The sequence below is a fragment of the Corynebacterium sp. ACRPZ genome (assembly GCF_022346205.1).
Classification (GTDB): Bacteria; Actinomycetota; Actinomycetes; order Mycobacteriales; family Mycobacteriaceae; genus Corynebacterium; species Corynebacterium lehmanniae.
On sequence record NZ_JAKRMR010000003.1, the window covers coordinates 170,687 to 212,203 of the forward strand.

42 protein-coding genes, 1 tRNA gene and 2 rRNA genes (1 of these 45 running past the window's edge) are annotated in these 41,517 nt (G+C 66.1%); 14 read left to right on the forward strand and 31 right to left on the reverse strand.

Going from position 1 to position 41,517, the window contains the following annotated elements; all coding sequences use genetic code 11:
- Together pflA and MHX64_RS03395 are read left to right on the forward strand one after the other, a co-directional pair.
- On the forward strand, nucleotides 1-639 hold the 3' portion of the coding sequence (gene pflA, locus MHX64_RS03390; RefSeq protein ID WP_181888406.1) for a pyruvate formate-lyase-activating protein. 237 nt of this gene lie to the left of the window's left edge; only the last 639 of its 876 coding nucleotides appear in the window; its start codon lies off the left edge, out of view; its stop codon occupies nucleotides 637-639.
- A 187-nt stretch (nucleotides 640-826) separates the two neighbouring features.
- A complete protein-coding gene (locus tag MHX64_RS03395; RefSeq protein ID WP_181888405.1) occupies nucleotides 827-1,897 on the forward strand; it encodes a magnesium and cobalt transport protein CorA in 1,071 nt (356 codons plus the stop codon).
- On the opposite strand, the gene MHX64_RS03400 is transcribed toward MHX64_RS03395, so the two are convergent.
- Nucleotides 1,898-2,347: a PaaI family thioesterase gene (locus MHX64_RS03400; RefSeq protein WP_239355745.1), complete on the reverse strand. Its 450-nt coding sequence runs from the start codon at nucleotides 2,345-2,347 to the stop codon at nucleotides 1,898-1,900.
- 52 nt (nucleotides 2,348-2,399) lie between these two features.
- On the opposite strand from MHX64_RS03400, the gene gndA reads away from it, so the two are divergent.
- Genes gndA through MHX64_RS03430 form a run of 6 tightly spaced genes read left to right on the forward strand, consistent with a single transcriptional unit; the run spans nucleotide 2,400 to nucleotide 10,080 of the window.
- Complete coding sequence (gene gndA / locus MHX64_RS03405; protein ID WP_239355744.1) at nucleotides 2,400-3,869, forward strand: NADP-dependent phosphogluconate dehydrogenase; 1,470 nt, start codon at nucleotides 2,400-2,402, stop codon at nucleotides 3,867-3,869.
- A gap of 42 nt (nucleotides 3,870-3,911) precedes the next feature.
- Nucleotides 3,912-5,240: a DEAD/DEAH box helicase gene (locus tag MHX64_RS03410; protein ID WP_239355743.1), complete on the forward strand. Its 1,329-nt coding sequence runs from the start codon at nucleotides 3,912-3,914 to the stop codon at nucleotides 5,238-5,240.
- A gap of 17 nt (nucleotides 5,241-5,257) precedes the next feature.
- Complete coding sequence (locus MHX64_RS03415) at nucleotides 5,258-6,658, forward strand: hemolysin family protein (RefSeq protein WP_239355742.1); 1,401 nt, start codon at nucleotides 5,258-5,260, stop codon at nucleotides 6,656-6,658.
- The gene (locus tag MHX64_RS03420) at nucleotides 6,655-7,707 is read left to right on the forward strand and encodes a hemolysin family protein (protein ID WP_239355741.1); all 1,053 of its coding nucleotides are present in this window, start codon (nucleotides 6,655-6,657) and stop codon (nucleotides 7,705-7,707) included. The genes MHX64_RS03415 and MHX64_RS03420 overlap by 4 nt, the downstream gene beginning before the upstream one ends.
- Nucleotides 7,708-8,565, forward strand: coding sequence for a 3-methyladenine DNA glycosylase (locus MHX64_RS03425; RefSeq protein WP_239355740.1), 858 nt, complete (start codon nucleotides 7,708-7,710; stop codon nucleotides 8,563-8,565).
- 48 nt (nucleotides 8,566-8,613) lie between these two features.
- Nucleotides 8,614-10,080: a vWA domain-containing protein gene (locus MHX64_RS03430; protein ID WP_239355739.1), complete on the forward strand. Its 1,467-nt coding sequence runs from the start codon at nucleotides 8,614-8,616 to the stop codon at nucleotides 10,078-10,080.
- A 166-nt stretch (nucleotides 10,081-10,246) separates the two neighbouring features.
- Here the strand turns inward: MHX64_RS03430 and MHX64_RS03435 are convergent, their stop codons facing one another.
- The 5 genes from MHX64_RS03435 to secA2 form a co-directional block, all read right to left on the reverse strand.
- Complete coding sequence (locus tag MHX64_RS03435; protein ID WP_181889576.1) at nucleotides 10,247-10,804, reverse strand: MerR family transcriptional regulator; 558 nt, start codon at nucleotides 10,802-10,804, stop codon at nucleotides 10,247-10,249.
- Between the two features lie 127 nt (nucleotides 10,805-10,931).
- Entirely contained in the window at nucleotides 10,932-11,492 is a 561-nt protein-coding gene (locus tag MHX64_RS03440) for a bifunctional nuclease domain-containing protein (protein ID WP_239306582.1), read from the reverse strand.
- Nucleotides 11,492-12,253, reverse strand: a complete 762-nt coding sequence (locus MHX64_RS03445) for a MerR family transcriptional regulator (RefSeq protein WP_370642054.1) — start codon at nucleotides 12,251-12,253, stop codon at nucleotides 11,492-11,494. Before MHX64_RS03445 ends, MHX64_RS03440 begins: the two co-directional genes overlap by 1 nt.
- Nucleotides 12,254-12,273: 20 nt before the next feature.
- Nucleotides 12,274-12,699, reverse strand: coding sequence for an oxoglutarate dehydrogenase inhibitor Odhl (gene odhI / locus MHX64_RS03450; RefSeq protein WP_070473817.1), 426 nt, complete (start codon nucleotides 12,697-12,699; stop codon nucleotides 12,274-12,276).
- Between the two features lie 87 nt (nucleotides 12,700-12,786).
- On the reverse strand, nucleotides 12,787-15,078 hold the full coding sequence (gene secA2, locus MHX64_RS03455; RefSeq protein ID WP_239355738.1) for an accessory Sec system translocase SecA2: 2,292 nt from the start codon (nucleotides 15,076-15,078) through the stop codon (nucleotides 12,787-12,789).
- A 109-nt stretch (nucleotides 15,079-15,187) separates the two neighbouring features.
- Between secA2 and MHX64_RS03460 the strand changes: the two genes are divergently transcribed.
- The 3 genes from MHX64_RS03460 to MHX64_RS03470 all read left to right on the forward strand — a co-directional run bounded on the left by MHX64_RS03460 (nucleotide 15,188) and on the right by MHX64_RS03470 (nucleotide 16,986).
- Entirely contained in the window at nucleotides 15,188-16,414 is a 1,227-nt protein-coding gene (locus MHX64_RS03460; protein ID WP_239355737.1) for an alpha/beta fold hydrolase, read from the forward strand.
- Nucleotides 16,414-16,815: a YchJ family protein gene (locus MHX64_RS03465; protein WP_239355736.1), complete on the forward strand. Its 402-nt coding sequence runs from the start codon at nucleotides 16,414-16,416 to the stop codon at nucleotides 16,813-16,815. The genes MHX64_RS03460 and MHX64_RS03465 overlap by 1 nt, the downstream gene beginning before the upstream one ends.
- A 97-nt stretch (nucleotides 16,816-16,912) precedes the next feature.
- Nucleotides 16,913-16,986, forward strand: a tRNA-Pro gene (locus MHX64_RS03470).
- A gap of 45 nt (nucleotides 16,987-17,031) precedes the next feature.
- Here MHX64_RS03470 and MHX64_RS03475 read toward each other — a convergent pair.
- Entirely contained in the window at nucleotides 17,032-17,415 is a 384-nt protein-coding gene (locus tag MHX64_RS03475; RefSeq protein WP_239355735.1) for a VOC family protein, read from the reverse strand.
- A 44-nt stretch (nucleotides 17,416-17,459) separates the two neighbouring features.
- Between MHX64_RS03475 and MHX64_RS03480 the strand changes: the two genes are divergently transcribed.
- Nucleotides 17,460-17,756 carry a helix-turn-helix domain-containing protein gene (locus tag MHX64_RS03480; RefSeq protein ID WP_168160601.1) on the forward strand — a complete coding sequence of 99 codons (297 nt, stop codon included), beginning with the start codon at nucleotides 17,460-17,462 and terminating at the stop codon, nucleotides 17,754-17,756.
- Between the two features lie 2 nt (nucleotides 17,757-17,758).
- Nucleotides 17,759-18,988 (forward strand): type II toxin-antitoxin system HipA family toxin, encoded by a 1,230-nt coding sequence (locus tag MHX64_RS03485; RefSeq protein ID WP_239306578.1) that lies wholly within the window; start codon nucleotides 17,759-17,761, stop codon nucleotides 18,986-18,988.
- On the opposite strand, the gene MHX64_RS03490 is transcribed toward MHX64_RS03485, so the two are convergent.
- From MHX64_RS03490 to MHX64_RS03505, 4 genes are read right to left on the reverse strand one after another with little or no spacing between them, the layout of a single operon-like run.
- Nucleotides 18,985-19,866 carry a 3-hydroxyacyl-CoA dehydrogenase gene (locus MHX64_RS03490; protein WP_239355734.1) on the reverse strand — a complete coding sequence of 294 codons (882 nt, stop codon included), beginning with the start codon at nucleotides 19,864-19,866 and terminating at the stop codon, nucleotides 18,985-18,987. The two genes, MHX64_RS03485 and MHX64_RS03490, sit on opposite strands and share 4 nt — an antisense overlap.
- A 55-nt stretch (nucleotides 19,867-19,921) precedes the next feature.
- Entirely contained in the window at nucleotides 19,922-20,458 is a 537-nt protein-coding gene (locus MHX64_RS03495) for a gamma carbonic anhydrase family protein (protein ID WP_070474044.1), read from the reverse strand.
- Between the two features lie 43 nt (nucleotides 20,459-20,501).
- The gene (locus tag MHX64_RS12045; protein WP_239355733.1) at nucleotides 20,502-21,467 is read right to left on the reverse strand and encodes a diacylglycerol kinase family protein; all 966 of its coding nucleotides are present in this window, start codon (nucleotides 21,465-21,467) and stop codon (nucleotides 20,502-20,504) included.
- 48 nt (nucleotides 21,468-21,515) lie between these two features.
- Nucleotides 21,516-22,457, reverse strand: a complete 942-nt coding sequence (locus MHX64_RS03505) for a PHB depolymerase family esterase (protein ID WP_181888388.1) — start codon at nucleotides 22,455-22,457, stop codon at nucleotides 21,516-21,518.
- A gap of 20 nt (nucleotides 22,458-22,477) precedes the next feature.
- Between MHX64_RS03505 and MHX64_RS03510 the strand changes: the two genes are divergently transcribed.
- Nucleotides 22,478-23,260: a class I SAM-dependent methyltransferase gene (locus MHX64_RS03510; protein WP_181888387.1), complete on the forward strand. Its 783-nt coding sequence runs from the start codon at nucleotides 22,478-22,480 to the stop codon at nucleotides 23,258-23,260.
- Here the strand turns inward: MHX64_RS03510 and MHX64_RS03515 are convergent.
- From MHX64_RS03515 to MHX64_RS03610, 20 genes are all read right to left on the reverse strand, one after another.
- Nucleotides 23,257-23,967, reverse strand: coding sequence for a PHB depolymerase family esterase (locus tag MHX64_RS03515; RefSeq protein WP_239355732.1), 711 nt, complete (start codon nucleotides 23,965-23,967; stop codon nucleotides 23,257-23,259). The genes MHX64_RS03510 and MHX64_RS03515 overlap by 4 nt on opposite strands.
- A 4-nt stretch (nucleotides 23,968-23,971) precedes the next feature.
- Entirely contained in the window at nucleotides 23,972-25,516 is a 1,545-nt protein-coding gene (gene der, locus MHX64_RS03520) for a ribosome biogenesis GTPase Der (RefSeq protein WP_239355849.1), read from the reverse strand.
- Nucleotides 25,517-25,605: 89 nt separating this feature from the next.
- Nucleotides 25,606-26,307 carry a (d)CMP kinase gene (gene cmk, locus MHX64_RS03525; RefSeq protein ID WP_181888385.1) on the reverse strand — a complete coding sequence of 234 codons (702 nt, stop codon included), beginning with the start codon at nucleotides 26,305-26,307 and terminating at the stop codon, nucleotides 25,606-25,608.
- Nucleotides 26,308-27,237, reverse strand: a complete 930-nt coding sequence (locus MHX64_RS03530; protein ID WP_239355731.1) for a pseudouridine synthase — start codon at nucleotides 27,235-27,237, stop codon at nucleotides 26,308-26,310.
- 11 nt (nucleotides 27,238-27,248) lie between these two features.
- The gene (gene scpB, locus MHX64_RS03535) at nucleotides 27,249-27,821 is read right to left on the reverse strand and encodes an SMC-Scp complex subunit ScpB (protein ID WP_239355730.1); all 573 of its coding nucleotides are present in this window, start codon (nucleotides 27,819-27,821) and stop codon (nucleotides 27,249-27,251) included.
- Nucleotides 27,822-27,861: 40 nt separating this feature from the next.
- Nucleotides 27,862-28,683, reverse strand: coding sequence for a segregation/condensation protein A (locus MHX64_RS03540; RefSeq protein ID WP_239355729.1), 822 nt, complete (start codon nucleotides 28,681-28,683; stop codon nucleotides 27,862-27,864).
- Entirely contained in the window at nucleotides 28,683-29,552 is an 870-nt protein-coding gene (locus tag MHX64_RS03545; protein ID WP_181888381.1) for a ParA family protein, read from the reverse strand. The genes MHX64_RS03540 and MHX64_RS03545 overlap by 1 nt, the downstream gene beginning before the upstream one ends.
- 61 nt (nucleotides 29,553-29,613) lie before the next feature.
- Nucleotides 29,614-30,747, reverse strand: a complete 1,134-nt coding sequence (locus MHX64_RS03550) for a hypothetical protein (protein ID WP_239355728.1) — start codon at nucleotides 30,745-30,747, stop codon at nucleotides 29,614-29,616.
- A 45-nt stretch (nucleotides 30,748-30,792) separates the two neighbouring features.
- Nucleotides 30,793-31,713, reverse strand: a complete 921-nt coding sequence (gene xerD / locus MHX64_RS03555) for a site-specific tyrosine recombinase XerD (protein ID WP_239355727.1) — start codon at nucleotides 31,711-31,713, stop codon at nucleotides 30,793-30,795.
- Between the two features lie 3 nt (nucleotides 31,714-31,716).
- Nucleotides 31,717-32,364, reverse strand: coding sequence for an NUDIX hydrolase (locus MHX64_RS03560; protein ID WP_239355726.1), 648 nt, complete (start codon nucleotides 32,362-32,364; stop codon nucleotides 31,717-31,719).
- A gap of 19 nt (nucleotides 32,365-32,383) precedes the next feature.
- Nucleotides 32,384-33,232 carry a copper transporter gene (locus MHX64_RS03565; protein ID WP_239355725.1) on the reverse strand — a complete coding sequence of 283 codons (849 nt, stop codon included), beginning with the start codon at nucleotides 33,230-33,232 and terminating at the stop codon, nucleotides 32,384-32,386.
- A 14-nt stretch (nucleotides 33,233-33,246) separates the two neighbouring features.
- Entirely contained in the window at nucleotides 33,247-34,479 is a 1,233-nt protein-coding gene (steA, locus tag MHX64_RS03570; RefSeq protein ID WP_239355724.1) for a putative cytokinetic ring protein SteA, read from the reverse strand.
- 52 nt (nucleotides 34,480-34,531) lie between these two features.
- The gene (gene recN / locus MHX64_RS03575; protein WP_181888375.1) at nucleotides 34,532-36,259 is read right to left on the reverse strand and encodes a DNA repair protein RecN; all 1,728 of its coding nucleotides are present in this window, start codon (nucleotides 36,257-36,259) and stop codon (nucleotides 34,532-34,534) included.
- A gap of 21 nt (nucleotides 36,260-36,280) precedes the next feature.
- A complete protein-coding gene (locus MHX64_RS03580) occupies nucleotides 36,281-37,201 on the reverse strand; it encodes an NAD kinase (protein ID WP_239355723.1) in 921 nt (306 codons plus the stop codon).
- Complete coding sequence (locus MHX64_RS03585; protein ID WP_239355722.1) at nucleotides 37,202-38,026, reverse strand: TlyA family RNA methyltransferase; 825 nt, start codon at nucleotides 38,024-38,026, stop codon at nucleotides 37,202-37,204.
- 21 nt (nucleotides 38,027-38,047) lie between these two features.
- Complete coding sequence (locus MHX64_RS03590) at nucleotides 38,048-38,218, reverse strand: hypothetical protein (protein WP_239355721.1); 171 nt, start codon at nucleotides 38,216-38,218, stop codon at nucleotides 38,048-38,050.
- 5 nt (nucleotides 38,219-38,223) lie between these two features.
- Entirely contained in the window at nucleotides 38,224-39,207 is a 984-nt protein-coding gene (locus MHX64_RS03595; protein WP_239355720.1) for an HAD-IIA family hydrolase, read from the reverse strand.
- 4 nt (nucleotides 39,208-39,211) lie between these two features.
- On the reverse strand, nucleotides 39,212-39,937 hold the full coding sequence (locus MHX64_RS03600; protein ID WP_370642053.1) for a hypothetical protein: 726 nt from the start codon (nucleotides 39,935-39,937) through the stop codon (nucleotides 39,212-39,214).
- A 1,071-nt stretch (nucleotides 39,938-41,008) separates the two neighbouring features.
- Nucleotides 41,009-41,126, reverse strand: a 5S ribosomal RNA gene (gene rrf, locus MHX64_RS03605).
- A gap of 171 nt (nucleotides 41,127-41,297) precedes the next feature.
- Nucleotides 41,298-41,517 (reverse strand): 23S ribosomal RNA (locus tag MHX64_RS03610); the annotation flags it as partial.

Below are 41,517 nucleotides of genomic sequence, written 5' to 3' on the forward strand. Positions count from 1 at the left end.
CGGTGCAAGTACTGCCACAATCCGGACACGATGGAAATGAAGGAAGGCACGCTCGAGCGTATCGACGATGTCGTGCGTCGCGTGCTGCGCTACAAGCCGGTCTTCAGCGCTTCCGGTGGCGGGCTCACGCTCTCTGGCGGCGAGCCGCTGTTCCAGATCGCGTTCACGCGCCGCCTGCTGAAGGCGGTGCACGACGCGGGCGTGCACACCACGATCGACACGTCCGGCTTTCTTGGTGCGCGACTCACCGACGAGGACCTGGACAATATCGACCTGTTCCTGTTGGACGTGAAGTCCGGCGATTCGGAAACGTACGAGCACGTGACTGCCCGCCAGCTGCAGCCGACGATCGACTTCGGCGACCGGTTGCATGCGAAAGGCAAGCCCGTGTGGATCCGCTTCGTGCTGGTGCCCGGTCTGACGGACAGCGAAGAGAACATCCGGAACGTCGCCGACATTGTCGCGCGTTGGAAGGGCACCGTGGAGCGCGTCGAGGTGCTCCCCTTCCACAACATGGGCGCCGATAAGTGGGAAAAGATCGGGCTGGATTATGAGCTGGCGGACGTCAAGCCCCCCAGCCCGGAGGCTGTCGAGCACGCGCGAGACATCTTCCGCAGCCGCGGGCTGACGGTGTTCTAGCGGCTTTTCGCCCGGGTGGACACCCGGGCGCACCCCCGCTAGACAACCGTCGCGATCAGCGTAGTATTACCTAAGTTGTCGAGCGCGCCAGGGGCGCACTCTCCCGCCGCACGGGGGCCACTGCGCCGCAGCGCCAAGATCCTGCATTGCTACCGGCCCCTCGCACGAGTGAAAGGGGGCTGAAGCAATGCCACCACGTATTCCAATGCCGGGTCAACGACCGAAGAAGGTACAGCCCCCCACGCGCAGCATCCCGGTCCCCCTCGAGCGCCAGATCGATTTCTGCCGCGTCTTCGTGGACGGCAAGCGCCAGCCCGGCAATGTGCGGATGTCGCACGCGCTCGAGGTTGTGGAGCGCTACGAAAACGCCTTCGTGTGGCTGAGCTTGAAAGAGCCGACCACGGAGCAGATGGAGAAGATCGCGGAGGTCTTCGACATCGAGGACCTGGTCGTCGACGACGTCGTGGATGCGCACCAGCGCCCGAAGATCGAGCGACACGACGAGCAACTGTTCATGGTTGTGCGGTCCGTGTCCTACCGCGACGATGAAGAGGTCGCGGACGCCCGCGAAATCATTTCCACCGGCGAGGTGCAGATGATCGTCGGCGAAAAGTTCGCCATCACCATTCGTCACGGTGCTCGCCTGCCGGACCTCACGCCAAAGCTTGAGGACGAAGAAGATCTCGCCGTGCTCGGCCCCACCGCCGTCGCTTGGGCGGTGTCGGACTACCTGGTGGATAACTACCTCAAGGTCGCCGACTTGCTCGAGGACGACGTGGACGAGTTGGAAAATGAGGTGTTCACGCCCCGCCGCACCATCAACATCGACAAGATCTACACCTACAAGCGTGAGATTTTGGAGATGCGGCACGCAATCGATCCGCTCGCTCCTGCCCTGCGTAACGGCCTGACCAGCAACAAGGACTTCATGCGTAAGGTCCTGCGCACCTACTTCCGGGACGTGCAGGACAACTCCACGATCGTCAGCGACCGCCTGTCCGGCTTCGACGAGCGTCTGACGTCGCTGCTCGATGCGTCGGTAGCCAAGATCACCATGCAGCAGAACTCGGACATGCGCACCATCTCCGCTGTCGTCGGCATGGCCGCGGTGCCGACGCTGATCGCGGGCATTTACGGCATGAACTTCGAGCACATGCCGGAGCTTGGGTCGCGCTACGGCTACCCCGCCGCGCTTTTGGTCATGCTTTTGGCCATCTCCGCGATGTGGTGGTGGTTCCGCAAGAACAACTGGCTGTAGCTAGCGGTCCAGCACCATCAGCTTCAGGTTGGTTACGGCGGCCAGCTTGCCGTCGGCTGTCATCTCCACGCGCCACAGGTGCGTGCGCTTGCCGACGTGCACGGGTTCGGCCACCGCGCGAATCGTCTGGCCTAGCTGCACGCTGCCGAGCAGGTCGGTGTAGTTGCTCATGCCTACTGCAGGCTTCGCGCTCGCCGCCACGGCTGCGATGGAGGCAAGCGTCTCCCCGATCACGCAGTACAGTCCGCCGTTGACGATGCCGGTGGGCTGCAGGTGGCGCTGCTCCACCTCCAGCGCCCCATCGAGGCGGTCTTTGGAGCAGTACGTCAGCTTCAACCCCAGCGTCTGGGCGAAATCAAACTCGCCGGAATTGATGTAGGACAGCTCTTCTTCCGTCAGAGGGGCCTCGATGACCTCTCGGTACAGGCGCAGATTCTTCTCCATGTCCATGCCGGCCAATCTTACGGGCGAAAGCGGGCGCACCCCGCGTAGAATCCGGCGTATGACTGCAGAACACAACGGTGACCAGCTCGCTCAAATCGGTGTTGTCGGCATGGCGGTGATGGGCTCCAACCTTGCCCGCAATTTCGCGTCCAAGGGCCACACCGTGGCCATCTACAACCGCTCCCCGGAAAAGACCCGCGCGGTCGTTGAAGAGTTCGGCCACGAGGGCAATTTCATCCCCTCCGAGTCGATCGAGGACTTCGTCGCATCGCTGGAGCGCCCCCGCAAGGCAGTGATCATGGTGCAGGCCGGCGCCGCCACAGATGCAGTGATCAAGCAGCTCGTGGAGGCCATGGACGACGGCGACATCATCATCGACGGCGGCAATTCCCTGTTCACGGACACCATCCGCCGCGAACGTGAAGTCGCTGCAGCTGGCCGCCATTTCGTCGGCGCCGGCATCTCCGGCGGCGAGGAGGGTGCGCTGCGCGGCCCGTCGATCATGCCGGGCGGTCCGGTGGAATCCTGGGAGACTCTCGGGCCGCTGCTAGAGGACATCTCCGCGAAGGTGGACGGCACCCCGTGCGTGACCCACATCGGCCCGGACGGCGCCGGCCACTTTGTCAAGATGGTGCACAACGGCATCGAGTATGCGGACATGCAGGTCATCGGCGAGGCCTACCACCTGCTGCGCTACGCGGCGGGCCTCGAGCCGGCGGAGATCGCGGACATCTTCACGGAGTGGAACAAGGGCGACCTGGACTCCTACCTCATCGAGATCACCGCGGAGGTGCTGCGCCAGGTGGACGCGCGCACCGGCAAACCGTTCATCGACGTCATCGTGGACGCCGCCGGCCAGAAGGGCACCGGCCGCTGGACGGTCAAGGAAGCGCTGGACCTCGGGGTTCCCACCACCGCCATCGGCGAGGCCGTCTTCGCCCGCGCGCTGTCGTCTGCGCTGGCTCAGCGCGAGGCGGCCCAGGAGGTCGGTCTGCCTGCGGGTGAGACGACGACGTTGGAGGCCGGAAGCGTCGATAAGCAATCGTTCGTCGAGGACGTGCGGCGCGCGTTGTACGCCTCCAAGCTGGTGGCGTACGCGCAGGGCTTCGACGAGATCAACGCCGGCTCCCAGGAACACAACTGGGACATCAAGCCCGGCGATCTCGCGCGCATTTGGCGCGGCGGCTGCATCATCCGCGCGAAGTTCCTCGACCGTATCACCGAGGCCTACGAAAAGGACCCGGAGCTGCCGTCGCTGCTTTTGGACCCGTACTTCAAGGGCGAGCTGGACAAGGGCCTGGTCGATTCCTGGCGCCGCGTGGTTGTCACCGCAACCCAGCTGGGCCTGCCGGTGCCGGTGTTCGCGTCCTCGCTGTCCTACTACGACTCGCTGCGCGCGCAGCGCCTGCCGGCTGCGCTGATCCAGGGCCAGCGCGACTTCTTCGGCGCCCACACCTACAAGCGCGTGGACATGGAGGGCACGTTCCACACCACGTGGTCCGGCGAGCGCGAGGAACTGAGCTACTAGCTCGGCTTCTCCCCTTTCGTCCGACCGCGTAGACTGCACTGAATGACTACATTCGCCGATCTCGGTTTGCCCCGGGCCATTGTCAACGTCCTGGGCAAGCAAGGCATCACAGAGCCCTTCCCCATCCAGGAAGCGGCGATCCCCGACGCGCTGGCCGGCAAGGACGTGCTGGGCCGCGGCCCGACAGGCTCCGGCAAGACCTTCACGTTCGGCCTGCCCATGCTGGCTCGTCTCGCAGGCGCTCCGAGCACCCCGGGCCACCCGCGCGGCCTTGTTCTGGCGCCGACGCGCGAGCTCGCCTCGCAAATCCGCGAACGCCTCGAGGACCCCGCGGCCGCGCTCGGCCTGCGCGTGCTCGATGTTGTGGGCGGTGTGAACATCAACCACCACATCCGCTCGCTCGCGTCCCCGGTGGACCTGCTGGTGGCCACCCCCGGCCGTGCCGAGGATCTGATCAACCAGAAGAAGCTGTCCTTCGATTCGGTGCAAATTGCTGCCCTGGATGAGGCGGACCAGATGGCGGACATGGGCTTTCTACCGCAGGTGCGCAAGCTTTTGGACCGCACCCCGAAGGACGGTCAGCGCCTGCTGTTTTCCGCCACCCTCGACGGTGACGTGGAAAAGCTCATCGCCCGCTACATGCACGACCCCGTCACCCACTCCACCGCCCCGGTGCAGGCGGCGGTAGACACGATGGACCATTACCGCCTCATGGTGGGCGGCCGCGAGGAGCGCAACGAGATCGCGCTGCAGATCGCGGCGCGCGAGGGCAAGACCATCATGTTCATGCGCACGAAGCACGGCGTGGACCGCCAGGTGAAAAAGCTGCGCCGCGCCGGCATCCACGCCCAAGGCCTCCACGGCGACAAGGGCCAGGGCGCGCGCACACGAGCGCTGGAGGGCTTCGCCGACGGCTCCACCCCTGTGTTGGTGGCCACGGACATCGCGGCCCGCGGCATCGACGTCGACGACGTCTCCCTGGTCGTGCACGTGGACCCGCCCGCGGAGCACAAGGCGTACCTGCACCGCGCAGGACGCACAGCACGAGCCGGCACGTCCGGAACCGTGGTCACCCTCGTGATGGACGACCAAGCCAAGGAAGTCGCGCAGCTTCTGCGCAAGGCCGGCGTGGACGCGCCCGAGGTCAGGGTGGCTCCGCTTTCGGAATCCTTGGTTACAATCACCGGTGCACGCACACCGGAAGGCACGCCGCTTCCTCCGCCGGGCCAACCCCAGCGGCCGAAGAGGACCGCTGCCTCCGGCAACCGCAAAGCAGGCGGCAACCGGAGCCGCAATGCCAGCCGCGGCGGAAGCAACAACCGCAACCGCGCCCGCCGCACGGACCGAAGTCGAAGGAGTAGCGGCCGCTAAGGCACAGACCACCATCCATGGACATACTCTTATCCATCCTCGCCCTACTAGCGTTCGTGCTGCTCACGGCGTCGACCGGGCTTTTCGTCGCGATCGAATTCGCCATGACGGGCCTGGAACGCTCCACCATCGACGCCCACGTCAAGGAGCGGGGCGACGCCACAGCGCGGGCGATTGCGCGCGACCACGCAAACCTCTCGTTCGTGCTCTCCGGCGCGCAGTTGGGCATCACGGTGACCACCCTTGCCGCCGGTTTCCTCGCAGAGCCGGTGCTGGGCAAATTCTTCACCCCGGTCCTCGAGCTCGTCGGACTGCCTGCAAGCGCGTCCACCACTGTCGCGCTCGTCCTCGCGCTGGTGGTGGCGACGTTTTTGTCCATGGTGTTCGGCGAGTTGGTGCCGAAAAACGTGGCCATCACGGACCCGTTGAACACGGCCCGCACGGTGGTGCCGCCCGTGCACTACTTCAACACGGCGACCAAGCCGTTCATCCTGTTTCTCAACACCGCCGCGAACTGGGTGGTGCGCAAGATGGGCATCGAGCCTGCCGACGAGCTCGCGTCCGCCCGGTCCTCCCAGGAGCTCGGCGCGATGGTGCGCAACTCCGCTGAAGCGGGCGGTTTGGATGCGGCTACTGCCGCCGTGATCGACCGTTCGTTGCGTTTCGGCGAGACGACGGCTGAGGAAGTGATGACGCCGCGCTCAACCATTGATTCACTGGACGCGGACGACACCGTCGCGGATTTGATCACCCTCGCGCGCGAGACTGGCCACTCCCGCTTCCCGGTGCGCCGCGGCGACTTGGACGACACCCTCGGCGTGGTCCACATCAAGGACGCCTTCTCGGTGCCGCACGAGTTCCGCTCCACGACGAAGTTGGCTTCCCTTGCACGTCGGGTGCCGTTCGTGCCGGGCACGCTCGATGGCGACTCGGTGCTCAACCGCGTGCGCTCCGCAGGCTCTCAGGTGGTGCTGGTGGCCGACGAGTACGGCGGCACCCAGGGCCTGGTCACCATCGAGGACCTTGTGGAGGAGATCCTCGGTGAGGTCTACGACGAGTACGACGACCAAGAAAGCGAGAAGGACTTCACCCGCTTCGGCACGTCCTGGGAGGTTGCGGGCCTCGTGCGTCTCGACGAGTTGGAGGAACGCACCGGGTTCGCCGCCGTGGACGGTCCCTACGAAACCCTCGGCGGCCTGATCATGGCCACGCTGGGCCGCATCCCCGAGCTCGGCGACGAGGTCGTGCTGCGCACCGCCTCCGCGGCGAATTTCCAGGAGGAGCTGCAATCCGGCGGCGCCGGCAATTGGCTGGCGCAGGTCTCCGAGATGGACGGCCGCCGCATCGACCGCGCGCTGCTGCGCCCGGTCCCGCCCGAGGAAGCAGGCGAAGTTGGAGAGGCGGTGGACACCAAGTGAGTATCTGGTTGGCAGCACTGCTGATCGTCGCGCTGCTCAGCGCCAACGCGTTCTTCGTGGCCGTCGAATTCGCACTCGTCTCCTCCCGCAAGGACCGCTTGGAGTCGCTCCTTGCGCAGGGCAAAACCAAGGCTGAGGGCGTGCTCTACGCCACCGAACACCTCTCGATCTACCTCGCCGGCGCACAGTTCGGCATCACGGTGGCGTCGCTGATTCTGGGCAAGGTGGCCGAGCCTGCGATCGCCTCTTACATCGAGGCGCCGTTTGAGGCGCTGGGCATGCCCGGCGACCTGCTGCACCCCGTCGCGTTCGTGCTCGCCCTGCTCATCATCTCGTTTCTGCACATCTTGTTCGGCGAGATGGTGCCGAAAAACATTGCCATCGCGGGCCCGGAACGCATGGCGATGTGGCTGACCCCTGCGATGACGCTGTGGATGAAGCTCACGCATCCGCTGCTGGAATTCCTCAACTGGGTCGCGCGCAAGACGCTGCTGCTGTTCGGCATCGAGCAGCGCGACGAGCTCGAATCCACCGTGGACCAGGAACAGCTCGCCACCATGATCCAGGAGTCGCGCGAGGAGGGCCTCCTGGACGCCGAAGAGACCGTGCGCCTGGCCAAGGCGCTGCGCCAGGACTCCCGCCAGCTCAAGGAAGCCATGATCCCGCTGGCCCAGGTCACGACGATCCCGTACGACCCGCGCGGCATCCGCCTCTCCGTCATCGAGCAGGCGGTCCAAGACACCGGCTACTCCCGCTTCCCTGTCCGCATCGACGCCAGCTCGCTCGCCGGCTACGTCCACGTCAAGGACATCCTGGACCTGATGGAGTTCCCGCAGGGCGATCCGCGGGTCTCGCTCAAGCGCATCCGCCCGCTGACTACAGTCGACGCCGCCCAGTCCATGGACGACGCGCTCGCGCTGCTGCACCGCCGCTCCGCGCACATGGCGGAGGTGCACGACAACGGCAAACTCGTCGGCGTGGTCGCGCTGGAAGACCTCATCGAGGAATACGTGGGCACGGTGTCCGACTGGACCCACGAGGGCGAGTAAATGCAGGTACTCACCCCCGAGGAGTACATGCCGCGCATCGCAGCTCACGCCGCCCGCGCCGAACGCTGGACCGCGCCAAGGGTGGCGCGCCGGGCACGTGGCAAGTATCACCCGGTGTGGGATTTCCTCTTCGATTACTACCCTCAGCGCCCCGCCCACCTGAAGCGCTGGCACCCGGGCGTCGGCGTCGCGCTCGAAGACGCCGGTTCGCTCCCCCACGCCGGCTGGCGCGACTATGTCTGCAACAAGGGCACTGTGCTTCTCGACGTCCAACGGTTCCTCACCCACCGCAGAGGCGACGTGGAGGAGGCGGAGGCCATCCTTCGGTCCGTCGATAGGCGTGAAGCCCACTTCGACTGCTTCGGCATGCACGAGTGGGCGATGGTGTATCGCACGGACAGCCCGCGCCACAGCCTGCCGCTGCGCCTGGGGGCGGAGGGCACGAACGCCGTGGTGGAGGCGCACAACGTCAAGTGCACGCATTTCGACGCCTTCCGGTTTTTCACCCCTGCGGCGCGGCCGCTGAACCTCACGGTGCTCACGCGCGAGGGGCAACCCGACAACGACCAGGCCGGCTGCGTGCACGTGAGCATGGACCTGTACAAGTGGGCGATGAAGCTCGGCCCGCTCGTGCCCGGCGAGCTGCTGATGGACTGTTTCGAGCTCGCCGCCGACGCCCGGCGCCTGGACATGGAGGCCTCCCCGTACGACTGCCGGAGCTTGGGCTTCGGCGTGGTGGCTGTGGAAACGCCCGAGGGCAAGGCGGAGTACGTAGCCTGCCAGCGCGAGCTCAGCCGCCGCGCACAACCGCTGCGCCAGCGGCTTGTCGCGGTCATCGACGCCGCCTATCACGGCTAGACTCGAAGACGGTTTTCACTCGTTCGATCGAAAAAGGCGGCGATTCCGGTGGCGAAGCACGCAAGCGGCAAAAACAACTACAGGCTGTCCGGAGAGCTCATCGCCTTACTGGTGGTGCTGGCCCTGATCGCGGCGGCCGTGATCTGGTGGTTGACCAGCCGCGGCGACGATGCTGGCAGCACTGAGGCGCAGACGAAGGACTGCGTCGCGGGCGAGCTCGTGCTTCCTGTTACGGCCTCCGACAAGGGCGCGGGCCAAGCGCTTGTGGACGCCTACGGTGCGTCCTCCCCCGTCGTCCGCGACTACTGCGTCAAGCCCCAGCTGGTCGACTCTGTTGCCGACGCCGCGGTGTTTATCGCCCCGAACACGGCGGTGACCCACCAGTCGCTGGAGAGCGCCGGTCGCACCCCCGCCGTATCTGACCCGAAGGCTGCGTACAGCGAAGCCGTCGGCGTGGCCGGCAAGGACGAGGTCAAGCTCGAGGACCTGACCGTGGACAAGGTCCGCTTCCCCGTATCCGAAGAGTCTGCAGCCTCCGCCCTGGTGGCATCAAAGGTGGCCGGCAACGACAACGACGCCGTGCAGGCGCTGACCGATCAGCGCATCGGCGGCGCAGACGAGCTCAACGCGGATGCCGGCGAGTACCTCGCCACCGCCGAGGACGCCGTGCCGGAAGGCCTGAAGTTCACCCCGGTCGGTGCCGACGCCGTCTACACCGCGTTTCCGCTGAACCAGAACGACAAGGTCGATGAGAACCAGGCCCGCGCGGGCCAGGACTTCGCCCGCTTCGCCTCCGAGCGTTTCGACGGCACCGCCAACGACCAGCCAGCCGTCTCCGACCTGGTGTGGGCCGCTGCCCTGCCCGCCGGCGGCGAGGCCATCACATCGGACGCGAAGAAGGACGGCGACGCGCAGGACGGCGCCGACGCCGACAAGGCGGCTGGCGGCGACGGCGCTGACGCCGCCAGTGCCAATGCCGGCGCCCTGCAGCCCGAGAACACCCTGTTCCTCCTAGACACCTCCGACGCGATGAGCCCGTACCTCCAGCCGGCGAAGGACGCCATCGCAAACGCCGCGCTCGAGCTCGGGGGCAAGGGCAAGCAGGTCGGCCTGTGGAACTACTCCTCCCCGCTGAACCCGGGCGTTGTAGTGGGCTATCGCCAGAACATCAGCGTCTCCCCCGACGCCGACTCCGTCGCCGTGGCGGTGCGACGCTTCCTCACCGGCGGCGTGCCCCAGACCCGCCAGGCCGTCGAGGCAGCCGCAGGCGCCTACGGCGCTGGTGAGGCAAAGACCCGCGTCGTCCTGGTCACCACTGGCACAGCCGATGCCGGCGACGACAAGGCCTTCGAAGACGCAGTGCGAGGCGCGGCCGGCGACAAGGTGGAGATCACCGTCGTGCGCGTCGGCGAGGGCGTGGCTGACAAGGCGGTCGAGGCCCTGTCCGCGAAGACCGTGGATGCGAAGCAAGCCGACGGCATCGACGGCGCCGTGAAGCAGGCATCCGGCCTGTAGGCATCCGGTCAGCCACCCCCCCTGCGACAGACCCTGGGATCCTAAGCCTGGGATCGGGCGAAAATCGAGCGATCGCAGGCTCTGCCTCCCAGGGTCTGTGCGGCGAGGACATAGAAAAAGGCCCGGGCTGGTGGGAGTGATCCCAGCCCGGGCCTAAACGCTTCGCTTAGGAGGTCTTGCGACGGCGGCGGTCCGCCAGCTCGTCGAAGCCAATGACGTTGTCGGCGTCGTCCTCGGTGACGCGCTCCGACGGGAACGCGGAGATGGTGCCGGTCAGTTCCTTCATGATCTGCGGCACGGCGATGCCGAACACGCCCTGGCCGCCGCCGAGGAGGTCGATAATCTCCTCGTTGGAGCGGCACTCGTAGACGGTCACGCCGTCGGAGACGAGAGTGATCTCGGCGATGTCGGACACACCGCGGTCACGCAGCTTGTCCACTGCGAGGCGGATGTTCTGCAGCGAGATACCGGTGTCGAGCAGACCCTTGACGATCTTCAGGACCAGGATGTCCTTGAAGGAGTACAGGCGCTGAGAGCCGGAGCCCTTAGCGCCGCGGATGGACGGGCGCACCAGGCCGGTGCGTGCCCAGTAGTCGAGCTGACGGTAGGTGATGCCGGCGACCTGGCAGGCGATCGGCACGCGGTAGCCGACTTCGTCGGACGGGCCGACGTCGAAAAGCGACTCCTGCACAGCGTCGAACAGGCCGTCCTGATTTTCCTCGATGATGCTCACGTAATTACTCCCATGAAAGTTAGCTCGAAGCCTAATGACTATTAAAGGGTAAGCATACGGAGCTGGTCAATAGTCACATGCGTAACACGCCGAAACTCTCAAGGAATACTTGAGGGTTTTACCCCTCCTTGGGGTTATCCTCCCCCAAATCCGAGTCCTCCACCCCGAGGCTGCGCATCAGCGCCTCGAAGTCCGCGTCAGCCTGGGCGTCGCCGCTGGCGGAGACGGACTCGTCTGCGAAGTCTTCGATCTCGATCTCCGCCTGCAGGTAACGCTCCGCGTCCTCTTGCGACAGGTATACCGAGGCTTGGGCGGCGACCGTGTCGTCGACAGTCAGCTCCATGTCCAGCTCGCTGGCTAGAAGCAGCGCATCCGAAGCACGCAGGTCAATCTCAGCGCCACCGTAGATTGTCAGGGTGGCCATAAAGGTGCCGTTGACGTAGCTGGAAAGTTCGAGGCTGTCCGCGCCGTTGGTGGAGGTGCGGATGAGCTCGGCGATCGCGTCGACGGGCCGCGGACGGTTCGGCGCCCAGCCGTCCAGGCGCGCGGCGAGCTCGGCGCCTTCCATCGGCGGCAGCCACACCGGAATGCAACGCCCGTTCGTGGGCCGCTGCAGCAGCGCGCACAGGAAATCTTCCGGTCCGACCGGAAAAACGCCGATGAGGTTGACGGCCTCCATTAGCTCCCCAGCTGCTTGCGCAGCTCGTTCTTCACCAGCGACGCGTGCAGGGAGACAACCAACGCGGACATTTGCTGGCCGATCTCTTCGGCCTTCTGCTTCGCGGTGACCTTGCCGGACTTCGACACCGGCTCCGCAACCTGGTTGATCATGTCGGCCTGGCGGGCCGCGGCGGTGCGCAGCGTCTTCAGGTGGCGGGCGTCGAAGCCGAATTCGGACAGCGACAGCGCGGTGGTGACGGTACGAACGTCGTCGGCATTGAACAACCCGGCAGCATCCGGGGTGATCAGCCCGACCTTGATGTACTCCTCCACCGTCGACGGATCCGCCTGGGCCTGCTCCGCCACGTCCGCGTCGGTCAGCTGGGTCGCCGCCGGTGCGCGGAAGTTCTCCGGGGAGATCATCGGCTCGGACTCGCCGGCGGTAAGGATCGCGGTGACGTGGCCGGAATCCATCGCCTCGAGCTGCTCGCGGATGACCTTCAGCGGCAGGTAGTTGTCGCGCTGGGTGACCAGGATGTAGCGCAGACGCTCCACATCTTCCTCGGTGAAGCGGCGGTAGCCCGAGGCGGTGCGTTGCGGAGTGATCAGCCCCTCGGACTCGAGGAAGCGGATCTTGGAGACGGTCACGTCCGGGAACTCGGTGCGCAGACGCTCAAGCACCACGCCGATGGACATCGTTTTCGCGGTCTTGGTTGCCTTGGCGGCCTTCGCCGGCTTCGCGGGGGTAGCGGCTGGTGCCGTTTGACGGATTGCGCTCACGTGATCGAACTCTTCTCTAACTAGTTGCCGGCGGTGATGAAGACCAGACGGAATTTACCAATCTGGATTTCGTCGCCGTTGGTCAGCTCCTGGGAGTTGCGCGGCTCGCGGTTGACGTAGGTGCCGTTGAGCGAGCCCACGTCCACGACTTCGTAACCGCCGTCGTTGCGACGGAACTCTGCGTGGCGACGAGACACGGTCACGTCGTCGAGGAAGATGTCGGCCTCCGGGTGGCGGCCCGCAGTGGTGGAATCCTGGTCCAGCAGGAAACGCGCACCCGCGTTCGGGCCACGCTTGACTACGAGGAGTGCCTCCCCATCCGACAGCTGGTCCGCACCGGCGGCGGAGTCCGCAGACGTCGCAGCTCCGGACTCCATCTCCTTGAGCAGGTCTGCGCGGAATACCGAGGTGGTTTCGACCTGGTTCTGCGGCGTGTTGTCGCTCATGGGTAACTCCTGACTTTCGAGTCGTGGTTGAGATCTCTCGCCATAATAGCGTCCGGCCCGCCGCGAGGGGCGGCTACCGGATAATCCCTAGCGGAAAATGTTGCCGATACCGGAAATGACCGAGTTGCCGGAACCCGCCAACGGGTTGTCGGACACCATGTACGTCCACGTCGCGCTCGGGCGCTTCCACCCAGCGTCCGCCAGGTGCGCGCCGTCGGCGTCAATGTCCACGGTATTGAATGTTTCTACCGCCGCGGCGACCGCCCGGTTGGCCAAGTCCTTGAACTCGCGCACGGCGATGCGGTGGTACTCGTCGATCGGCGTTTCGCGCGCGATGGCGCGCAAGTGGATGGACTCGCGGACGTCGTCCATGAGCGCCAGGTGCTCGGACCACTCGGCGTCCAGGTGGAACAGCATGATCTCCCGGGCCGCCTGCTCGAGCACGTCCTGCGGCAGGTGCGAAAGCTCGGCGGCGCGCTGCGGGGAGCGCTCCGACAGTTCGCGCCACGCGGTGTCCGTGTCCAGCAACGCGGCGCGCCTCTCGTCCAGGATGTCTCGGTGGTCCGCCAGCAGCTTGTTGTACTTCCAGGTCTGGGAGTGGATCTCCAAAAGCTGGCCTTCGGTGACGCGCTGGCAGTGCTCGATGAAACTCTGGGCGCGGTTGCCGGTGATACGCCCGTCCGCCTCCGGCTGGGCGGAGAACTGCTCCCCGTCGCCGCCGGAGGTGACAATGTCGTCGTCCAGGGAGACGAAGAACACGCTCAGCCCCGGGTCGCCCTGACGGCCGGCGCGGCCGCGCAGCTGGTTGTCTAGGCGCGCGGTGCGGTGGCGGGCTGTGCCGATCACGGCCAGGCCGCCGAGCGAGGCCACCTTGTCGTGGTCGCGTTCATCCGCGCCGCCGAGGCGGATATCCGTGCCGCGGCCCGCCATCTGCGTGGAGACGGTCACGCGTCCCACGTCGCCAGCTTCGGCGACGATACGGGCTTCCTCCGCGTCGTTTTTCGCGTTGAGCACGTTGGCCGCGATACCGCGGGCCTGAAGCGCTTCCGCCAGCGCCTCGGACTCCGCCACGTCGTGTGTGCCCACGAGCACCGGCTGGCCGGTGGAGTTGAGGTGGGCGATCTCCTCGACAATCGCCGAGTTCTTCTCCTCCATCGTGGCGTAGATCCGGTCCGCCTCGTCGAAACGCTGCAGCTCCTTGGCGCGGTCGATCACAGACACGTGCAGGCCGTAGAAGCTGCGCAACTGGTCGGTCGCCTCCACCGCGGTGCCGGTCATGCCGCACACCAGCGGGTAGCGGCGCATGAGCGCCTGCAAAGTGATGGAATCCAGGATGCGCCCGCCCTCGGACACGTCCAGCCCCTCCTTGGACTCCACCGCGGCCTGCAGGCCGTCGGGCCAGCGCTGCAGCTCCGCCACGCGCCCGCGGGAGGCGTCCACAAGCGCGACTTTGCCGTCGTCGACGATGTAGTGCACGTCGCGGATCAGCAAGGCCTTCGCGTGCAGCGCCAGGTTCACACGCACAAGAGTCGTGCCGATGTGCTCGTCCGAGTAGAGCGAGTCGATGCCCAAAAGCCGTTCGATCGTCGCCGCGCCGTCCTCGGTGAGGAAGGCGTTTCGCCCATCGGCGTCGATGGTGTAGTCGGTCTCTTCGTCCAGTTTCGACACGGCTTCGGTGATCTGGCCGGTGGCCTGCTTGGAGCCTTCGGAGCCGGCGAGCACGAGCGGCACGAGGGCCTCGTCGACGAGCACGCTGTCCGCCTCGTCCACCAGCGCGACGTCGGCAGGCGGCTGCACGGTCAGCTCGCGGGAGGTGATCTGGTTGTCGCGCAGGTGGTCGAAGCCGATCTCGGTCACCGGCGCGTAGATGACGTCGCTGCGGTAGGCGCTCACGCGCTCTTCGCGTGTCGACGACTCCGTGACCGCCGCCACCGTCAACCCGAAAAACTCCACGAGCGGGCGCATCCACTCCGCGTCGCGCGCGGCCAGGTAGTTGTTCACCGTGATCAGGTGGACGCGCTTGCCCTGCAGCGCGAACCCGGTGGCGGCCATCGCGCCGACGAGCGTTTTGCCCTCGCCGGTGGCCATCTGGATCACGTCGCCCTCCAGCAGGCGCAGCACAGCCTGGTTCTGCACCTCAAACGGCGTCATGCCCAGGGTGCGCTGGGAGGCGACGGACAACCCGGCCAAAAAACGCGGTTTGTCGGCGATGGCCCCGTCGCGCACGGTGGAGGCGACTGCGGAGGCGAGCGAAGCATCGTCGAGAAGCGAAAGCTCCTCGATTAACCCGTGCGCGTTGGCGACAACGGCTTTCGACTTCTTGTTGTTGCGCTCCGTGGTGGAGCCCATGGCCTTCCAGAACCAGTCAAACTTGCCCATAAGGGCTAAGAATAACGCCAACGTGCCAAACAGTTGGTGCGACGATTAGTCTTGCAGCGAAAGTAACCGTTGCGTTGAACCGCCGAGCCGCAGGAGGAAACGGCTACCCATGCTGTCTATGAATGTGAAAGTCCCGTCGTCGAAGGGCCACATGATGGCTGCGACCATCGACCGCCCCGACGGACCCGCGCAGGCCTACGCCATTTTCGCTCACTGCTTCGCCGGCTCCCGCCACACGCCCGGCGCATCCCGCATTGCCAAGCGCCTGACGGAGCACGGCATTGCCACCCTGCGCTTCGACTTCCCCGGCCTGGGCCAGTCCGAGGGCGAGTTCAAGGACACCTCGTTTTCCGAGAACGTGGACGACATCGTCGCCGCTGCCCTGTGGCTGGAAGAGAACTACAAGGCCCCGCAGCTGCTCATGGGCCACTCCCTCGGCGGTGCCGCCACCCTAAAGGCCGCCACCCGCCCCGAGCTGAAGAAGATGATCAAAGCGGTGGCCACCGTCGGCGCGCCGTTCGACCCGGCGCACTCGGTGCTGCACTACGCCCACGCCATCGGTGAGGCCGATGCGAACGGCTCCGTCGGCGTGGTGCTCGGCGGGCGCGAGCTGACCATTTCGCGCGAGTTCCTCGAGGATCTGGCTGAGACCAACCCGGAGGAGTACCTGCCCAAGCTGCGCAAGCCGCTGCTTGTCGTGCACTCGCCTATCGACGTCACCGTCGGCATCGACAACGCCCAGAACATCTTCTCCCTGGCGCGCTACCCCAAGTCCCTGATGGCGCTGGACAAGGCGGACCACCTGCTCACCCGCCAGGGCACCGCGCAGCGCGCCGCCGACATCATCGGCTCCTGGGCGCAGCAGTACATCCAGCCGCTGTTCGTCCCTGCGAAGACCACGGACACCAACGCCGTGTCCTACTCCGCGCGTGGCACGAAGTACGGCGACGTGGTGCGCACCTCCGACCGCGCGATCACCACCGACCGCTCCAAGAACACCGGCGGCAAGGGCCAGGGTGTCACCTCCACCGGCCTGTACATGTCCGCGCTCGCCGTCAGCTGCTCCCAGGCAGTGCGTGAGGCGGCCAAGGGCATGCAGCTTGACGACGTCCGCGTGGAAGTCAACCACAACGGCGACGGCACCTTCACCCGCCTGATCACCCTCTACGGCGACCTGACCGACGATGAGGTGGAGACCCTGCGCGCCGCCGGCGCCTCCTCCACCGTGGATGGGTACGTGGAAAAGGGCGAGATCGAAACAACTGCGGAGACCGCCTCGCTTGAGCGCCGCCGCCGTCAGAACAAGCTCCACCGCGCGGAGCGCCTGGGTAAGTGATGGCTGGCGCAACCGGTCTGTGGGCCGACGTGCGGGGCTTGTGCCCCTGCGGGCAGGGCCTGCCCTATGAGGCGTGCTGCGGGCGCTACATCGACGGTTCCTCTGCGGCACCGACCGCTGAGGCGCTCATGCGCTCGCGCTACACCGCCTACGTGCGCGGCGCGGGCTCCTATGTGGCATCGACTTGGGCGGATGAGACCCGGCCGGCGGATCTGTCCGTGGACCCGTCCGGCGAACCGTTTACCCGCCTGGAAGTGCTGGACACCACCGGCGGCGGGCCTTTCGACGCCGAGGGCGTCGTCGAATTCGCCGCCCACCACCCCGGCGGCGTCATGCGGGAGCGCTCCCGCTTCGAGCGCCGCGCCGGGCGGTGGGTCTACGTCGACGGCGTAGTCCGCTAACCCTGGGGTGTCACCGGTGACTGTCTGGTGACCTGCCGGTTTTGGGTCCGTATGACAGTGCTGTAATATTTGCGCAGTTACCGTTTCGGTAGCGGATCGGGCTGTGGCGCAGTTTGGTAGCGCACCACACTGGGGGTGTGGGGGTCGCAGGTTCAAATCCTGTCAGTCCGACAAAGTTTTTTCTGGGGGTTCGGGGGTTCTCTTTCGGCGACGTTGCTAGTCGACAGGTGCCACGCGGATCTGGTTCCCGTCTGGATCGGCAACCACGAACGTCGTTCCGAACACGTCCTGGTGGGGTTCTTTGATGACGTCGACCCCCTTGCCAGTCCAGGCCTGGAACACGTCCATGACTTCTTCCCCGTTGACGTTGAGGCACACTTCGGTGGTGCGTGCGGGAGCGTCTGCAAGCACTTCGGAGTTCCCAGTCCACAGTGCGAGAGCCACACCGTCCGCCAAAGCGAACGTCACATAGCGGGGTGAAACAAAGTCGGTTTCCAGCTCCAGGAGGTCTGAGTAGAACTCGACCGATCTATCAATGTCGGTCACGTAAACGATGAAGACGATTTCGCGGTTCATTTGGGCACCCTTCTCCTTCTGCATGAACTCTAATCCCACAGACTACTCAAATATGAAAGAATATGGGCATGAGTACGTCACAAATGGGTAGCCGTCGAACCCCCCGCGCGGTCGAAGGTGGGCTCATAGAGATCGGCGAAGATCTACAGCGCTGGCGTCGCCTCAACCGTCTCACGATCGAGCAGGCTGCGTACCGCGCCGACGTGAGTGTGTCCACGTTGCGTCGCCTAGAGCAAGGCCACGGCGCGACGCTGGAAAACTTCCTCCGGGTATGCCGTGCGTTTCAACTGCTTGACCGGGTGAGAGACGCGGTTGATCCGATGGAACATGATCGCGGTCGGGCTTTGATTGAGCAGATGATTTAGCCATGGCACCCACGTCTATAGGCATCTGGACGGAGATCGAGGACCGCAAGATCTCCGTCGCAACCTATTTTCCGCATCAGCACGGTGGGACGCTCGAGTACGAAAAGGAGTGGATACAACATCCAGGCGCGTACGCGATCAGCCCCGCGCTTCCCCTTCACAGCGGAAAGCAACCTCTTCTCTCTGATCGCGGGCACCTGCCCACCGCGCTTTCCGATTCTGCTCCGGATCGCTGGGGGCGGATGCTCATTCAAAAACAGTTTGCGCGGCGGGGTGAACAGCCGACCGAGGTCGACTACCTTCTCGGTGTCGATGATCGCCTTCGCCTAGGAGCGTTGCGCTTCGAAGTGAACGGGGTGACCCAATCGCCGAGCAGCCGGGTGCCCAAACTTGTGAACCTCGCTGACATTGAGCGTGCCTCGCGCGCCGTTGAGGAAGGCGATGATGCAGTGGATGCCTTGAGACGCATCGCCGTTGCCGGATCCTCTCTGGGCGGAGCCCGCCCGAAAGCGACAGTCATTGATGACGAAGGCAAGCTGATGATGGCGAAATTCTCGTCATCCGCGGACACTATCGACGCGGTTGCCTGGGAAAAGGTTTGTTTGGATATCGCAGAACTTGCGGGCATCAACACACCGAGTTCGAGACTCTTGGAGATTAATGGGCGGTCCGTATTGCTACTGGAAAGGTTCGACCGGGCCTACGGCGAGGATGGAAGCGAAGCCCGTATCCCCTACATGTCCGCAATGACGCTGCTCAATCGCACGGACGGCGACCGTGCATCCATGGTCGAGATCGCTGAGGAGCTTCGGCTGCTGAGCATCAATGGCGATTCCGCGGCCGAGCTTTTCAGCAGGGCAGCGATCAACCTGCTGGTGGGCAATACCGATAACCATCTGCGAAACCACGGATTCATTCGCGTAGGTGGTGCGTGGCAGCTCTCACCTGTTTTCGATATCACGCCCGCCACCACCAAAACCAATTTTGCCACCTCAGTGGACGTTGTCGGCGACGATTCGGTAGACACGCTCATTGGCGCCGCGGGCTGGTTTGGTCTCAATGACGCTCAAGCCATCGAGCGACTCAGCCGCGCAGTCGACGCAGTGAAGCAATGGAAAGAGCTCGCACGCAGAAACCAAATCGCCGTCGCCGAGGACAAACAGGTTGCGCCTGGTTTTGACGGAGAGCATCTGCAGCGAGCTCAACAGCTTATCCGCGAGCGCCGCGCTTAGGACACGATCTTGCCGTTCGCGTCGTAGGTGTAGAAGCCCTGCCCAGCTTCCAGGCCGGTCCTACCTTCTGCGACCATCGGCTTCAGCGTCGTCTCAACGAAGTCCTTCTGCCACTGCGGGGCGTTGTCGTTGGACTCGATCACGGCGACCAAGGTGCGCACGCCGACGAGGTCCATGATCTCAATCGGCCCGCGCGGGGACCCGGTGGAGTTGCACCAGTCGCGGTCGATGTCGACGGGGTCAGCGATGTCGTGGTGCAGCAGGTACATGCCGGCACTGAGCAGCGGCACCAGCAGGGTGTTCAGCACGTAGCCGGGCTGCTCGCGCTTGAGCGGGACCGGCACCATGTTGATCTGCTCCGCAAACTCCACAAGCTGGTCCACATACTTCGGGTCAGTGCCCTCGTGCGGCATGATCTCGGCGGTGTTCTGGATCCAGATGTGGTTGGCAAAGTGCAACGCCAAGAAACGCTCCGGCGCGCCCGTCGCGTCTGCGAACTTGCTCGACATCAGCGTGGAGGTGTTGGTGGCAAACACCGCGGTATCCGGGGCGTACTCCCCCACCTCAGCCCAGACCTTGCGCTTCAGCTCGAGGTTCTCCGGGATCGCCTCGATAACTAGGTCCGCGTTCGCTACCGCTTCCTTCAGATCTGAGGTCTGCGTCACGTTCGCGTGCGCTGCCGCGATGGTTTCGTCGTTAGCGGACTCGAGCTCCGCCTTCATCTGTTCGCCGATAGCGTCGAAACGCTTCTTGCCGGCCGCGAGGGCCTCCTCGTTGATGTCGTAGGACACAACCTTCTTACCCGCGAACGCGGAGCAAAAAGCGATCTGCGCGCCCAGGACACCTGCACCAAGTACTGTTACGTTATTGAATGTCATACTCGTCACATTACGCCTCATTGCGTGACTTTGACGACGATTTCACTGTGAACTTTTACGTGAGCGAGTCTCGCTCCACCGGCACCAAACCGGTCGCCGCCCGCCGGCCCAGCTCCACGTAGTACGCCGCGTGGCGCAACCTGGCCTCGAAGGTGTCCGGCTCGAGCGTGCGCTTCACTTTGGCGGGCACGCCGGCCGCCAGAGAGAACTCCGGCAGCTCTTGGCCTTCGAGCACCACTGCCCCGCCGCCGACGATGCTGCCTTTGCCCACGCGCGAGCGCGACAGCACGGTCGCGCTCATGCCGATCAGGCAGCCGGGCTCGATGTGGCAGCCGTGCACCATGGCCAGGTGGCCGATGGTGACGTCGTCTTCCAGCACGGTCTCCCCGTCCGTGTCCACGTGCAGCACGGAGCCGTCCTGGACGTTGACGCGGTTGCCGATTCGGATCGCGCCCACGTCGCCGCGGATGACCACGCCGGGCCAGATGTTCGCGTCTTCGCCGATGGTCACGTTGCCGATAATGGTGGCCTCGTCGGAGATAAACGCCGAGGGGTGGATCTGCGGGGTTGCGCCTTCAAAGCTGTAGATCATGGCCACCATTGTGCCTTCGCTGCTACTCGACGGCACGCGGCGCTCAGCACACCATCCGCAGGGTGCCCGGCATCACGTCGAAGGTCACGGCACTGACCGCGCCGGCGGCGTCGCCGTCGAGCTCAAGCTGCTCGGGCTCGGCGAACTCCAGGGTGATACGGCGTCCCTCGAGGTACTCCATGCTCGGCGGCAGGGACGCCGGCGGGCGCGGCTGCACCTCGCTCGGCAGCAGCGCGTTAATGCCGCCGCGCACGGTGTCCAGCGCGAGTTTGCCGCCGATGCCCGCCCAGTCGGTGACGTCCTCGGCGCGCAGCACCACGGCGTCGAGTACCCCGTCGTCAGGCTGCGCGTCCGGCAACAGCGGGATCCCGCCCACCAGGTCGCTGCAGTTGCCGACGATGCAGGTGTGCAACGAGGTGGCTACCGATGGGTCGCTATCGAGCGTGATGTCCACGTCCACGCTGTTGCCGCCGCCGAGCGATTGGAACACGGCCGGCACGTACGCGAGCGGCCCGACGGCGGCCTTGAGGCTCTCGCGGGTGCGGTGGATCATGCCCGCATCCACGCCGACGCCGGCCATGACCGCGAAGCCGGAGTGCTCGGTGCGGCCATCCGGGTAGACCATTTCGGCGCGGCAGAGGTCGATGAGCCGGTCAGTGCCGGAAAACGCCCGGTGCACCGCCGCCTCTAGCAGAAGCGGCACGCCGAGGTTGCGCGCGAGCATGTTGCCGGTGCCCGCCGGCACGATCGCCATGGGTGTTGTCGAACCTGACACAGCTAGCGCGACCATGCGCACCGTGCCGTCGCCGCCGGCAGCGATGATCAAGTCCGCACCCTGCTCGAGCGCGCGGACAGCCTGGGAAAACCCGGGTCCCTCGGTGGTCGTTGCCGCCCACTCGATGTCCGCGCCCTCCCAGGCGTAGCGTTCTACCGCCCGGCGCAGCCGTTCGAGGTGGACTTTCACGGGGTTGTACACCACCGTCACCCGGGGCTTAGACGCGTCACTCACGCGCCTTATGGTAGCGGTGACGGCGCTCGACCGCGGCGCACCGCGCGGCTAGGACATGCCGACGCCGAAGAATTCCAGCAGCGTGCGGGTGGCAAACCCCTTGGACACCAGGCCTGTGTTGTCGGAGGTGCCGCCGGGCCATACGTGCGGCCCACCCTCGATGCGGTAGTGCGACAGCGCGGCGTCGCAGTCGTCCCAGCTCAGCATTGTCACCGTGTGCGACATCTCGACGTCTTCCCTGCGCACCGCGCAGTGGTTGCGCACCGCGGCCTCCTCGAGCATCTCCGGTGTGGAGTTGTACACCGTCTCGTGGCGTTCGCCGCCGTCGTAGGAGATGACCGGGTCGGCCGTGCCGTGAAAGTCGACGTGCTTCATCGGGATGCTCGAGCACCCTTCTGCGACGCGCTGGTAAAACGCGCCCGCCACCGTGGCGATGCCGCTGAACGCCTGCGGGCGTTGGCAACCCACAAAGGCCGCAAACCCGCCGCCGTTGGAGAACCCGGCGGCGAAAATCCGGGTGCGGTCGATGGAGTACTCGCCCTCGAGCTGTGAGAGCACGTCGTCCACGAACGCGAGGTCCTGCTCCCCGGTTGTCTCCGCGTACGGGGCGGGCGCCCACGCTTCGCCGACGCCGTCCATGAACGCCACTACGGCGTCCGCTTTGTCCAGCTGGGAGTGCTGCATGATCCGGTCCGCGTCCTCCTTATAGCCGTGGAACACTAGGATCAGCGGCAGCCGTTCGCGCTGCTTCGCGCCCCGCGGCACCGAAAGGATGTAGTCGCGCTTCAGCCCGGCCGAGGTCGTCTGCCTGCGTTCAATTGCTGGATCCGTCCACGGCTCCACCTCCCGGACAATGTCCTCGGGCGCATCCGGCTGCGTGGTGATCGCAGTGCGCAGCCGCGCCGCGTCACCCGCGCATCCTGCGACGGTGAAGCAGGTTACGGCTAAGCCAATGGCGGCCGCGGCGCGGATCACTGGGCGGTAAAACACGCAAGGTAGATTAGACCATCGTGCACGCGAGCGGAACACAGCCAGGACCCAGCAGGAAAGCGGGACCGAGGTTCAGAAACTCCGCGCACCGCAGCGGCGCGGCCGAGGCGTTCACCCGCGACGCAACCCGCTACGACGCCGCACGCCCCACCTACCCAGCCGCACTCGGAGAGCTCGTCGGCCCCGGCACCGTCTGCGACGTCGGTGCAGGCACCGGCAAGTTCACACAATTGCTTTGCGACGATTCACGATCCGTGTTCGCCTGCGACCCCAGCGACGACATGACCCGGGTCTTCCACACGGTGCTGCCCGCGGTACCCGTGTGGCGCGCCACCGCCGAAGCGACCGGACTCGCAGACGACTCCGTCGACGCGCTGACGTGCGCGCAAACCTGGCACTGGGTGGATGTGCACGCCGCAAGCCGAGAGGCGGACCGCGTGATCCGTCCCGGCGGCCGCCTCGTACTGTGCTGGAACACGCTAGCCGTGCGCCACCCCTGGGTATTGCGGCTCAGCCGCATCATGCACTCCGGCGACGTGCAGCGCGAGGGCTTCTACCCGGAGGTCGCCTCCCCCTGGCAGCTGGAAAACGAGCTGCGCCAGGAATGGTTGCACCCCATCGCCGTGGAAGACTGCTTCGAGCTCATGGCCACCCGCTCCTACTGGTTGAAAGCGAACCAGCGCACCCGCGCAAAGATGGAGGCTAACCTGACCTGGTACCTCTACGAGCGCCTCGGCTTCGACCGCGGCGACACCATCCCGCTGCCGTATCGCACCGACGCGTTCGTCTACCAGCGCGCCTAGCCGGCGCGGCTGTACTCGACCCCGAAGAATTCCAGGATCGCTTCAGTGGCGTCCACGCCGCGCCGGGCAGCCCACGGCCCAGTGGGCCACTCGTGGCCCATGCCCTCCACCGCAATCAGCTCGGCGCGGGCGCGGTCGCTGTTGCGGCGTTCAAACGCGGCCACCACGTCGGGCGCGCCATAAGTGGTGTCGTCTTGCGCCCCGCTGTACGGAGAGCGCTGTTCTCCGGCAAACGGCACCACGTCGTCGAAGGTGCCGTGGATGTTCAGATAATCCAGGGGCTGCGCTGCGGCGAGTTCGTCCGGTGTGGCACGCACGGCTGCCGCAACGGTGGCCACGCCTGCGAGTTCGAGGTCTGCCAGGCTCAGGTGCACTGCCAGTCCCCCGCCGTTGGAAAAGCCAACCAGGTAGGTTTTGGTGGTGGCGAAGGTGGACCGGAGGTCGTCGATAAGCGCACGCACAAACGCCGCATCTTCATCGAAGGTGGTGCGCGCGTACGGCGCAGGCGACCACGCAAGGCCCGCACCCGTGGGCGCGGCGACGATAGCGCGCGCCCTGTGCAAGCCGGTTCCGGCGAGGAAATCGCGGCCGTTGTCGCCCTTGCCGTGCAGCGCGACGATCACCGGCAGCGCGCCAGTGTGACCTGCGGGAACGCAGACGTGGTAGCTGCGCTTAACGCCGCCAACTTCCAGCGTGCGCTGCCGCATCGGCCTAGCCCTTCTTACCGCGCCGCTCGCGCACGCGCACCGCGATGCGCACCGGGGTGCCGTGGTAGCCGAACTGCTCGCGGAACTTGCGCTCCAGGTAGCGGCGGTACCCGCCGTCCAGGAAACCGGTGGTGAACAGCACGATTGTCGGCGGGCGGGTGCTGGCCATGGTGGCGAACAGTAGCTTGGGCAGGCGGTTGTTCTTCATCGGCGGCGGGTTCGCCGCGATCGCGTCGCGCAGCCAGTTGTTCAGCTGGCCGGTGGAGATGCGCTTGTCCCAGTTTTCCAGCGCCTCCTTCATCGCCGGCTCCAGGCGGTGCAGGCCGCGGCCGGTGTCGGCGGAGATGTTCAGCTTGGTCACCCACTTGAGCTGGCCCATCGTCTCGTCGAACTCGCGGTCGAAGTCGTAACGGCGGTCCTCGTCCATGAGGTCCCACTTGTTAAAGCAGATGACCATCGCCTTGCCGGCCTCCAGCACCATGGAGATCACGCGCTGGTCCTGCTCGGAGATTTCTTCCGAGGCGTCGATAAGCACGACGCACACCTCAGCGGCCTCGATGGTGCCGCGGGTGCGAAGCGACGCGTAATACTCGTGGCCCTGGGCGTTCTTCACCTTCTTGCGCAGGCCAGCGGTATCGATGAAGGTCCACAGGTCCTCGTCCAGCTGCACGAGCTCATCCACCGGATCCACGGTGGTGCCGGCGACGTTATCCACCACTGAGCGGTTGGACTTAGTCAGCTTGTTCAGCAGGCTGGATTTGCCCACGTTAGGACGGCCCACCAGCGCCACGCGGCGCGGGCCGCCGGTAATGGATTCCTTCACGCGCGGCTCGTCCGGGAACAGGCGCATGATCTCGTCGAGCACATCTGCGCCGCCGCGGCCGTGCAGGGCAGACACCGGCCACGGGTCGCCCAAGCCGAGCGAGTAAAACTCGGCCACGTCGCCCCACTGGCTGTCGGACTCGAACTTGTTTGCCACCAGGATCACCGGCACTTCGGAGCGCTGCAGGTTGCGGGCCATCACCGCGTCCGTTTCAGTGATGGCGGTCTTGGCGTCCACAACCATGACGATGACGTCGGAGGTGGCCATCGCGGCCTCCGCCTGGCGGGCAATCGCGGCGTGGATGCCCTTCGCGTCCGGGTCCCAGCCGCCGGTGTCCTGCACCCAGAAGCGGCGCCCGCCCCAGTCGGTGATGTAGCTGACGCGGTCGCGTGTGACACCCGGGTGGTCCTCCACCACAGCCTCGCGGCGGCCGATGAAGCGGTTCACCAGCGAGGACTTGCCCACGTTCGGGCGGCCCACGATGGACACCGTCGGCAGCGCTTCGGTGACCACGTCGGGCTGGGCGATGCCGTACTCGGCCTCGAGCTCTGCCCACTCATCCTCGGTCAGCTCGTCGTCGGAGTCGTAGCCCTCGCCAAAGTCCGCTTCGCCGAACTCGGACTCGTCAATGCCGGCGTCCTCGAAGCCCTGCAGGTCCTCTTCAGCGTTGAAGTCCTTGTTCTCGTAGTACTCGGCGCTGTCGGCGCCAACCACGTACGCATCCATGTCCGTGTAGCCGGAACGGTCGATGCCGGGCTGGATGAACTGGGTTTCCGGCTCGAGGTGCTCGCCGTTGGAGTTGCTGTTGCGCTCGCTCATCGTGCGCTCCTCTCCACGACCTCAGTCAGTGCCGCCAGAACCTCGTCCGGCGTCATCTCGGAGGTGTCCACCAGCACCGCGTCATCGGCGGGCTTGAGCGGGCTGGTCGCGCGGGAGGAATCAGCCTGGTCGCGGCGCTGCACGTCCGCAAGCACCGCGTCATAGTCCGCCTCGCGCCCCGCCGCGATGTCCTGGTCGTAACGGCGCTTCGCGCGCACCTCGGCGCTCGCGGTCATGAACACCTTCGCGGGAGCGTCCGGCAGCACGACCGTGCCGATGTCGCGGCCTTCCACGATCGCGCGGCCAGCCTCGCGGGCCAGTTTGCGCTGCAGCTCCACCAGGTTCACGCGCACCTCGGGGATGGCGGAGACGGCTGAGACGTGCTTGGTCACCTCGGCGCCGCGGATTTCTCCCTTGACGTCCTCGCCGGCAAACAGCACCTCGGTGGAATCCGGGTCGTCGGAGACCTGCAGCGGCAGGTCCGCGGTCGCCTCAATCACCTTCGCCGTGTCCGCCGGGTCCACGCCCGCGCGCAGCACAGCCAGGGTGGCCACGCGGTACATCGCGCCGGTGTCCACGTATTTCGCGTCCAGGCGCTTCGCCAGCGCGCGGCACATGGTGGATTTGCCGGTGCCCGAAGGCCCGTCCACAGCCACGATGAGCCCGCCGTTTGCCGTGTTGGACAGTGTGTCAGCCATTTACATCCCCACCGCCTTGTACAGCGACGCCAGCTCGGAGGAGTTCAGCGCGCGCATGGAGCCCGGCTTCATGTCGCCGAGCTGCACCGTGTGGAACTTCGTGCGCACCAGGCGCTGCACCGGGTATCCGGCCTGCTTCAGCATGCGGCGGACGATGTGTTTGCGTCCCTCGTGCAGCTCCACGCGGATGATGGACTGGCCGTTATGCACGTCCACCACCTGCGCGTAATCCACCTTCGCGGGGCCGTCGTCAAGCTCGATGCCCTCTTTGAGCTGCTTGACCACCGCGTTGTTCGCCTCGCCGAGCACCGTGGCCAAGTAGGTCTTGGCCACCTCGTACTTCGGGTGGGTCAGGCGGTTGGCCATTTCGCCGTCGTTGGTGAGCAGCAGCAAGCCTTCTGTGTCCGCATCCAGGCGGCCGACGTGGAACAGGCGCTGGCCAGACGCGGTGCGCTCGGCCAGGTAAGAGCCCACGGAGACGCGGTCCATTTCGTCTTTCATGGTCGAGTGCACGCCGCGCGGTTTGTTGAACACGAAGTACTCGTGATCTTCATTGACGTTGATGCGGGCGCCGTCGACGCGGATGATGTCCACGTTCGGGTTCACGCGCATCCCCTGGCGCGTCACGATTTCACCGTTGACCTCGACGCGGCCCTGCTCGATCATCGCCTCCGCGTGACGACGGGAAGCGACACCCGCCTGCGCGAGCACCTTTTGCAAGCGGACACCCTCGGCCGCCGCTTTCGCTGCGGCCGGGTCTTCGTCCCACCAGTTATCATCCAGAGGGTTCGGTTGGTTCTTCGCGGCGTTCTGGCGCCTCTTATCTAGGCGGACATGCTGTTTCTTAGCCGGCTTGGCGTAGGAGATGTAGAACGTATCGTCCTTCCCACGCTTTTCCGGTGTGCCATCTCGGCGAGCGGGTGGTGTCATGCCCCGGGAGTTTACCAGGCATCCTCGATGGAATCGATGTCCGGAAGCAGCGGCGCAAGCTCCGGTAGCCGCTCGAGAGAATCGATGCCGAGTAGCTCCAAGAACAACTCGGTGGTGACGTAGCGGTGCGCGCCGTGATCCGGGACTTCTTCCCCGGCCTCCCCCGGGTCCACCTCCGCGATGAGACCGCGAAGCGCGAGCGTGCGCATCACGCCGTCCACGTTGACCCCGCGCACGCCGGCGACCTGCGCGCGGGTGACCGGCTGCCGGTAGGCCACCACCGCGAGGGTTTCCATCGCCGCACGCGACAACTTCTTTTGCGTGCCGTCCAACAGGAAAGCCTCCACCGCGTCGGCGTTGTCGGTGCGGGTGTAGAAACGCCAGCCCTCCGCCGTCTCACGCAGGTCGATGCCGGAGCCGCGCTCATCCAGCTCGCGGGCAAACTCGCGCAGCTGGTCGGACACCTCCTCGTCGGTGGCGCCGAGCGCACTTGCCAGCTCCTCCACCGCGACGGGTGCGTCGACGACCAGCAGCACCGACTCGATGCGCGAACGCAGCTGGGAAACCATGGGCAAGCTATCCATGCTTCGGCAGTGTATCGGTCGCCGTCTCCCCGCCTTGTGCCTACGTCCAGTTCGAGGCCGCGACCACGGCCGGGTCCACGTCAAGCCCGGTCCAGGACACGTCCAAGCGCCCGAGCGCTTCCGGTTGCTCCGCTTCCACGGCTTTGGCTTTGTACAGCTCCAGCAGGGCCAGGAAGCGACCCACCACCTCCATGGAGCGGGTGCAGTCTCGCGTAAGCGCCGCGAATGTGAGCCACGAGCCGCTGCCGGCCAGCTTCAGCGTGTCCAGAATTTTGCCGGCCTGCTCCGGCACGGACACCGCCTGCGCGTGCAGGTGGTCGGTGCGCACCTCCTCCGGAGGGCGGGGGCGAAACACGCTGGCCGCCAGCTCGGCAAAACTTGCCGGGGTGTGCCCCAGATCCACCGGGGGCAACAGGTCCACAAACCGCGGCTCCATGGACACCGCCCGCGGGTAGCGCCGCAGCGCGTGTTTCTGCCACTCCGCGAACTGGTCGGCCACGCGCTGGTAGGCGCGGTACTGCAGCAGGCGGGCGAACAGCAGATCGCGGGCTTCCAGCAGCTCCAGGTCCTCGATGTTCTCGCCGTCGCTACCCGGCAGCAGCCGCGCGGTTTTCAGGTCCAGCAGCGTCGCCGCCACCACGAGGAACTCGGTGACCTCGTCGAGCGCCTCGGTCTCCCCGAGCGCACGGGTGTAGGCGATGAACTCGTCGGTCACCTCGGCCAGCGCCACCTCTGTCACGTCCAGTTTCTTCGACTGGATCAGGGTGAGCAGCAGGTCGAACGGCCCCTCGAAGTTTTGCAGAGCCAGGGTGAACCCGGTGATCTCCGGCTGGGGGTACTGCTCGGGCGCGGCCGCTGCCACTAGCTGGTGCGCTCCAGTACTTCGAGCGCCAGGTTGCGGTACTGGTCCGCGCCTTGAGAGTTCGGCGCCCAAGTGATGATTGGCTCACCGGCCACAGATGTCTCCGGGAAGCGGACCGTGCGGGTGATCACGGTGTCGAAGACACGCTCGCCGAAGACCTCCACCACCCTGTCCATCACTTCGCGGGCGTGGGTGGTGCGGCGGTCGAACATGGTCACCAGGATGCCCACGATGTCCAGGTCGAAGTTGATGCGGTCGCGCACCTTCTCCACCGTGTCCGTCAGCAGCGCCAGGCCGCGCAGGGAGAAGTACTCGCACTCCATCGGGATGATCACGCCGTGCGAGCACGCCAGCGCGTTGACGGTGAGCAGGCCGAGGGAGGGCCCGCAGTCGAGGATGATGAAGTCGTACTCGTTGCGCACCGGGCGCAGCGCGCGCGCCAGGGTGTGCTCGCGGCCGACCTCATTGACCAGCTGGATCTCCGCCGCCGACAGGTCGATGTTTGCGGGGACCACGTCCAAGCCGGAGACATTGGTCGTGTTGATCGCGGCGTGGATGCTGGCGGTGTTGTCGAACAGCAGGTCGTAAACCGTGACCTGGTCCTCCTCGTAGGACACGCCCAGGCCAGCGGAAAGCGCGCCCTGCGGGTCCAGGTCCACCAGCAGGACCTTGCGGCCCTGCTCGGCCAGGCACGCGCCGAGGTTGATCGTGGAGGTAGTTTTGCCCACCCCGCCCTTCTGGTTGACCATGGAGATCACCGTTGCGGGACCGTGCTTGTCCAGCTCCTTCGGTTTGGCGAACTCGCGCCACGGCCGCCCGGTCAGAAACGTCTTCTGGTCCGCAGCGTCAAACAGCGCCTCGTCCGCCATGGCCGGTCCTTCCCTCAATCACGTCCAAACCCTTGACTTCCGTCATCTTACAACGTTGTCATTACGCCCGCCCGCGCCTCCGGCGCAGGAACACAATCAACAGCGCGATCGCGGCCAGCAATGCAGCTCCAGCGATTGCGAGGGGCACTACATCGCTTATCGACGACCCTTCGTCAACGCCTCGTCCTTGACCATCCTGGTTCGCGTAGTTGCCGTACTGGTTGTCCTCGTTGCTGTCGCCGGCTTTTTCGACCGGCACGTTGGTGGAGGTGATCACCGCGACGAAATCCGCCTTGCCGTCGCGCACGACTTCCATGATGAACGGGTTGTCCGGTGTTTCGCCTTCCGGGTAGGTCAGGGTGATCGTGCGGCTGGTTTTGTCCACCTTGCGCTCGACGCCTTCAATCACCTGTCCGTTGACGTCCAAGTAGCGCAGGGTCGCGCCCTCGGTGTCGTAGCTGGCGTACTTCATCAGGTCCTTGACGCGGCTCAGCGGCACCTTCACCACGATTTTGTTGTCCTGGATCTCACCGTCGAAGTACAGCTTCGTCGCGGCGACATCGTCGGCGGGCTCCGCCTTCGAACGCGACGGGTGCGCCGCTGCCGGGGCGCTGCCACCGGCGTTGCCCGCGCTGTCTGCACCGCCTGCACTGCCAGCCTTGCTCGCCGGGGCATCATGACTGTCTTTGGACCCGCTTCCGCTGCCTGATGCCTCCGAGCCGCCGTCAGTTTCACTATCCGCGGTCCCACCGCCGGCAGCCGCGCCGCCTGCTCCCCCTTCAGCGCCACCGGGCTGACCGGACTCGCCTGCGTTTCCGCCGACGTCCGCGGAGCCGTCGCCGACGGCGACCAGGTTCACCGTCGCCGAGTAGCCGCCAGCGCTTGCCGGCACGGCGGCGGTCGCACCGGGCTGGTTCGGCGCGCTCACGGTCACGGACGTGCCGGACGACGTCACCGTCCACCCGCCCGAGGAATAGTTCACGTCCACTGGAACGCCCACGTCCACGGTCGTGCTTTCACCGGCTGGCACGGAGATTTCGCCGGGGATCATGGACTGTATCTCCTCCGGGCTCATGCCGCCCGGAAGCTGCGCATTCGCCACCGGAGCGAGCGGAGCCGCGAGAAGCAGCGCGGCGGGCACGGCGAGCAGCGCAGCGCGGCGCGTGCTGTGCGTTTTCGAGGATGCGGGTCGCATGGTTAGTTCTCCCGTTAATTGCGTACGTCAATCAAGCAGCCGAGTCTACGCACGCGGGTGCGTGCTGCGCCAAACTTCACGCAGGTTATCGGCTGTGATGTGGGTGTAAATCTGCGTGGTGGTCACTGAGGCGTGCCCGAGGAGTTCCTGGACGCTTCGCACGTCCGCCCCGCCTTCCAGCAGGTGCGTGGCAAACGAGTGCCGCAGGGTGTGCGGCGAGATGTCCTTGTCAATCCCCGCCCGGGCGGCCGCGGCCTTGATCGCGTTCCAGGCGCTTTGGCGGGACAACGCCCCGCCGCGCTTGTTCAGCAGCAGCGCGTGCGACGTGCCGTTCGCAAACGCCGGGCGGCCGCGCACCAAGTACGCCTCCAGCGCCTCCTGCGCCTTGGACCCCAGCGGCACCAGGCGCTGCTTGTTGCCTTTGCCGGTCACCGCCAGCACGCCGCCGTACTCGCTGTCTAAAGCAGCGTTTGCATCGTCGACGCTCAAACCCAGCACCTCGGAGACGCGGGCGCCGGTGGCGTAGAGCGTCTCCAGCAGTGCTTTGTCGCGCAGGCCGGAGGGGGTCTCGGTCGGGCACGCGTCGAGAAGCTTTGCCACCTCATCGATGCTCAAGGTGTCCGGGAGCCGCTCGCCGGTCTGCGGCGGGGAGACCTCTGCCGCCGCATCCGCCGGCAGCTCGCCCTCTTCCACCCCGAACTTGTGCAGGCCGCGCGCAACGGTCAGCGCCCGCCCTGCCGATGACGCGGCCAGAGGCTTCGCCCCGTCCACCCCGCGGCGCAGATCCGCCACGTAGGCCTCGATGTCGGTGGAGGTGACCTTGCGCAAATCCGTCTTGCCCGCAGCCGCCAACCACGTGGTGTAGCGGTTCACGTCGCGGGTGTAGTTGCTCAACGTGTGGGGTGAGACTCCCCTCTCAACGGCAAGATGGGTCAGCCAACGCTGCGCCAGCGCCTCCGCATCCACCTGCTAGATCCGCTTCATGTCCGGCACGACGCCCTGCTTGGCGCGACGTGCGGCCAGGGAAGTCGGGCGCAGGCGGAACGGCTCGTCGATAGGCCGGGGCGCATCACCCCGCGCAACCAGGCGCGCGGCTGCGAGGATGCCGGAGACCGCGATGGAGTTGACCACCTCGCCGCGCAACGCCATATCCGCGGCATCCTCCAGGTCCACCCACGAAAAGTCCATGTCGGCCTCCTCGTTTTCGGGCTCGGGCCGCTCCACCTCGTGCAGGCCGCGGGCGATGAACACCCGCACCGCCTCCTCCGCGAAGCCCGGTGAGGTGACCAGATCCACCAGCACGCCCCACTCGTCCGCAGCTAGGCCTGCCTCCTCCTGCAGCTCGCGCTTCGCGCAGGCCAGCTCGTCTTCGGCGTGCATGTCCAACAGACCGGCGGGAAGCTCCAGCAGACGCTCGCCGACGCTGTGGCGGTACTGCTCCACCAGCGCCACACGGCCATGTTCATCCAGCGCGACCACGGCAACGGCGCCGAAGTGCTCCACAATTTCTCGCGCGGCCTCGTTGCCGCCCGGCATGACCACCTGGTCGCGGCGCACCGCGATGATCGGCGCGTCGAGGACAACTTCGGACCCAGTGACAGTGAATTCGTGGCTCATGGCAACCAGCCTACGAGCCTTAGGCCTCGCCGCCACCACTAGACACTGCAAGCACGGACTTGATGCGACCTGCCTCGTAGTCCACGCCGCCGACAGTCTTCACCCCGTCGATCGCATCCGGCTCAGTGCCCTGAGACGCAAGCGCAGTCTTGCCTTCCGCGCCGAGTGCCTTGGCAAAATCGCCCAACACCTTGGCTCCGAAGTCGGTGCCTCGCGACGGCCCGTCCACAATCACCACTGCGCCAGCGGGCACAATAGAACCGCTGAACTCGATAAATCCAGCCTGCTGCAGCGTGTCCAGCACCAAGGTGCGGTCCGCCGGCAGGGTTTTGGACTCGCCGTTGGTGCCATCGTCGAAAAGCACGGTCGCGAGAGATTCGCCTGCATGAAGCCCTGGGGAGCGTTCCTCCACCGACAGTTTCGCGCCCGAAGGCAGCGTGTTGGCGACAATGCTGGACAGCTCGTCTGCACCCGCCTGGTCGGTGAAGCGCTCCGTCAAGGTCAGCTCGCCGGAGTCGGAGGCGCCAGCGGCGTTGAGCAACCAGCGCACGGACTCCACATCGTCAGCGTCCGCCGCGGCGGTGCGCACAATGGTCACCGGCACGTCCTTCAGGGCACCGGAGACGATGGAGCCGGACTCCTGGGCCAACAAGTCGTTCGCTTCCTCCGCGCGTGCCTCCGCCTCAGTGAGTTCGGAGTCGTCCGCGTCCGGCTTGGCCGGAGCGTCGGCCTTGAATTCGGAAAAGCCGAGGTCAACCTCGCCCGGCATCGCCGGAACCAGCACGAGAGCGCCCAGCGCAATACCCAGCGCTGCGCCCCAACCCAAACCGGCCGCAATCAGCCCGGCCCTGCCTTTAGTCTTCGCCATCTGCCACTGCCCTCCTAGCTGGTCCAGCCGTCGAACCAGCCGCGCACCGTCAGCGCGATGGTGTTCCAGGTGTCTACGAGGTTGTCGGCGAAGTTGCCGTCACCGCCGAGGCCGGCGATCAGGATCACCACCGCGGCGGCAACGAGCACGCCGAGGATCGCCCACGCCCACGCCACACCCGCACCGGACTCGACGGCGTAGAGGTTGGTGATTACGGTGGAATCCACGATCTTGCGCCCCGCCTTCAGGCGCGCGAGCAGCGCCGCCGGTTCCGTTGCCGGGGTGCCCGCGGTGGTAGCCGAATCCGCGAAGATGCGGTCCAGCTCCACCGGCTGGCCGACGGTGACAATCATCTCGGCGTCATGAAATGTGGCCAGCAAGATGGCCAGGTCCGTCGGCGAATCCGTCGCCGCCGGGAAGGTCATCGCGCCCACTCCGAGATCCTGAATGCGCTCCAACCCGGGCGCGTAGCCGTCCGGCTCCGCCGGCAGGATCACCTTCGCGTCGGAGCGCAGGTTCTCCGAGGCCACGTCCTTCGGGTCCCCCACGATGACGTCCGGCGCATACCCCATAGACGCCAGCGTGTCCGCCGCGGAGCCGACACCGATGACCACCGGCGTGTACTCCTGCATGAAGTTCTTCAGCTCCTCCAGACGCTGGCGCGTGTCGGGAGCAGGCGAGACCACCAGTACCTTGCGCTCGGCCATGATGTCGCCGAGTTCCGGGGCGCCCACGCCGTCGATGAGCAGTGCCGCCTCCGAGTGGATGAACTCGATGGTGTTGCCGAAGTAGGCCTCCATGTTTTCCACCAAACCGCGTTGGGCCTGGGCGAACGTGGCGTCCACTTCGGTGCGGGTCACCGGCTGTGCCTGGCCGGCAACTTTGCGTCCCACGGTGATTTGGCCGGTCGGTGAGACCACGGCCTTCTTGCCGTCGCGGATCTTTCCGCGCATGTCTGTGCCTGCCGCCTCGAACAGCGGAACGCCTGCGTCGAGAAGCAAATGCGGCCCGAACGTGGGAAGCGTGCCGGTGGAGTACGGCGCGAGGTTGACCACCGCGGCCGGGCGCCGCGCAATGATTTGCTCCGCCAAACGGCGCTGCATGTCGGGGGCGTCCACGAACACGATGTCGCCCTCGCTGAGCCTGCCAAGGCCCTTGCCCTGCGGGGTGCAGTCGCGCAAGGTGCCGCGCAGCTCGGCCGCGGGCGGTTCCTTCGTGGGGTCTTGGGTGGAGGGTGCAGCAGTCATGCGCACCATTGTGCAACGGTGACCTGCCTGAACCGGGGAGGCGCGCGGGGAGTTATCCGCGCAACTGCTCCACCTCACCCTGCGCGCGCTCGAAGAGTTCCGCGGCGTGGGCGCGGCCGGTGTCCGAATCGTCCATGCCCGCCATCATTCGGGCCAGCTCCTCGATGCGCTCCTCCGGTTGCAGCGCCGCAACACCGGAGGTCACAGCCACGTCGCCGATGTCCTTGGACACGTGCAGGTGCGTGTCGGCATACGCCGCGACCTGCGGCAGGTGCGTGACCACAATGACCTGGTTGCCGCGCGCCAACCGCGCGAGACGCCGTCCGATCTCCACCGCCGCGCGCCCGCCCACGCCTGCGTCCACTTCGTCGAACACCAGCGTCGCGCCGCTGGAGGATTCGGACAGGATCACTTCGAGCGCGAGCATCACGCGCGACAGCTCGCCGCCGGACGCGCTCGTGGCCAGCGGCTTCGGCTCAAGCGCGCTATTCGGCGCGAGCAGGATCTCCACCGTGTCGGCCCCGTCGCGGCCGTACTGCGCCTTCGCGACGTTGACCGTGAGTTGCGCCTTCGGCATCGCCAGCCCGTGCAGCTCCTCGGTCACCGCCTCGCCCAACTTGCCCGCGGCCTTCGTGCGCGCCTTCGTCAACGCGGCGGCGTGCTTTGTCATCGCCTGCTCCAGCTCGGCAACCTTCGCCTTCAGCGTTTCGACGGCACCCTCCGACGTATCGATCTTCGCCAACCGTGCCCCAGCTTTGTCGCGCCACGCCACCACCCCTGCCGCATCCGGGGCGTACTTGCGGGTCAGACCTTTGATCTCCTGCTGTCGCTGCAGGAGCCGCTCCAACTCCTCCGGGTCGGACGGCAGGCTGCCGGTGTAGCTGCCCAGCTCCGCGGAAACGTCCGAGAGCACGCCGGCGACCTCGCCCAGCCTGGCCCCCAGATCACGCAGGTCCTGGTCGCTGGCTCCCTCTAGCGCCGCCTGCGCGCGGCCGATCAGGTCGGAGGCGGGTTCCTCTTCCCCGCCGACACCGCCGACGGCGTCCGCGCCGTCGATAGCCATAAGCGCGGTCTCGGCGGCCTCGCGCAAGGCGTCCACATCCTGGAGACGGTTGATGGTGGCAACCAGCTCCTCGTCCTCGCCAGCCTGCGGGGCCACCGCATCGATCTCGTCGATGGCGAACTGGAGGCGGTCTACCTCCTGCGCCAGCTCCAGGCGCTTTTCCGTGCGTTCCTTCAAATCCTTCGCCGCCGCTCGCCACGCGGTGTACGCCTCGCGGTACGCGTCCAGTTTGGCCTGAATAGCCGGGTCGAAACGGTCAAGTGCGGCCAACTGCTGTTCCGGCGCCATCAGCCGCAGCTGGTCGTTCTGGCCGTGGATGGTCAGCAGGTGGCCCGCCAGCTCGCTCAGCGTCGCCGCCGGCACCTTGCGCCCGCCCAGGTGCGCGCTGGAGCGCCCCGAGGCCTTCACCGAGCGCGAGACCAAATACTCGCCGTTTTCGTCAGCTTCTGCGCCAGCGCCCGCGGCTATCGCGCCGACGGCTTCGCGCATCTCCTCCGGCAGCTCTTCGGTGCCGAACGCGCCTTCCACCACCGCGCCGTCCGCGCCGGTGCGCACGCGTGAGGCATCCGCCCGGCCACCGGTGAGCAGGCGCAGGCCCGTGACCACCATCGTCTTACCAGCGCCCGTCTCGCCAGTGAGCACGGTCAGCCCCGGCGAAAGCTCAGCCGAGGCATGGCGGATCACACCAAGGTTGGAGATAGCAATCTCAGCGAGCAAAAACGTGCCTCCCTGTCAGATTCAAGCCCCGCGCGGGCCGCGCCACCCGGAAACCGGGAGCTGGAATTTGTCCACGAGCCTGTCCGTGAACGGCCTGTCGTCCAAGCGTACCCAGCGCACCCCGCGCTCGCCCCGCGCCACTTCCACGCGGGAACCGGCGGGCACCGTCAGGCGGCGCTGCCCGTCCATCACCGCCACGGCCTGCGTGGTCTGCTGCTCCGATTCCACCGCCACAGTCGACGTCGGCGCCACCACCAGCGGCTTGGCAAACAGCGCGTGCGCGTTATTCGGCACTACCAGGATCGCGTCGAGCTGCGGCCACATCACGGGCCCGCCCGCGGAAAACGCGTACGCTGTCGAGCCTGTCGGCGTGGAGATAAGCACACCGTCGCAGCCGAAGGAGGACACCGGCCGGAAATCCACCTCCAGCGTCGCGTCCAACACGCGGGTGCGGTCGGAGTTTTCAATGCTGCACTCGTTGAGCGCCCAGCTGCGGCCGAGCACCTCCCCGCCCTCGCCGATCACCGACACGTCCAGCGTCATGCGCTCAACCACGCGGTAGGAACGGTCAATTACCTGGCCGATGACTTTTTCCAGGCTCGATGCTTCCCCTTCCGCGAGGAAGCCCACGTGACCCAGGTTGATGCCAAGGACCGGGATGTCCTGCGCCCGCGCGTAGCTCGCCGCACGTAGGAACGTCCCGTCACCGCCGAGCACAAGCACCAGCTCGCAGCCCGCGGCGGCGGTGTCGTCCGCCTTCGCGCGCGTCAGCCCACACAGCACAGGGTTGGTCTCGATGACGTCCATCTGCTCCTGCTCGAGCAGACGGACCTCAATGCCCGCCTGCTGCAAAAGCTGCGCCGCCCGCGCCGCCGAATCAATGTTGGAGGCCCTGAACAGGTGCGGCACCAGCAGGATCTCGCGGCGTGTCGTCTCACCCATCTACTTCGGTCCTTCCTCGATCGCGCGGTTGACCAGCGCGGCCAGTGCGTCGTCGTCAAGCTTGTGCTTGCCCCCGTCTTTGACCAGCCACAGAAAGTATTCCACGTTGCCGCTCGGACCCGGCAGCGGGGACGCCGTCGCCCCGCGCACGGACAAGCCCAGCGACTGCGCAAAACGCGCGACGTCCAGCGTGACCTCCGCGCGCAGCTCCGGCGAGCGCACCACGCCGCCGCTGCCGAGGCGGTCCTTACCTACCTCGAATTGTGGCTTGACCATGGGCAGCATGTCCGCGCCGTCGACCATGCACTCCGCAAGCGCCGGCAGCACTAGTTTCAGCGAGATAAACGACAGGTCGCCCACCATAAGATCCGCCGGCCCGCCCATCATCTCCGGAGTGAGGTTGCGGATGTTCGTGCGGTCCAGCACGCGCACACGCTCGTCGTTCTGCAGCCGCCACACCAGCTGGCCGTAACCCACGTCCACCGCGACGACCTCGCTCGCGCCGCGCGACAGCAGCACATCAGTAAACCCGCCGGTCGAGGCACCAGCGTCCAACGCCTTTCGCTTCTCGACGATCAGCCCGCCCCCGCCAAACACCTCAAGCGCGCCAAGCAGCTTGTGCGCACCACGCGACGCCCAATCGTCCACGTCGTCGGTGTTGACCTTGATCGACGCTTCCGGCTCCACCACCGTCGCCGGCTTCGTTGCCGTGAAGCCACCCACCTGGACGCGGCCTTCCTTGATCCACGACTGCGCCTGCTCGCGCGAGCGCGCAATCTTGCGGCGGACCAGCTCCGCGTCGAGCCGGGTGCGTTTCGGTGCCACGGTAGCGGCCCCCTTTCTTAACTAGCTATCGGACAGCGCCTCGTGCAGCACCGCGTGCGCCCGGGTCAGCGCGTCCACCTCTGCCGCAAGGCCTTCAGTCGGTTCCGCGAGAATCGACTCGACACGCTCGGTGACTTCCTCGGCGCTGACCTTGGGCGCGCGCGGGTCGCGGGGAATCGGCGCAGGGCTCATCTGCGTCACCACCACTTCGCGACGGCTACCGCAGCGGCATCTGACTCTGCGCGCACATCGGCCGGCGGCTCGGGCTGCCGCCACGCCACGTCGAGGGCAGTCCGAAGCGCAGCCAAGCTGGAGGCGCCGGGGTTGCCGCTGGAAAGGACGATGGCGGAGCCGTCGATACGCGCCTCGAAGCCCTCCTGCGCACCCGGAGCGAGTGTCTCCGGCGACTCGCTGAGCCCGCGCATGTCCGCGGCGATGTACGTCGGCCGGTGTTCGGGCGGCGCCTGCAGCAGCGCGTACGGGCCAGAAACCCCGGTCAGCACATGCAGCGCGGGCATGCCAGCGGCGACGCCACCTGCAATATCGGTGTCCAGCCTGTCGCCCACAGCGAGCGGTGTCTGCATGCCCCGCGACTTCGCCGCCTGGGTGAACATCGCCGGCTCCGGCTTGCCCGCAGCCTCAGGCACGACGCCGGTCGCCGAGGTCACCGCCGCGACCATGGACCCGTTGCCAACCATCAAGCCGCGCTCCATCGGCAGCGACGTATCCAGGTTCGTGGCCAGGTACTTCGCCCCGCGCTGCAGGCTCAGCGCCGCCTCCGACAGCTCGCGCCACCCCGTGTCCGAGTTGTGGCCGTGCAGCACCACCTTGGGCGCATCATCGGCGCTGTCCACGACCCGGTAGCCGGAGTCCTGGACCAGCTGTCGCAGCGACGGCGCACCCACGACGTAGACTGCGTCCCCCTTCTCGAGGTAGCGCTCCGCCATGTTCACCGCCGCCATCGCGGACGTGAGCACGTCCTCCTCACCCGCATGCAAGTCAATGGCACGGAGCATCTCCGCGACATCCTTGGCACTGCGCGAAGCGTTGTTGGTCACGTACATCGCCGGCAGCCCGGAGGCGTTAATCGCCTCGACCGCGTGCTCAATCGCCACACCGCCAGACCAGACAGTGCCGTCGAGGTCCAGCAGCAGGCCGTCATGGTACGACGCAAGCGTCATCGCTCTAGCCCAGCTCCGCCACACGCTCGGACGCGTCGGTCATGCCGTCCACGTCAATCTTGGCAACGTGCTCAAACCACCGCTTCGCCTCCGCCTTCTCGCCGGTGGCCAAGAGCGCATCTGCGTAGGCGTAGCTCAGCCGCGCCTGTTCAAAACCCTGGGAATCCAGCGACGGGTTCAGTCGCTGCAACTGCGCCACCGCCGAGTCGTGCTGCCCAAGGTCGTGGCGTGCACCAGCCAGAACGATGGCCAGCTCAATCTGGCCTTCCTCGTCCAACTCGCGTGCCTCGGGGCTGCGACCGAGCTCCAGTGCCTTCTCCGGCCTCCCAAGACCGCGTTCCGCGTCCGCCATCACAGCAAGCAGGCCGGGACCGCCGGAAATTCGGCGCGCGGCACGAAGCTCAGACAGTGCTTCCTTCCACTCGCCGGCGTGGTACGCCACCACACCGTTGGTTTCGCGCACCACGCCCACGCGTCCCGCGCGGTTCTTCGCGGCGCGGGCGTGCTGCAGCGCAAGCTGTGGGTCGTCGTACAGCAGGTCGGTCGCCATGAGCATATGCTTTGCGACGCGCTCCGCATTATCCTTCGACAGCACCTTCAAATCCTGCAGCACCGACGGGTCCAAGTCGGAGATTTCCAGGCCCTGCGGCAGATCAGGCTCCAGCTCCTTCTGCACCATGCGGTCCTCGCGGAAGCCCTCGCGGCGCGGGTTGGAACGGTCGTGGCGCACACCACCGCGACCCCGGCGACGGTCCCCGTCGCGTCCGCGACCCTCGCCACGGCGGCCGTCGCCCCGACGCTCGCCGCGCCGTCCGTCTCGGCCCTCGCCTCGGCCTTCACCACGTCGACGGTCCCCATCCCGACCGCGACCTTGACCCCGGCGCCCTTCGCCCCGGCGCTCTCCGCGATCGGAGTCGTTTCCGCGAGCCCCGCGCTGACCATCGCGGTTGCGGGCGTCACGACCACCGCGCTCCCTATGCGGGCGGTCCTCGCGACCGTTGTCACCGAAAGAGCGCTCCTGCCCTCTTCCTTCGTCCACATCTGCCATTGGGGACCTCCGTTTCTAATCTCGACCATTATAGGAAAGCCATGCACCCGGGCACATCTGGCTCCCACCACCTGCGCCTTCCCCCACCCCGTCCGGCCTCACTGCGTCAATATCTGGGATCAACCTGCCCATTTGGGTGCCGATTGTGCACGAATCGACGGCGGGTCCGCGTTTCCCCAGGTGGATTATCGGGCGAGTGGGGCGCGTTGTCGATTCGTACAATTCGTGGGTCTGCCCCCATTGTTGGTGACACTGGTGTTCTCCGCAATGCGGAAATCCGCAACGGCGGCGGGCTGGGGTGGTCTCGTAGAAGTTGACGACCGGACGGTTTTCGCCCGCTGTTTCCCAAGGTCGTGGATCACCGTTGTCAGAATTTACGAGACCGCCACTTCCCCGCCGGGTTCATTGGTTGGTTCGTACCCATTATTGGCGAGCTCGGTGTTGTCCGCAATGCGGAAGTCCGCAAGCGCTAGAGGGCGACGAGGAGGCCATGCGGGGCACCGGTTGTGGACGAATCGACGACGCCGCCGCGTTTGCCCAGGTCGGTTTTGCGTCGGCGGGGGTGTTTTGTTGATTCGTACAATCCGTGGGTGCACACCAATTGTTGGTGGGGGTGTGGTTGTCCGCAATGCGGAAGCCTGCAATGCGGGAGTACACGCGAGCAGCGTGGCTACGCCGGCCGAGTAGTGAGCATGCAGAAAAGCACCCGCCGCAAGCAGGTGATTGTGGCGGGTGCTGTGTGTGAAGTTGTTGGGTCGGCGGTAACCTACTCTCCCACTCCCTCCCGGGGGCAGTACCATCGGCGCGGGCGGGCTTAGCTTCCGGGTTCGGAATGGGACCGGGCGTTTCCCCGCCGCCATCAACCACCGACACACCTTGTGGGGTATGCACGGCGCTGAGTGTTCAGCGTGTGTATGCAATTTTTGTCGGCCAACCACTTCTTCGGGTTGGTGTGTTGTGTCAGTGACTGCACAGTGGACGCGAGTGTTTTGCTTGTTTGTGTTCGTTTCGCGGTGTTCACACCCTTGGTTGGTGTGCGACGATGCGTGTGTTTATTGGTGTATTAGTACCGGTCGCCTCCACACATTACTGTGCTTCCAGGTCCGGCCTATCAACCCAGTCGTCTTCTGGGAACCTCAAATGAAACCTCATCTTAAAACAGGCTTCCCGCTTAGATGCTTTCAGCGGTTATCCCTTCCGTACGTAGCCAACCAGCCGTGCTCCTGGCGGAACAACTGGCACACTAGAGGCACACTACACAC

Bases quoted from the DNA above. Each gene is read 5' to 3' on its own strand.
- MHX64_RS03395 (WP_181888405.1), top strand. From the start codon at position 827: ATGCCACCACGTATTCCAATGCCGGGTCAACGACCGAAGAAGGTACAG.
- MHX64_RS03400 (WP_239355745.1), bottom strand. From the start codon at position 2,347: ATGGACATGGAGAAGAATCTGCGCCTGTACCGAGAGGTCATCGAGGCC.
- gndA (WP_239355744.1), top strand. From the start codon at position 2,400: ATGACTGCAGAACACAACGGTGACCAGCTCGCTCAAATCGGTGTTGTC.
- MHX64_RS03410 (WP_239355743.1), top strand. From the start codon at position 3,912: ATGACTACATTCGCCGATCTCGGTTTGCCCCGGGCCATTGTCAACGTC.
- MHX64_RS03415 (WP_239355742.1), top strand. From the start codon at position 5,258: ATGGACATACTCTTATCCATCCTCGCCCTACTAGCGTTCGTGCTGCTC.
- MHX64_RS03425 (WP_239355740.1), top strand. From the start codon at position 7,708: ATGCAGGTACTCACCCCCGAGGAGTACATGCCGCGCATCGCAGCTCAC.
- MHX64_RS03440 (WP_239306582.1), bottom strand. From the start codon at position 11,492: ATGGAGGCCGTCAACCTCATCGGCGTTTTTCCGGTCGGACCGGAAGAT.
- odhI (WP_070473817.1), bottom strand. From the start codon at position 12,699: ATGAGCGACAACACGCCGCAGAACCAGGTCGAAACCACCTCGGTATTC.
- secA2 (WP_239355738.1), bottom strand. From the start codon at position 15,078: ATGGGCAAGTTTGACTGGTTCTGGAAGGCCATGGGCTCCACCACGGAG.
- MHX64_RS03460 (WP_239355737.1), top strand. From the start codon at position 15,188: ATGCTGTCTATGAATGTGAAAGTCCCGTCGTCGAAGGGCCACATGATG.
- MHX64_RS03465 (WP_239355736.1), top strand. From the start codon at position 16,414: ATGGCTGGCGCAACCGGTCTGTGGGCCGACGTGCGGGGCTTGTGCCCC.
- MHX64_RS03475 (WP_239355735.1), bottom strand. From the start codon at position 17,415: ATGCAGAAGGAGAAGGGTGCCCAAATGAACCGCGAAATCGTCTTCATC.
- MHX64_RS03480 (WP_168160601.1), top strand. From the start codon at position 17,460: ATGAGTACGTCACAAATGGGTAGCCGTCGAACCCCCCGCGCGGTCGAA.
- MHX64_RS03485 (WP_239306578.1), top strand. From the start codon at position 17,759: ATGGCACCCACGTCTATAGGCATCTGGACGGAGATCGAGGACCGCAAG.
- MHX64_RS03490 (WP_239355734.1), bottom strand. From the start codon at position 19,866: ATGACATTCAATAACGTAACAGTACTTGGTGCAGGTGTCCTGGGCGCG.
- MHX64_RS03495 (WP_070474044.1), bottom strand. From the start codon at position 20,458: ATGATCTACAGCTTTGAAGGCGCAACCCCGCAGATCCACCCCTCGGCG.
- MHX64_RS03515 (WP_239355732.1), bottom strand. From the start codon at position 23,967: ATGCGGCAGCGCACGCTGGAAGTTGGCGGCGTTAAGCGCAGCTACCAC.
- der (WP_239355849.1), bottom strand. From the start codon at position 25,516: ATGGATGCGTACGTGGTTGGCGCCGACAGCGCCGAGTACTACGAGAAC.
- cmk (WP_181888385.1), bottom strand. From the start codon at position 26,307: ATGGCTGACACACTGTCCAACACGGCAAACGGCGGGCTCATCGTGGCT.
- MHX64_RS03530 (WP_239355731.1), bottom strand. From the start codon at position 27,237: ATGACACCACCCGCTCGCCGAGATGGCACACCGGAAAAGCGTGGGAAG.
- scpB (WP_239355730.1), bottom strand. From the start codon at position 27,821: ATGGATAGCTTGCCCATGGTTTCCCAGCTGCGTTCGCGCATCGAGTCG.
- MHX64_RS03545 (WP_181888381.1), bottom strand. From the start codon at position 29,552: ATGGCGGACGAGGCGCTGTTTGACGCTGCGGACCAGAAGACGTTTCTG.
- MHX64_RS03550 (WP_239355728.1), bottom strand. From the start codon at position 30,747: ATGCGACCCGCATCCTCGAAAACGCACAGCACGCGCCGCGCTGCGCTG.
- MHX64_RS03560 (WP_239355726.1), bottom strand. From the start codon at position 32,364: ATGAGCCACGAATTCACTGTCACTGGGTCCGAAGTTGTCCTCGACGCG.
- MHX64_RS03565 (WP_239355725.1), bottom strand. From the start codon at position 33,232: ATGGCGAAGACTAAAGGCAGGGCCGGGCTGATTGCGGCCGGTTTGGGT.
- steA (WP_239355724.1), bottom strand. From the start codon at position 34,479: ATGACTGCTGCACCCTCCACCCAAGACCCCACGAAGGAACCGCCCGCG.
- MHX64_RS03580 (WP_239355723.1), bottom strand. From the start codon at position 37,201: ATGGGTGAGACGACACGCCGCGAGATCCTGCTGGTGCCGCACCTGTTC.
- MHX64_RS03590 (WP_239355721.1), bottom strand. From the start codon at position 38,218: ATGAGCCCTGCGCCGATTCCCCGCGACCCGCGCGCGCCCAAGGTCAGC.
- MHX64_RS03595 (WP_239355720.1), bottom strand. From the start codon at position 39,207: ATGACGCTTGCGTCGTACCATGACGGCCTGCTGCTGGACCTCGACGGC.